Here is a 45898-nt window from a genome sequence, read left to right on the forward strand (position 1 = left end):
GCAGCCTTGTTTATAAGGATAATGCATTGTTTTGTATGTTGAATGAGAGTTTCGAATATCGTAAGCTTCTCTCGTTTCAAACCTGTGTATGTTAAATCAATCAAAATTATTCGCTTGTACATAACAAGCGGGAATTGAGTATGTGGAGTGAAACTATAGAAGATAAGGAGTAAAAGTGCTTCTTATGAATCGTCTCTAATGCCAAGGGCTGTCGCAATATTGGGAACTGGGCAAAGTGTGTGGTGTGGGGAACGCTTGTTTCTTCATAAGCGTAAAGATGGGGGCTCAATGGATTTACTATACCATTTATGGGTGCTGTCATAAATGGGCTTGGGAGCTTTGAGAGATGTCTCTTTAAAATAAGCCTGTTAAATTGCAACCCAATGGCGTGCTGTTCTCGTGAGGGATGTAATCCCATTCTAGAACGCAATAAACAAAAGTGTGAGGCAATGCATAGTTGCTTCTCGCGAAAGCTCTTATGGTGATAAGAGGCTGATCTTTAATGTTAAGGAAGAACCGTTTTTTGGGGGTGGAAAGAGCATTGGGAGTAAAATTAAAGAGAGTGAAAAAAATCGCTCAGAGAATGTCAAAAAGAGGCATAAAAAAACTATGATGCCATCCTGTATATCTAAAAAAATGCTTTTTAAAAATATTTTGAATATTTTATTAAAATTTTTAAAAAGCAGCGATTTGTGGTGTTGCGAGTCAGTTATGTCTATGCTAGAAACCAAGAGATTTTTGTTCTAGGTTTTAAGAAGAAGATTCTTAAAATAGAGAGTGTCTGTTTCATTTCATCTGATAACTATCAGAGAGTCGCTCAAGGGAAAGAGGCGGTATTTCGTGTCGGATTCATTTTCTCTCATACCGCTGCCGTTGGTAGATCAACGCTATGCGCAAGCGCTTTTTGATTGCGTTCAAGAAGCGGGAAACGTTGAAAAAGTTGAAAAGGCAGTGGAAAAAATTTTGCTTGTCTTGGAGCAAAATGAAGATTTAAAACGCTTTGTGCTCAGTCCATTCTTTTCAGTCAAAGAGCAAATTAAGGTGATGCAATCTATTTGTGAAAACATCAAATTTGCTGATAAAAACGCAGGACAGGTTATTGGTGATTTTTTACGCGTTATTGCAGCAAACCGTAGGCTTAGTGCCGTATTTGGTATTTTACATGCTTTTCAACGTTGTGTTGCACGCGCTCGTAATCAAGTAACAGCACAAATTATTTCTGCGCGCTCCTTAAGTTCTCAACAAAGACAAGAATTGTGTGAGGCTTTGGAAAGTGTCGTCGGGGGAAAAGTTTTGCTACACATCATTGTGGATCCAACGATTCTTGGTGGATTAATCGTTCGTGTGGGGGCGTCTCAAATTGATACGTCCCTTCTAACAAAATTGTCTTCGCTTAAGCTTGCATTGAAAAAAGAGGTCAGCTGATGGATATTAGACCATCTGAAATTTCAAAAATTCTAAAAGAGCAAATCAAAAACTTTGACCAAAAGGCTGAGGTTTCAGAAATTGGTTGGGTTCTCTCTGTTGGGGATGGTATCGCCCGCGTTTATGGTTTGGATAATGTCCAAGCAGGGGAAATGGTTGCTTTTCCAAACGGTGTGCGCGGTATGGCTCTCAATTTGGAAATTGATAATGTTGGTGTGGTCATTTTTGGCTCAGATCGCGATATCCGTGAAGGGGATTGTGTAAAACGATTGGGTGCTATTGTGGATGTTCCTGTGGGTCCCGCTTTGCTTGGGCGTGTGGTTGATGCATTGGGAAATCCTATCGATGGTAAGGGACCCATTAAAGCAACAGAACGTCGTCGTGTTGATGTTAAGGCGCCTGGAATTATTCCGCGTCAGTCTGTGCATGAACCGATGTCGACCGGATTGAAAGCGATTGACGCACTCATCCCCATTGGACGGGGGCAGCGTGAATTAGTGATTGGTGATCGCCAGACAGGAAAAACAGCGATTTTGCTCGATACATTTTTAAACCAAAAGCCTTTTCATGAAAAAGAGGCTGGACGAGAACAAGACAAAGTTTATTGCATTTATGTCGCTATTGGTCAAAAACGTTCGACGGTGGCGCAGTTCGTTAAAGTTTTGGAAGAACGTGGAGCACTGGAATATTCTATTATTGTGGCAGCAACCGCTTCTGATCCAGCGCCATTGCAATTTATTGCGCCTCTTGCCGGATGTGCTATGGGCGAATATTTTCGTGATAATGGGCAACATGCTTTGATCGGTTATGATGACTTGTCAAAACAGGCGGTGGCTTATCGTCAAATGTCTCTTTTGTTACGTCGTCCTCCAGGTCGTGAAGCTTATCCGGGAGATGTTTTCTATCTTCATTCGCGTCTTTTAGAGCGGGCTGCGAAGTTGAATGCAGAAAATGGATCTGGGTCTTTGACAGCTTTGCCAGTCATTGAAACGCAAGCAAATGATGTTTCCGCCTATATTCCTACAAATGTGATTTCGATTACGGATGGGCAAATTTTTCTAGAGACTAATTTGTTTTATCAAGGAATTCGTCCCGCTGTAAATGTTGGTCTTTCTGTGTCGCGTGTTGGTTCTGCTGCACAAATTAAGGCGATGAAACAGGTTGCCGGCTCGATTAAAGGTGAATTGGCGCAATATCGTGAAATGGCAGCTTTTGCGCAGTTTGGCTCTGATTTGGATGCGTCAACCCAGCGTCTGCTGAATCGAGGAGCACGCTTGACTGAGCTTTTAAAGCAGCCACAATTTTCTCCACTCAAAACAGAAGAACAGGTGGTGGTTATTTTCGCGGGTGTGAATGGCTATCTTGATTCTCTAGCGGTTTCTGATGTTGCGCGGTTTGAGCAGGGGCTTTTGGTGCTTTTGCGGAGTGATTATCAAGATCTCTTAAAGGCAATTGCTGAGCAAAAGCAGTTAACAGACGAGCTGAAAGATAAGTTGATGACGGTTCTTAACACTTATGCGAAAAATTTTTCGTGATGAATTAATGGAATGCTTGAATGGCCTCACTAAAGGATCTTAGAGACCGTATCGCTTCGGTTAAAGCAACACAAAAGATTACTAAAGCTATGCAGATGGTTGCAGCAGCAAGGTTACATCGTGCACAAGAGGCGGCGCAGTCTGCTCGTCCTTATGCAAAGAGAATGGCTGATATTTTGACCAGTGTCGCTGCTGATGTGGATGGTGTTGATGCACCTGCTCTTATGCGAGGCACAGGGCGAGATGATGTGCATCTCCTGGTAGTATGTACTGCTGAGCGCGGTTTGTGTGGTGCTTTTAATGTGCAAATTGCTCGTCGTGCACGTGAACAGATTAAAGTACTGTTGGCATCTGGTAAAATAGTGAAAATTATTACCGTAGGTAAAAAAGGTGCGGATATTTTATCGCGTGATTACAAAGGTTTGATAATTGATCACATCGATTTGCATGCTGTAAAGCGAATTAGTTTTGCAGAGGCGGTGATGATTAGTCAACGGATTGTTGATTTATTCAATGATGGCGCTTTCGATGTCTGTACGCTGTTTTATTCTGAATTTGTTTCCGTCATTAATCAGCGACCGACAGCTTTTGGTTTGATTCCAATGATTGCTCCAAAAGCAGTTGTTGAGGCCATAGATGTTGTAGAGCAAACCGATCATAGTAAGGGATCTCAATCGATTGTTTATGAGTATGAACCGGATGCTGCTTCTCTTTTAGAGACGCTTGTGCCACGCAATCTTTCAGTGCAAATCTTTCGGGCTTTGTTGGAAAATGTTGCTGGTGAAATGGGCGCAAAGATGACGGCTATGGACAATGCATCGCGCAATGCAGGTGAAATGATTAATAAATTGACGGTGGCTTATAATCGTCAGCGTCAGGCACAGATTACGACAGAATTGATCGAAATTATTGCGGGCGCTGAAGCGCTTTAAATGGAAAAGGTAAGGATTGATGGTAAAAGCAGTAACCTCAAGCAAAGGAACAGAAAAAGGTGAAAAAAAGAAACCAGTTGCTCGTTCCAGCGTGAAAAAAGCCGCTTCGAAATCTCAAGCGGGTGTTAAGGCTTCGTCTGCATCTGCGCGTAGTGCAGCTAAAGATACGCCTGTAAAAAAAGATATATCCGCAAAAAAAGAAGAGCAGGCAAAAGGCGCTGTTGGTGTGATCAAGCAGGTTATTGGTGCTGTCGTTGATGTGCAATTTGAAGGCGCATTGCCAAATATTCTCAATGCTTTGGAAACAGAGAATTTAGGCAATCGTTTGGTGTTGGAAGTTGCTCAGCATTTGGGTGAAAATACTGTGCGTACGATTGCTATGGATACAACTGATGGTCTGATGCGGGGCCAAAAGGTTGTGGATACAGGAACGCAAATTAGCGTTCCTGTAGGAGAAGCGACATTGGGACGTATTATGAATGTGATTGGAGAGCCGGTGGATAATGTGGGACCAATTCCTGCAACTAAAACGCGTTCTATTCACCAAGAAGCGCCTGAATATGTTGAGCAATCAACGGTTTCAGAAATTCTCGTCACTGGTATTAAAGTCGTGGATTTGTTAGCTCCTTATTCTAAAGGGGGTAAAATTGGCTTGTTTGGTGGTGCTGGTGTTGGAAAAACCGTTCTCATTATGGAACTTATAAACAATATTGCAAAGGCACACGGTGGTTATTCCGTATTTGCTGGTGTGGGAGAACGTACGCGTGAAGGAAATGATCTTTATTATGAAATGATCGAAAGTCGCGTGAATGTGAATCCAAGAGAGAATAATGGTTCAACGGAAGGATCAAAATGTGCGCTTGTTTACGGGCAAATGAATGAACCCCCAGGAGCACGTGCGCGTGTGGCTCTTTCAGGATTGACAATTGCGGAAAGTTTCCGTGATGAAGGACAAGATGTTCTTTTCTTTGTGGATAATATTTTCCGTTTCACGCAAGCAGGAGCTGAGGTGTCTGCTCTTTTAGGGCGTATTCCTTCTGCTGTGGGGTATCAGCCAACTTTGGCAACGGATATGGGGGCTTTGCAAGAACGTATTACCAGTACAAAAACAGGCTCTATTACCTCTGTTCAAGCGATTTATGTTCCTGCAGATGACTTGACAGATCCAGCACCCGCAACGTCTTTTGCCCATTTGGATGCAACGACAGTTCTTTCGCGCTCTATTGCTGAAAAGGGAATCTATCCAGCGGTTGATCCGCTTGACTCTTTCTCGCGTATGTTGGATCCATTGATTGTGGGGGAAGAGCATTATACGGTTGCTTGTCAAGTGCAAACTATTTTACAACGTTATAGGGCACTTCAGGATATTATTGCTATTCTTGGAATGGATGAACTTTCTGAAGACGACAAATTGCTGGTGGGACGGGCACGTAAAATTGAACGTTTCCTTTCGCAACCTTTCCATGTGGCGGAAGCCTTTACTGGTTCACCGGGAAAACTCGTCCCTTTAGAAGAGACAATCAAAGGTTTTAAAGGTCTTTGTGCTGGCGATTATGATGATTTGCCAGAAGCTGCTTTTTATATGGTTGGTTCGATTGATGAAGCACTTGAAAAAGGAAAGCGTCTTATGGCAGAGGCTTCTTAGTAGGAAATTTCTTATTAAGAAGAAAACTGTCATGAATATTTTGTCGTTAAAAAGGACGAGTCGTTGAAAAAAACGGAAAGTCCTTATATCGGGTATTGTGGAGACTTTTGTGGAAAACAATAGAGAAGAGCATTTTTTGTTTGAGCTTGTATCGCCTGAAAAAATTGTGTTTTCAGATCAGGTCGTGTCTGTTGTTCTTCCTTCAGCCTCAGGTTCTTTAACAGTTATGGCGCATCATGCGCCATTGGTGGCAAGTATTGTGTTGGGCAGTGTTCGTGTTCGCACTTCTTTAGGTGAGAAATTATTTGCTGTATGTGGAGGTGTTGCAAATATTACCTTTTCAGGCTGCTCTTTATTGGTAGAGCATGTTGTGGCTGTAGAGCATCTTTCTTTTGATGTATTAGAACAGCAGATTTTGCAAGTTCAAGCGACGTTAAAGGGGGGAGCAAGTGATGAGGATAAACATAAAATAGAGGCTTTTTTCCAGCAATTGTCAGCTGATGGTTCTTCGTTGATAGAGGCGTAGCAAGGGTAGACAGGAAAAGGTGACATGAGCGGGAAAAAGAGTACGGTTGTGTCTGCTAAAAGGAGCGGAAAACCTTTTCCTCGTCCTGGTCGTGTTTTTGCAGGGCCTTTGCCAAAGTGCTTTGTTTATATTTTGGCTTCTCTTATTTTGCAATGGGCTTATGGTTTAGGGGCTAATATTGTTCAGTCTAACATTGTCCATCTGACCGGTGATTTTCACGCAACTTTGACCGAGACAACATGGTTGGTAGCGGCTTATATGGCGCCAAATGTAAGTATAGCGATTATGTTGATCAAAATTCGCTATCAATTTGGGTTGCGCGCTTTTGCTGAATTATCAATCCTTGGCTTCGTTTTGGTTTGTGTTTTACAGCTCTTTGTTACGGATTTGCGTTCTGCATTGATTATTCGCTTTTTCGCTGGGATTGCTGCTGCACCTTTGGCTTCGCTTGCTCTGCTTTATATGATGGAGGCTTTTGCTCCAGCAAAGAAGTTTACTATTGGTCTTAGCTTGAATTATATGAATGCTGCTTTAGCGGCACCTTTATCACGTTTGATTTCTCCTGATTTGCTGGAACATGGTGGTTTTTCCAGTCTTTCCGCGCTGGAAATGGGATTGGTTCTCATCAGCTTGGTTTGTATCTATACTTTGCCCCTAACGCCTGTTGTTCGCAGTAAGGTGATTCAAAAGTTAGATTGGATAAGCTATGGTTTGATTGCTCTTGGTCTTGGATTAAATGCCGTGATTATGTCTGTTGGCATATTGTATTGGTGGTATGAAGCACCATGGATTGGTTGGGGGCTCGCACTTGCCATTTTCTCATTGGCTATTGCTATTATTATTGAGCTTAATAGAGAAAAACCGTTGATTGATCTCCGGTGGATTTTCAGTAAGGAAATGGTCCAATCTGTTTTTATTTTATTTATCTTTCATGTTTTCTTGTTAGAACGGTCAAATTTGCCCGTAGGCTTTTTTAATCTTTTTGGTTTGCTTAATCGTGAGATGGCGCCCATGTATCTTGCTGTGGTACTAGGTATTTTGTTAGGGGGAGCTGTTTGCGTCTTTTTTTTACGAGCGGGGCGTGAGGATTATTTTTATTTGTTATCTTTGGGTTGTTTGGCGCTGGGAGCTTATTTAGATAGTCGTGTAAACCATTTAACGCGTCCGCAAGATATGATGTTGAGCCAAGGATTGGTGAGTTTTAGTTATGCACTGTTTTTGCCGCCTGCTCTTTTCAAAGGGTTTGTGCTCGCTGGTGAGAGAGGTCCGCGTTATGTTTTAAGCTTTATTGCTGTTTTTTTGTTAACGCAAGTGACAGGGGGATTGATGGGGTCTGCTTTTTTTGGCAGCCTACAGTTTTATTTTGCCCATAAGAACTTTGAGTCTTTAACACAAAATATTGTTGTTACTGATCCACTTATTTCTGGTGAGATGAATACTTTGTTTTCACCTTCTTATGGTGTCTCTGTTCCCAATGGCTTGGGGAGCGAGCAGGGTACTTCTATGTTGATAGAAAAATTTAAGTTAACAGCAAATATTTTTGCTTATGATGACGTTTTTAGGCTTTATTTTTATATTTCAATGATTGCATTCGTTATTTTTCTTGTCACAATGATTGTTAAGTCATGCTCTTTGCGAGCATTAGAAAAGTAGAGTAATGTCATAGAAAGAGGGGTGCAAAAAATGATAAAAGCATTACGATCAAAAGCTACAATTATTGCATTCCTATCAGGTATTACGGGTGTTTTACTGATTTTATGGGCTTGGAGACTTCCTCCTTTTGTGAGTCACATCCAAATAACGGATAATGCTTCCATTAAGGGCAATGTTACGCTGGTTAGTTCACAGATCTCTGGGGTGATCGCGCGGATTTATGTGCAAGATTATCAACGCGTTGAAAAGGGAATGTTGCTCTTTGAGCTCGATGATTCTCTTTTTCGTCAGCAGTTTGCACGGGCACAGGCTATTCTCGATTCAAAAAATGCAAAACTAGCAAGTATTGAATTGCAAGCACAGCTTTTGCAGGGCGAAATTAATGCTGCAGAAGTCGAATTGGCGCGTTCACGAGCATTCTCCAATATTGTCCCTGAAAGTAAAAAGTTAGGTTTTGGTGATACGGCAAGTTCTGTTTCTCGTCCTCTTTCACAACTTTTGACGGCATTGGAAACAAAACGACAATTGCAAAAACAATTAAATCTTGAACGGCAAAGTTTACAGTCAGAAATTGCGGGAGCAAAGGTGAGTGTTGAGTTAGCAAAACTTAATCTCGATCACACAAAGATTTTATCTCCTCGAACAGGCTATATTGGATTAGTTGGAGCGCGGGTAGGGCAATATGTTATGCCGGGGACACAATTGGTTTCTGTTATTTCTGATGATATTTGGATTATTGCTAATTATAAGGAAACGCAACTTTCTCAGATGCGTGTGGGACAACCGGTTGTTTTTTCTGTTGATGCATTGAACAACAAAAAGTTAACAGGGCGTGTGGTTCGTTTTGCACCTGCTACAGGCTCAGAGTTTTCATTGTTAAAAACAGATACAACTATTGGTAATTTTATCAAAATTGCGCAACGTATTTCAGTACGGATTGCTTTAGATCCTGGGCAGGAAGGAATTGAAAAGCTCATTCCTGGGATGTCCGTGGTTACGTATGTAGATACTTCGCAACGGGTCGATTCTGGAGGATAAAATTTTGGGTTTTTTCAGTTTAATTTTTGCGTCATTTACTTATAGCAAGTGGTTGTTTACGTTGGAAGATTTCGTTTGGTTTGTTATGATACATCTTTTAAAGCTCTTAAAGTTCTTATTTGTTATGCTGTAAAATAATGCTTTTTAGAACATTAAAGCGCACGCATTTTTAATCGTTTCTATTTCTTTTGAAGTAACTCAGTAGTAGAGGGATGGAATATTGAAAGCTGTGTGCCTGTAGTTTCTAGCAACACTGTCCTTTGAGGTGAGGTGATACGAACCACATGGGTGGACAGCGGAAGAGTCTGCGAGATAAAAAGTTGGATTATCCTGTTATGCCGTAAAACAGCGTTTTTTAGAGCGGTGATATAAGGCATTACAAGCTTTACATATTAAGTGTTTTTTAGATATCGTGATCAGTATTCAGGGCAGGGCTTGTCTATCGCGCCTATAAAGTGAACCGCGTAAATGGTCAGCAGGTGAAGCCTGCCGAGAGATGCTGGACTGTTGACAGTCCGGTGACTGGTAGGAATCTCCATTCTTTGAGGTGTGGGGAGGAAGTCAAAGACGGATGAGGCGGATGAAAAACTTATCCTTTTGGGAGAGGGCGTAAAGTTAGGAGGAAGACGTAAAGTTTATATTTTGTAAACCATAAAAATGCCCGTTTTGAGTCGGGCATTAAAAGGGGAGGTTGTTGCTTGTGTTATTAATTTTTACGGATCAGCAAGAAGCTTACTAAAACGACTCCTGCTGCTAATGCGAGGGTTTTTTTAGGATTTTCTTTCGCTTTTTTCTTTAATTCTGTAGCATGTTCGTTGAGGTGATAAAGTGCGTGACGGCCTTTTTGTTTCCATGTGTTAAACAGCTCAGAAATGTTTTCAAAGCTATCATTTTGAGAACTCCAATAATTTACGGGAACCAGCTCTCTTTTTAATTGTGCTATACGTTTTTTAATTTTAGCATTTTTTCTATGGGGTGAAAATAGACACATTTATTGACTCCTTCATATGTTAAATTGTTGCATGATCGTTGGAATTGTGTTTGGGGTTTTGCTATAACGGCTTGAAAATTGAAAGGTTGCATTGATCATGCCGCGCGTGGGTGAGATGATAGTTAAGAGTTTGGGTTTAATGAGGCATTTTTTAATGTACTCGAGTTCATTTCGTGATGGTGTTTGTTAAGGATGTAAGGTAAAAATTTTTACAAAATGGTGTAAGGTTCATTCATAAAGATGGTGGGCGATGTCTTCATTTTTTTGTTTGTTTAAAGTGTTGGGATAACTTTTGGCACTTGAAATAGTTTATAAGAAATTTTTATCTATCTATTCTCTTGTGGCTGTAGGGAGTGGCATTGATTGATTCAATTAAGAAGATTTAAAATGAGGAAATCTTACGATATTTGGGTTTGCCATTTAAATTTGTAAAAAATAGATTATTACAAATCAATATGTTGGATTAATTTGGCGATGTCTTTCATGCATTTTTAAAAATTGCGCTTTGTTAGGCGTTATCTGTTGTGTTGTAAAACACTGTTTTGTGATGACATTGATGTAAGGTATCGGCATGCAACTTAAAAATACAGTATTGTCTCTGTTTTGTTTCAGTTTCTTTTTGAAGCAACCAAGTGTAGAAGTATAAACTTGAACAGAAGTAGTAGAACTTATCCGGTGCGTCTATAGAATGAATCCACCTATGAATTGTATTGCATCAGTGTTAGTAGGTAGAACCTTTTGAGAGCAATCTGTTAAGATTGGTGGGCGGTGTAATTTTCGTCCTTTGAAGCGCGGAGGAAGTCGATATAAACGATGATTGATAGCGCAGGTTTTAAAAATTTGAGGACTTGATGAGTACGACCTATCCTTTATCTAAACCACTTGAGCGTCGTCGGTCTGTTGGTGTTGCTGTTGGTGATGTGATCGTTGGGGGGGAGAGCCCGATTGTTGTCCAGTCAATGACCAATACAGATACAGCGGATGTTGATGCAACTGTTGCGCAGGTTTCTGCTCTTTGGCAAGCTGGGTCTCAATTGGTTCGGATTACTGTTGATCGCGATGAAGCAGCAGCTGCTGTCCCAAAAATACGGGAGCGATTGGAGAGGTTAGGTTTTTTTATCCCATTGGTGGGGGATTTTCATTATATTGGTCATAAGCTTTTATCAGAGCATCCTGCGTGTGCTGAGGCGCTTGCAAAATATCGCATCAATCCTGGAAATGTTGGCTTTGGTGCAAAAAAAGATCGCCAATTTGCGGAAATTATAGAGATTGCTTGTCGGTATCATAAACCTATTCGCATTGGTGTGAATTGGGGTTCTCTTGATAATGCGTTGTTAACACGGCTTATGGATGAAAATGCACAGCAAGAAAAACCCTTATCTGTGGCTGAAGTGATGCGGGAAACTGTTGTTCAGTCGGCTTTGCTTTCGGCTGCTTTAGCAGAAGAGTTAGGATTGGGACGTGATAAAATTATTCTTTCTGCTAAAGTGAGTGATGTCCAAGATCTTATTGCTGTCTATATTGCCTTGGCAGAGCGTTGTGATTATGCACTCCATTTGGGTTTGACAGAAGCAGGGATGGGAACAAAGGGGGTTGTAGCTTCTTCGGTGGCTTTGGGCATTTTATTACAGCAAGGGATTGGTGATACGATACGAATTTCATTAACCCCTGAACCTGGTGGTGATCGAACACGAGAAGTCAAAGTTGCACAAGAACTTTTGCAAGTAATGGGGTTTCGACAATTTTTGCCTGTTGTTGCTGCTTGTCCTGGATGTGGTCGCACGACCTCGACAGTATTTCAGCAATTGGCACAAAAAATTGAAGCGGATTTACACAAAAATATGCCCGTTTGGCGTGAAAAATATCCTGGGGTTGAAAGTTTGAAGGTGGCTGTGATGGGATGTATCGTCAATGGACCGGGGGAGTCAAAACATGCGGATATTGGAATCTCTTTGCCTGGAGTGGGGGAAAGTCCAGCGGCTCCTGTTTTTATTGAGGGACAAAAGGTAAAAACTTTGCGGGGTGATCACATTGCTGAAGAATTTGAAGCGCTTTTGAGTGATTATATTCATACACGCTTTGGGCAAGGTTGAGGTAAAAATCGCATAAGGTTGAAGTAAAAAGGGTGTGTCGTTTTTTTAAACAAGCTGTCTTCAATTTGAAGAGGGGGCTGTTGTGTGCTGCTTTAGCTATGGTCAATACTGTTGTTGGTTGCTTATTATTTTAGGTAAAACCAGATGATATGCCTGTTTTAGAATGAGAAGCTTATGAAGGATATTAATGAGCTTGAGTGTGTTAAGACTATTAAGCAAAATGATATGAATACTTTAATAGATCCGTAAATGTTGTTGCTGGTTTTTGGGCTGCTTTTGAGACAGTGAAATATTTAGCGGATTTTGACAAATGTCAAATTATAGAAAGAACATTGTTTATTGATTTTTTAGGCATTTTCCCAGAATTTTTCGGGGTATCAAATTGATAGGATTGGAGATCCTTATAGCGGTTATTGCTCTATTTGTCGTGAAATATAAGCTTTTTATATTGATATAAAATGATGTATATGGTGCCTTTTTGGGTGTTATTGGGGGAATGCATGACCAGTATATTAGCATTTGGATTTTTATTTAACGGTATAAGAATTTTAACAGGTGCCTTTATTGTCTTTTATATGCTTGAAAAAGGGCTAACTCTTATTGATATCGGGATCATTAAGTCGTTTCAGGCTTTTATTATGATGGTTACAGATATTCCTCTGGGATATTTTGCCGATAGAAAAAGTTATAAAATATCGATTGTTTTGGCAGCGGCTTTTGCTGCTACATGGCTATGTCTCATGGGATTTTCTACAAGCTTTTACGGTTTTCTTTTAGCAGAATCTTTTAATGCCTTATCACTGACATTGATTGCGGGGGCTTATAATGCTTTACTTGTTCAATATGCAAAAGCAAAATTGACATCGACTAAAAAAGTGCTGGGAGCGAGCTCTCAATATAATTACATCGGCATGTTTATATTCAGTTTGATCGGTGCTTATTTTGCTGATTATTCGAGCCAATATATATGGTATATCGCGGCGTTTTTAATGTTGATGACAACACTATTTGGTTTGTTTTTTCTTGATGACTTGAAGGGGGAGAAAAAACCAAATAAAGTGAATTCTCTCATTTGTGAAGCTAAGGAGATGTTGTCTATTTTTATTAAAGTTCCTTATATTTCTTTATGCTTTTATTTTTCATTGATCTTTTTCAATATATTCTCGCAGTATTGGCAGTGGATATTTAAAGATCATCATATTAATGTCACTTATTTTGATCTTGGTGTGACATTTTCGCTGATATTGTTCTCTCAGCTTTTGGCTAGTTTTCTCTTTACAAAACTAAGTGAAAGAATGAACTTTATTTTACTGTTGTTTCTTTCAGCTTCACTGATTTTTACCATTGCTTTTTTTGAACCGAAAAAAGAAATTGCTATCATTTTAGTCTGTATGATTTTTTATCTCATTAAGTATACATATCTTCGTGTAGAAGTTGTTTTGCATGATAGTATTAGTGATCATTTCAGGGCTACATATGAATCTTTCTTGTCAACCGTTGGAAGATTGAGCCTCTTGGTATTTTTTTACATGAGTGCGTATATGGTCGATATGTTTGGCTTTTTCTCGCTCGTTTATATTTTTGCTGTTTATTTATTGATTTACTTGTTGGCAGTGTTTTTTTTAGAAGGAAATCTCAAAAAAGCTCTGTGAGAATATTTACTTATCATTATCACGCATGTCTCATCGGGCATTATAGTGGATCAAGGCTTTGATTTATAAGTCTTATCATTGTTTTTCATGTTGAATGAGAAAGCTGAATATTGTCCGTTCTTCTTATTGCAAATCTATGTATATTAATCAAAATCATGTTTCTTGTACATTATAAGTGGGCGTGGTGTAAAAATCATAAAAAAGAAGTAAAAAGGCTTCTCATGAATATTCTTGAACGCTAAGAGTTGTTGGCAAGATGAGAAGCTGATAAAGAACATGATTGTACCGGATTATACGCTTATTTACGCTTGTTAAGGAATGGTGATAGTGCACAACAATTTTCCTGTTTTCGCTTATATTTTTCGGAAATGTCTTGCTACGCAGTGTTTAATAAGCGGGAGGACAATTCTAGCCTGTCCTAATCGGATTTCTTCATGATCGTTTTGATACTCTGATGATCGATTTTATTGTTGGTATAGTGAACGGATTTTACCATTGCTTTTTTTAAAATACACATCATCTTATTGAGATGTTTTCTTACATCTTTCATTCTTATTTAGGGTATTTTCTCTTTGGTTGCAGAGTGAACTCTGCATGTTCTGACGTTAGAAAATACTTTCAGATAGTAAAGAAAACCTATTTGTACGGATTTTGAATGATCCCTTCTTCTTGGAGAAATCATAAAACTAAAAACAGCAATATCGTTAAGTATAATTTGATATAAACAAAAATAAATAAACACATATTGATATATTTAATAGAAATCTGTTAAGTTCTACAAATTATAGTCATTAAAAGGTAAAGCGATGAAATCGTTATCTATAACGCCTATTATAACATTTATAACTCTTTTTTCTGTATTTGTATTGTTAGGATGTACGCGTGTAGATAGTCTAGAGCAGTACAATAAACTTTACGAAGAATATATCAGTGAAAAATACGAGACTTTTGAACATTTTCAAAAGCAAGAACAAGCAAGAAACTTCATCTATAGTCGTGGCTATCAGAATATAGCGCCAAAATTTGATATTATATGGCATCGTCACATACTTATTGTTTTATGTGGACGCTTTGTTAATTTATTGCGTGGTGATTATAATGAGGAGATGTCATGGGCAATGTTACCCAATGTCATAAGCAGTTTGCGTTATGACTATAACTGGAGAGAAAGCGATTTTATTTGGGCCTATAATATGTCTATGAATTCTACTGACCCCATGATTGATTACGCAAAAAAATTTCTTAATTCTTCAAGCGGAAATGGCATCAGTTCTACAACACAAATTATTGATCTCGTGTCTAGTATGAACGCTGGTCATAGTGAAAATACTAGAAAAATAGCACGTTTTTGCATAGAGCTCCGCACGATATATGACATGATGCAACCAAGAGGAATTTACAAATGACATTTAACGAGCAAAGTTCTCTCGAAGGATATTAAATGGCTATAATAGTCTTAATAATCGCGGCATTTTCTTATCCATGTTGCATATTTGTTCATTATGGCTTCAAAAGGTGGACATATTTTCCAGCTTTGGCAACAGGTATAGGTTCATTTACAATGATGCTTTTCATCTTAATAAGAAAACTGCACTTAAAGGAGCAAATTTGCACTTGGGTTGAAAAAACGACTTATCACAAATTAGATTGCGCTTTTATATATAATAATAAGGACTTTTTTTATCTTTCTGTTGCAATGATCATTCTCTGTTTAATTTTATCAATTCTCTTTTTATGTGATGAATTGAATAAACGAGATAAAGAGCGTGATGAATTAAAGTTGTATAGTGACCATGATTATTATTAAATTGAAGTTATTACACACTTTTGTAAATAAAAATGTTTCTGCTTTTGAAGGAGCGTTCCGACACAATCATTCACTTTGCTAGCTCCTAATGTTGTGGACAGCCCATGGCTTTTAAGCCGGTTCATAAGAGGCATTTTTTAGTCCTTTCTTTGATGTTTTGCTCCACACGGCTTTTCCCGCTTGTGAGGTGCAAGCAAGTGATTTTGATTGATTCAATATACACAGATTTGAAATGAAGGAATCTTACGGTATTTAGGGTTCTTATTCAAGTTGAAAAACATGAATTACCATTATAAATCAAATGTTTTATATCTTTCTTGCTAAGAAAAGAGAGATCGGTAATAATATTTTTTTTTCGTGTTATTGAAATTGATGACTTTATTTATCCTGTTATGCCGTAACATACCGTCATTTGAAGGGTAGTGAAGGTATCCTGTTTGATACATTAAGTATTTTAAGAAGTGCATGGTGAATATTCTTAAGTCTTGTTTATCGCGTCTTTAGTTTAAGTGAATCGTATGCGTGGAAAACGAGAGAAACCTACTCGGTAGGACACTAGACTGTTTACAGAGTAGATTAGGTTAAAAGATTTTGTTCTTTGAGGGTGGCATAAAAATCAAAATAGCCATTATGTTCATTTTTTTCTGATATTTTAAATACGAGTTTCAAAAAAATGATGCTTAAACTAAACAATCAGCACTTTTGTAAAAGTGTTTTTAGAGAGCAACAATACACGAGTGAATTTACAGAATGTAACCATATTTGATCTTTTACAACAAGATAGCGTGGAAAGGCATAAAAATTACGACTCTTTACTGAGGGCATTGTACTTCTACGGTTGGCAATGAACAACAGATGATTTTGATAAGGCTACAAAGCCAATCGGCATTTTTATTGTCTTTTGCGGGTTTATAAAATGCTCTGTTTTATATTTATTCTGTTTATTTTTTACCTTATCGTTAGAAGATTAAAGATATAAAGGAGAAACGAGTTTCTTTCTTTACGGTTGTTTTTTATTCGGCTTTAAAGCATCCATGGCGATATCTTTTAAAGCCTGAATATTACGCATTGCTTTACCGTTTTTGTTTCTTTCATTTTTTGATGAGGGGGGCGTTTTTCAAGCACAATAGGATGCCTAGAATGTATTTGTGTTATCAATTCACGCGCGCTTGTTTTAATGAAACACCTCTCAATATTTAGCACATCCATTTCATGATAGGAGCTATAATGCAGACCTACGATATTGAAGTCTCTTTGAAAAGTCTATTATGCATTCAACAAAGATGAAGGTGTAAAAGTAGGGCGGGTGAAGTTTAATTTTTGCGTGTTGCACTAAAGCGGGCGACTTGTTGGAGCGGTTTTGCTTTGGTGCCAAAAGGATGTAAAAGTGCTTCTGCTTTTGTAATCAGTTCATCGCGTTTTTTTTGTGTTTCTTTAATGCCATAAAGGCGAATAAAAGTGGCTTTTTGTGCCGTTTTATCTTTCCCAGCCGTTTTTCCTAGGGTTTGCGTGTTGGCGGTGACATCAAGAAGGTCATCAGTTAATTGAAAGGCTAAACCAAGATAGGTACCAAAATCAGTAAGCTTTTCGGTTAATTCTTTAGATGCATTGCCAATGATGGCGCCTGCTTGGCAAGCAAAGCTTATTAGGGCTGCTGTTTTCATGTGTTGTAGAGTGATGATGTCAGTACTTTCTTGCGGTCTTTTTTCAGCTTCAAGGTCTAGCATTTGTCCACCTAACATACCGCCAAGTCCTGCCGATTGTGCAAGGGACGTGATCAGCTTGATTCTAATATCTGTAGATAAAGTACTAGCTTTATGAGCAATGATTTCAAAGGCAAATGTTAAGAGGGCATTGCCTGCTAGAATTGCTGTTGCTTCATCAAATGCTATATGGACGGTGGGTTTTCCACGCCGGAGTGTATCGTTATCCATAGCGGGAAGATCATCATGAATGAGCGAATAACAATGGACACATTCTAAGGCACATGCAACATCAAGAGAATGTTCTACAGGGACGTCAAAAAGTGTAGCACTTTGAATTACAAGAAAAGGACGCAAGCGTTTTCCACCGTTCAGCACACCATAGCGCATGGCTTTGATTAAGTTTTTAGGGCGTGAAATTTCACCATTTTGGATTTGATCACTTAACAGGGTATCAAGCCGTTTTTCAACGGTGTCTCTATGTTTTGCAAGAAGGGTGGTAAATTCGTGCATTCTTGCTTCCTTTGTTTTTACAAAAATGAAATTATGAAATTTAAAGAGAAAGATTGTCACTTTTTCTTGTTTTCATAAATTGGCGTCATTTTTTATTAAAAATCAACTTCTCTTTTTATCCGTATCTCTACTGTATGCGCTAATCCCTTTTGAAACCAAATAAAAATTAAATGAAGGTCTTATAAAAAAGCTTTCATTGGTGTATAAAATTCTCAAATTTTGCAGTGTTTTTGATATTCATTTGATTATTGTGACACCATTTTTGATAATAAGAAGGTCATTTTTAGTAAGAGGAGGATCATTTTGACATTGCCTCTTCTTTTTTATCAGTGTATAATATCTTCAAATTTTATGGTGTTTTTAAATGAAGCATTGTCATTTTTGACATTGCTTTTTCTGTTTTAATGGATTTGGAGTGTCTTTTTATGGCTGTACCTAAACGAAAAACCTCTCCAGCGAAGAGGGGCATGCGCCGTTCGGCTGATGCTCTGAAGGCGCCGACTTATATCGAAGATAAAAATTCTGGTGAATTACGTCGTCCTCATCACATTGATTTGAAAACGGGAATGTATCGTGGGCGTTCCGTTTTAGTAGTTAAAGACTGAGCGTTTTCTTTCTTTTCCATTGGTGAACTTCTTTTATTTCATCGATCAATGCACGCTTGGGGCGTGCATTTTCGCTTTAAGATGAATGTTGAGGTTCCCTTGCATCGTCTTCTATCGATGTGGAACAGGGAATGTATCGTGGGCGTTCCGTTTTAGTAGTTAAAACTTTAGCGTTTTCTTTCTTTTCCATTGGTGAACTTCTTTTATTTCATCGATCAATGCACGCTTGGGGCGTGCATTTTCGCTTTAAGATGAATGTTGAGGTTCCCTTGCATCGTCTTCTATCGATGTGGAACAGGGAATGTATCGTGGGCGTTCCGTTTTAGTAGTTAAAACTTTAGCATTTTATTTCTTTTCCAGTGGTGAGCTTCTTTTATTTCATTAGTGAATGCATTGGGTAAGATGCGTTTTTCACTTTTTCTTGAAAACATGTGTGGGATAAAGTTTTTCTGTAGAAAAATGATTCTATTGTGGGAGATGATTTTCTTGTTTTCTTGAGAGGCTATAAAGGATTGCTTGTATCAGTGTCTTTTATGATGACTTCGTTAAGAGCTTGGGTATTGATATAAGTTAGCTCAGTAATAGAATCATTTTGTATCACACTTAATCTTTATTGACCGTAGAGAGAATCCTATTAGACCGTTAAATATCGTCTTTAAGGCGGTTGATCCATGTAAGGCTTTAAGCATAAAGCATAACGGTGTTTTTTATGAGAATATTTAAGGCAATGGTTTGTCTATAGACTTATATTGTGACATGTGATTCTCCTTAAAAAATAGAGATCGACATTACATTGATTTATAGAGATCATTTGTTGTTTTGCGCCTTAAATGGAAGATCTATCGTAGGATTTTCTCATTTCAAATTTTTCCCTATGTTGAATCAATGACAATCACTTGCTTTTCGGTCACAAGTGGGGCTGGCATGTGGGTAAAAACTCTATAAAAAAGGAAAAAATGTCTATAATGAATATTTTCAAATGTAAGAATTGTTGTAACATTGGGGTTAAGTGTATGCTGATATCAGCGTGCTTTCTTATGAGCAGAAAAGAGAAAACCGTTACAAGACAAAAGCTATACAGATTCAATAATCTTTAGTGCTTTTTATGATAAAGGTATATGAGACTCTTCTATAAATATCACGCTGTCTTTTCATATTTTTGAACTAAGAATTTTCCATATATTTTTCGTATTTTTGTGAATATAAGGGATTTGTTGGGAACAGCTTGTAAAAATAAGTAAACTTAAAACCAAATATGTTATGTGTGGGGGTAGCAAAGTATTTTACAAAGCCGGTACGTTTTTCCAGTTCATAGCTGGTTTATGAATGATTTTATAGTGGTGCTTACCTAAGTTTATGATTTTTTTGTTATCTGTTAATCACTATACAACATATTGATTTATATATATAATTCACTTTTTTCAAATCTCTCTATCTAGAATCAATCAAAACCATTCGCTTGCACGTCATAAGCGGGATAAGTGTGTGGATAAAATTTGTATAAGAAAGGACTAGAAATGGTTCTTATGAATCGTCTTAAGTGCCAAGGGCTGTCGCAACACCCACGAGCTGGAAAATATAGTGATGGTGCCGGCTTGCTTCTTCACAAACGTAAGAGATGGGGGTGGTCAATGGACTTAACGTTATATCATTCATGGTCGGCGCCGTGAAATGGGCTTGGGTGCCTTGCGAGATGTTTCTTTAAAACAAGCCCGTAAATGTACAAATTAATGGTGTTCTGTTTTGCATGAGGGGCGTGACCTCATTAAAGAACGTGATAAACAAAAGCGTGAGGCAATGCGTAATCTCCATTACTTAAAAGATATGCTCTAGATGCTTTTGAAAGCCGTAAAGCTGAACTAAAAGGAGATGGTAAAGCTTGTGATTGGTTTTCACCCTTACGCCTTTATATTCTCCCTAAATTAGGCTGTCTGCCTGTTTCAGAGATTACGCAAACTGAGAAGTATTCTTGTCTCTATTTGGCATGCAAAAGCTGCAACAGCAGATAAAGCACTGAAGCATCTTAATCTTTGTCTCAAACATGCGGCTGCCTTGGGTTTAGATGTTGATTTACAAGCAACAGAAAAAACACGCGCTTTCTTAGGCAAACAACGTCATAAAACACAAAATTTACCAGCCATGGATTGGAGAGATGTTCTTTCCTTTTATAAGTTACTCTGTAAAACACAAAACATAACACAATTGGCTTTGCGTTTGCTTATCCTGACAGGCGTTCGTATTAATCCTTTGCGTCATATTCGTGAATCAGATTGAAGATGATATATGGACAATTCCTGCTGAGAATATCCAATCTTTGGCGGTTTGCTTGAAACAGAGATTGAGACTTTTAAGAGTTCTATGAATCATTCTAGATTTTTTTGTGTCCGATTGGAGTAAGAATATTGCGTATATCTCCTAATCTCTGAAATAAGAAACCTCATTTGGGAAAAGTATGAAATTGAAAGGGCAATGCTAACGTTCATTTTTATTGTTATTTTTTAAGTGAGCTTTACTGCTTTCAAAAGTATTTGGAATGCCTTTTACAGAATGGAGATGATGGTTTTAGTTCATGTTTTTTTTATCGCGTTCTTTAATGGGGGGAATGCTTCTCATGCAAAATAGAGCGCCCAAGACAAAATATGCTTATGTTGTACTGTCACGCTTTTTTTAAAGGAATATTTTTCAATATTTGTGGCATCCATTTTATGACGGCGTTTTTGAATGTTATAATGGTTTTGTAGAAGGGTAAATGGTAAAGTCTCGGGTGTAGTGTATAAACGGCACTATGCTCTTTACGCTTAAATAAAAAAGCAAGCCCCCGCCCTTACACATCTTGCCAGATTCCAATGTTGGTATATCCTTTGGTGCTTGAGACAGTATCTCACTCTTTTTATACAGTTTTTACCCACAGATCAGCTTCTCTTGTGATTGACAAGCAAGTGATTTGATTGCTTCAACATGAGAGCAATTTAAAATGAGAAATCTTACCATATTCAAGATTCTAATTTAATATGAATAATGCTAGATTATGATGATTAATCAGTTTGTTATCTATGAAGAAAGAAAATAAGGAGGAGGAATTTGTCGAAAAGTTAGATTGTTTATAGATTGGCGCTGGTTAAGAAACTTTGTCCTTAAGGGCAGAGAGGATGTTAAAAAATAAAACCAGCTTTTTGCTGGTTTTATCGAAATATCATCATTATGATGAAAGAGTGTATTATGCAGCGTAGACAGCTTTACTGTTTTCATCTGTTTCTTCTCTCTCAGTTTTAAACTCACGTTCCGGCTTGTTGGAGAGATGCATCTCTATGAGATTGATCGCTTCTGTTTCAGAAAGACTATTAATAACCGCAATTTCGCGGGCCATTCTTTCAAGAGCAGCTGTATAAAGTTGGCGCTCAGAGTAAGATTGTTCAGGCTGTAGATTAGAGCGGAAAAGATCACGGACCACTTCGGCGATGCAAATAAGATCTCCTGAGTTGATTTTAGCATCATATTCTTGTGCACGACGTGACCACATGGTGCGTTTAACGCGTGCTTTTCCACGTAAAACTTTTAAGGCACGTTCAACGGAATCACTAGCAGATAATTTACGCATTCCAACGGAAAGGGCTTTTGCAATGGGGACTTTGACATCCATCTTATCTTTCGCGAAATGAATGACAAAAAGCTTTAATTTATGTCCTGCAACTTCTTGATCTTCAATCGCTATAATTTGTCCTACTCCATGCGTAGGGTAGACGATATATTCAGAGGTTGCAAATTCTTTGGTCTTGGAAGACGTTCCATGTTGGGATGCCATATTTTAGTTTACTCCCTTATGATCAACAAATGTATCGGAAAACAGGTTATAAACCTGAGGGTTGAGTTTTCTTTAACCAAGTATATTGTACCAATTAAGTGAGCATAAAAGCCGAGTACTTTTAAATCAAAAAAAAATACACCGCTTTACTATAACAAGCAAAGAAAAATACTTAGAAAGATGATCATGTTAAAATAACACTAACATCAAAATTTAAAAGAATCAATCATTTCGCTTAAGGATTTTTTATTTTTACAAGAGAAGTCTTTCAATCGTTGAAGGAGGAGAGTGTACACTTTATCATTACTCTTCGCCACTTCCTGGATTTTCTGAAAAATACTTTTCTAATTTATTTGGAACACCATCCATTTCTTTTGCTTGAGGAAGAGGATCTTTTTTGGTGGTTAGATTAGGCCATTTGTTTGCATAATGAAGATTGAGTTCTAACCACTTTTCTAATCCTGGTTCTGTATCAGGTAAAATCGCTTCTGCTGGGCATTCTGGCACGCAAACACCACAATCGATGCATTCATCGGGGTGAATAACAAGCATATTTTCCCCTTCATAAAAACAATCAACTGGGCAGACTTCAACGCAATCGGTATATTTGCAGTGAATGCAGTTGTCGGTTACTACGTGGGTCAAGATCAAACTCCATTTGTTACTTTAATTCTCTTTAGAGGAAAGTGTGTGCGTGTTTTTATGATTGGTGAGTTGATCGCGTAGTACAGCTAGTTTCGCAAAAGGTGAATCAGGATTAAGGCGCTTTTCTTTTTGAAAGGGCTTATGATTTGCATGTTTTCCTTGGGATTTGTGGAACTTATGAGAGCGTTTTGCTTGTGATGGTGCTTCTTGAGGGGAATTTTCATTTTTGTATTCCGCTTTTTTTACAGCGTTCTTCGATTTATTTTGCCACTTATTTCCTAATTTATCACGTTTTTTTTGTGCATGGTGGGGAAATTGATGCTTATAATGCCATAATAAAACAACTTTATCTTCTTCTGTAGAGCGAGGGGATTTGGCAAAATTCCCAACAGGTTCAGCTGCTGGTAAGCGATTGGTTTTATGGAGATGTTGTTCAATACTAGAGGATAAAGTGTTTGGGAATGAGGTATTTTTTTCTTCTCGTGTTGTTTCTAAATCGCTTATTGTTTGCCATTGACTTCCAACGCATTCTGCTGCAGGAACATCTTGCATTGCCCTATTGACAGGGGAAGAGGCTTGGTGTGCAAAGAGATTTTGTTCAAAAACAGTATTGTTTATGCTGTACGATTGATAACCAAGTCCTTTGAGGATTTCTTCCATATCGTTTCCATTGGCCCCAAGAATGGACATCATGGCTGGTGTAACAAAAAAACTTTTGCCATCATAGGCTCCATCGGGTTTAGGATCACTTCCTTGTTTCCAATGAAGTGCGGGACGGATGAGATTGGCAAGACGTTCTAAAATATCAATCCGTACAGCACGTTGTCCTAAGATTCGGTAGCCGGCTAATTGATAAAATTGGCGGTTATAGGTAGGATCAACAATCAAAGAGGTTCGACCAGCAGATAATGCTGAAAAAATTTCACCCAAACCAGTTTGATCTTGTTCCGCATTTTGAAGATTCCACAGGAGAGTAATGGCTTGAACCGGAGTAGGTTTAAGCATTCCGGCAACATAGATATGAAAAGCGCCAAAACGCACGCCTAGACGTCGAAGAACGGCACGTGATTCTTGTGCAAGGTTTTTGACAATGTCTAAGACTTCGCGGCGTGGTAAAATCCCTAAAGAGTTAAAAAGTTGTAAAGCAAGACTGTTTGTTGAATCCGTTAAATTATCAGCATTGCGCAAATCAAACAGGGGTTTTAAAGTCGTTTCAAAATGAAAGGTGACAAAGCGTTCTAATCGTTTCACAACGTTATTGCGGGATTCTCCTGTGAGTTGTTCATCTGCTAAAACAATCAGTTTTGGTTTGAAAAAATCTTCTGTTGCTACAAGTTGTCCTACGGGTTGACCAATCCAGCGCACAATTCCATCAGAACTGAGGGTAAAATCTCCATTTGCACAAGCACAAAAACGTGTCGCGCGTTTGGAAAAAGCAAGAATCAAATTCTCATTCTCTATTTCTGTCGAAATTTGCTTCCCAGCTATTTGATCGGTACTGTTTTTGTTGGCATAAAAACGAAAACCTTCAAATTTACCCCTTCCGTGTTTTTCAATGAGAATATCATCTTGAAGAATCTCATTCTGTTGAACAATCTTGCTATCCATGATCATTTTCTTTCTCAGTGTGGCACTGGTCAAAAGCTTTTTGCGATAATTTCATAATGGTGCTCTTTCTTTAACACGTTTGTTGCGTTTGCTTCAATCACTCTTGTCATTTTTTGCTGTTTCTTTGCGCCTTTAAAACTTGAATGATTCTTTTTTCATTCAGTTTTCATTCAGTTTAGATGCTTTATATTTGCAAATTACACTTATTAGTTGTATTGTAAAGCTGAAAGCATAAATAAATTCTTCAATTTAAAAGGAAACGGAACCGGTTATCAAAAAACGGCATTTCTTTTGCATGATCACTTTATTTTTTTGCTGTTTTGTCATGAAAAGTGAAAAGAAAGTTTTTTCAAATATTTCATAGGCTAAAAGGCATATTGTAAAGGCATTTTGCAGGTGAAATTGTGTCTTATGACAAGAAGTTTTACCATGACAGTAAAAAAAACAATTGCGATTATAAAATTACACGTTAAAGTAGTGGTCACAGAAGTTAACAACTTTTGCGTTCTTTTTAAGCGAAGAACAATGATGTCGTTGCCAAATCAATTTTGATAAATTTAATCGCAAGGGGTTATTATGGGTAATCTTTCAAATGCTGTTTATAAAAGCAGCAAAAATTATAGCGATGCAGACAAAAGCTTAGGACGTAATATGATGCGTTCTGCTATGCAAGCACCTTATCTTGAACGACAAAAAGAGCATGATTTGGCTCTGCGGTGGAAAGACAAACGTGATGATGATGCCATGCATCAAATTGCAGCGGCTCATATGCGTTTAGTGATTGCTATTGCTAATCGCTTTAAACGTTTCAAAATGCCATTGGGGGATTTGGTACAAGAAGGGTATGTGGGACTATTGGAAGCAGCTGCACGTTTTGAACCTGATCGGGAAGTGCGTTTTTCAACATATGCAACGTGGTGGATACGCGCTTCTATTCAAGATTATATTTTGCGAAACTGGTCAATTGTTCGAGGGGGAACCAGTTCTTCGCAAAAAGCACTTTTCTTTAATCTTCGGCGTTTGAGAGCAAAACTGGTGCAGGATGATAGTGCTTTATCGAAACAGGATATTTTTCGCACAATCGCTGAAAAACTCGGCGTTTCTGTGCGTGATGTTGAAACCATGGATTTTCGTTTTTCCAGTTCTGATAATTCCTTGAGTGTTTCTGTTTCTGAGAACAGTGATAATCCCATTGCAAAGATGGATGTGTTGGTGGATGAGAGTCCTCTTCCTGATGCTTTAATTGAGCAAGTCATTGATGGTCAACGGCGTACACAATGGCTTTACGATGCGTTGCAAATTCTCAACGAACGGGAGTTGGAAATTATTCGCTTTCGTCGCTTAAATGAAGAGGGTGCGACTCTCGAAGTTTTGGGTGAAAAATTAGGAATCTCGAAAGAGCGCGTGCGTCAAATTGAAGCTAGGGCTTTGCAAAAATTGCGTTCTGCTCTCCTTACGATTCATTCAGAAGATGCTTATGATATATAAGCAGTGAAAGGCTTTTGGGGGGGAAAGAGAATATATTAAGTGGGGGCATATGAGAATATGATAAAGTCAGTTTTAGGGGATGGCCATATTTGTTTAGGAATATGCCTCTTTGGGAGCGCTACTGATAAACAGAAGAAGATAGGGGGCTGTTAGTTTGGAGGAAATATATATCAAACGGAGACCTATAAAGGCATGATGAAGTTGGATTTTAAAGTGTTCCTCTTTATTTTCGAATATGCTTTAAGGGGGGGGCGTGATACAGACAGAAAAGAATCAAAACTGTAACGGATGAGAAGAAAGGCTTATTCTGTAATAATTTTCACTTTTGTACCTGCGGGTAAAGTTTGCGTTGGTGAGAGGGCGTTGAGGATGCGAAAGAGTTTTTCTTTATAGGGTGTGTATTGCATTTTATCTGCAAGATTGGCAACGGTTTCTCCTTGTTTAACACGGACAACACGGATTTTTAAGGGCTGCAATTTTTTTAACTGTGAAGATGAAAGAGAATGAAAGCTTTGTAGCGTTTTTTGGGCAACCTCTGCAAAATTTCGAGAATTATGTGGAGCGGCCGTCAAAAAACGAAAGATGTGGTTGTTGAATGGAATGACAACCACATCAAATTGCCATTGATCATTGGTAGCATGGGCCCGCGCTCCAAGTAAACTTTGGTTTTGGGATTCTTGACGCATAAACTCTTGATTGCGGAGCCCTTGAATTGTGATGGGGCGGATAGATGATTGATCTAGACCGATAATCCAGCCGCTTTTCAAATAATCACTCGCAGATATTTCAGCAGGATGTGGAATAGCGTCAAAACGAATCGCAATTTTATCTGGTCCACTGGCCCAAACAGTGTGTGCTGAATGTTCTATTGTAAAATTGTTTGGAACAGAAAAAGCTATGCGCAATTGTGGGTGAATAAATTGGTTGCCTCGTACAAAACCTGTATAAAAGCCTCCTCCAAAAATTATGCCATCAAGGCTTTTGAGAAAAGAATCATGATCGGATATTTTATTATTCCCTTTACTGATTTTACGCGCTTTTTCTATCGCAAGCCGAATGCGTTGAGGGGTAGTTGGGTGAGAAGCTAGAAAATCTAGAGAGGCATTTTGGGTGCCAGAGATATTACGCAAAGCACTATAGGCTTCCATTGTTTGAAGAAAGCGCGGTGAAGCAAAAGGATCATATCCTGACTGTTGGAGCATTTCGAGTGCAAGGGAGTCAGCTTCCAGCTCTTGATTGCGGGAAAATTGCGCGAGTTGTTGCTTGTTTTGCATAGGGTTATGAAGTTTTTTGCCAATAGAAGAAAGAAGACGTGAAGACATGTGATTTGTCATCTTTAATTGGGCTTCTTTTTGCAGGCGTAAAATGCCATGATTGGCTCTGATATGTGCTATCTCATGGGCTAAAATGGCTGCAACTTCTGAAGAATCATTGGCTAATGCCAGCATGCCACGGGTGATGTAGATCGAACCATTGGGGAGCGCAAAAGCGTTTACAGTTTCTGAGTTTAAAATTGTTACAGAATAGCTTTGATGAGAACTATGTGATGCAACTGCCAGTTTACGGACAATCTTTGCTAAAAGGTGTTCAAGTTTTGCATTATGATAAGCGCCACCATACATTTGTAAAATACGTGGGTGTTGCAGAGCGCTTAATGTGACATAGATATTGTGATTGTTGACACTTTTGATAGTTTTAGAAGAAATGGAAGAAAGCCTGTTATTTTGAGAAAGGGGTGTATGACAAGCCGAAAGGAGAAGTGTTAAACTTATGAAAGTTGCTTTATACAGGCATGAGTGAAAAAGAAAATTGCGGTGAAAAATGGGGTGCGTTGGACCATGGTGCACATTATTTCTGCGGAGTAATTTGGCAAATTGCATTTGTATCTTTGTATCGTATGTTTCTTTAAGAAAGGCATTAGGAGTAGGGATTCGTTTGGCTATATCACGCTTTTTGTTTATAAAAAATGACTCTCACTTATAAAAGATGCACTGTAAAGAAAATTTTGTGAAAGGCAAAGTATGGCATGACAACATTTACGATATTATTAAATGGGGATGTTCATATCACTGATCGTTTGCTTAATCAAATTCAAAACAGTCGGGTAATTGCTGCTGATGGTGGTATGCGTCATGCGGCAGCGCTTAATGTGATGCCTGAGTTGTGGTTAGGGGACTTTGATTCATCAGATGAGAATTTAATACGTCAATATAGTCATGTTCCGCGTGAAGTTTTTCCTTCTGATAAAGATATGACAGATAGTGCTCTGGCATGTGAAAGAGCGCTGCAAAATGGCGCTAAAAAGCTTATTTTATGCGGTGCTTTGGCAGGGAAGCGAAGTGATCATAGCCTTTCTCATATGACGCAAGCGTTGATGATGGCTGAAAGGGGTATTTCAGTGTTGTTGACAAGCGGTTTGGAAGAAGGTTGGCCGGTTTTGTCAAAACCTTGTTCGTATGATTTGCCTAAGGGATGTTTGTTTAGTATTATCGGTTTTTCTGATTTAAAAGGTTTAACGCTTAAGGGAGTAAAATGGCAAATTTGTGACAAAAATGTGTCATTTGGCTCTTCTTTAACACTTTCTAACCGTATTTGTGGAACCTTTTCTTGCCATTTAGGTTCTGGAAAAGCTATATTGTTAGCGTCTGTGCCTATTCCATAAAGCTCTTCCAATATATTTTGAATAAGGCAGAGGGGGGCCTAGTGATGAAGTGCCGACATAAACGATATATGTATTGATCTTGAGAAGGAAAGGTTTTGATATGTTAAAATCAATTTTTAAAGTGGCCGTTGTTTCAGCCATTGGTTTCAGTTCAGTCGCTTGTACTACAAACGATGAACGTGTTGCACGTTACGGCGTAGGAGGAGCAGCAATCGGTGCTTTGGCTGGAACTGCTATTGGTGGAAGTACGCCTGGAGCAGCGCTTACCGGTGCAGCATTTGGGGCTTTGGCTGGAACAGTAACAGGTGCAGCTGCAAATCAAAGAAAACAACAAAGACAGGCATCACAATTGTGCACGTATCGTGGTCGTAGAGGGTATGTTTACCAAGCACCTTGTGGGCAGAGAGTTTCTGTTAGACAATTATGTGCTTACCGTGATGCAAGAGGGGTGATGTATAAAGCACCTTGTCCGCGCCGCGTTCGTTAATGGCGGTGCCGCTTCTGCGGCTTGACCGCATTTTCTTAAATTTTGGAAAAACGCCTTTGCTCAATCAAGCTTCTTTATCGGTTGAGCAGGGGGCGCGTATTGCGTTGGTTGGCCGTAATGGTTGTGGAAAATCGACCCTGTTAAAAATTGCCGCAGGAATATTAGAACCTCATGGTGGCGAAATTTTTCGCCACCCGCGAGTAACGTTCCGTTATGTCTCACAAAATCCGGATTGTTCAGGATTTGAAGATATTAATGCTTATATGGAAGCGGGGCTGGACGATACATCTGATGTCCAGTGGATCAATACGCTTCGCACAAATTTAGGGTTTTCGGGGACGGAAAAATTGGAAACGCTTTCGGGAGGCGAAAAGCGGCGTGTTTCGTTGTTACGGGCCATTGCTGCAAAACCCGATATTTTGTTCTTAGATGAACCAACCAATCATCTTGATTTACCAACTATTGAATGGCTGGAAGCTGTTTTGTCTTCTTTGCGTTCAGCGATTGTGGTGATTTCCCACGATCGGCGATTTTTAGAAAATGTTACGCGGTCAACGGTATGGCTTGATCGTGGCACAACCAAAAGACTGGAAAAGCGTTTTTCAGAATTTGAAAATTGGCGTGATAAAGCACTGGAAGAAGAAGCCATCGAACAGCATAAATTGGGGCGCCAAATTGCTCGTGAAGAGCAATGGTTGCGTTATGGCGTGAGCGCACGGCGTAAGCGTAACGTACGGCGCTTAGGCGAATTAAAAGACTTAAGACAGCGTCATCAAACCTATAAAGGGCAGCCAGGAAATGCACTTTTGACAGCAGCGAAAAGTCATGATTCTGGGCAATTGGTGCTTGAAGCAAAGAAAATTTCAAAATCCTATGGTGAGCGCATGATCGTGAAAGATTTCTCTTTGCGCATTCAGCGGGGTGATCGAATTGGTTTGGTGGGACCTAATGGTATCGGAAAGACAACGCTCCTGTCTGCATTAATTGGGCAAGAAGCCGTGGATAGTGGAACGGTGAGGCATGGCTATAACCTCTCCATGGCATTGCTTGATCAGCAGCGTATTTTAAATGAAGAAGAAACTTTAGCGCATTATTTAACGGGAGGAAGAGGTGATACTCTTGTGATCAATGGGCTGGAGCGGCATGTTGTTTCTTATATGAAAGACTTTTTATTTTCACCAGAACAAGCACGCACTCCCCTTAAAGAATTTTCAGGGGGAGAAAGAGCACGCCTCATGCTTGCACGCCTTCTTTCGCGTCCTGCAAACTTTTTGATTCTTGATGAACCGACCAATGATTTGGATATGGAAACTTTGGATTTGTTGCAAGAATTTATTGCTGATTTTGCGGGAACAGTATTGTTGGTCAGTCATGACAGAGACTTTTTAGATCGTACTGTAACGCATATGTTGGCACCTCAAGGTGATGGTCATTGGGTTTTGTATGCGGGTGGCTATAGTGATATGATAGCGCAAAACCAGCATGCTCTTCGTTTACAACGCAAAAAAACAGAATTATCGCAGCGTAAAGCACCTTCAAAATCTCAAGCGGGAGAGCTTTCAAAGCAGGATTCATCAACAGAACATAGCTTGGTAGGGCGGGAGAAAAAAACACGAGGTAAATTGTCTTATAAGCAGGTTTATGCATTGGAAAAATTGCCTGAAGAAATTGCTGTTTTGCAGGACGAAATCAAAAAAATTGAGCAAGAGCTCTCTGATCCAACCCTTTATCGCCGCGATAAAGAACGTTTTGAGCGTTTATCAACGGCATTGGAAAAAAAGAAAAATACTTGCACACAAAAGCAAGAAGAATGGCTAGAACTTGAAATTTTACGCGAAGAAATGGAAGCGTGTTCACGGTAATATCTAAAAAACTTTAAAAGATTTGTATTGCATCATCGCTTTTCTTTGATTTGTTACAAGAGTTTGTGGCTGATTTAGCGGGAACAGTGCTGTTGACGAGTTATGGCAGAGACTTTTTAGATTGCACTGTAACATATAGCATTTCAAGGCGATGGTCATTGGGATTTCTATACGGGGGCAATGATATGGTAGCGCAAAACAAGCATGCTCTGAGCTTGAAAGGCAAAGAAACAAAACTATCTTTGCTGTGAGCTTTTTCAAAATTTCATATATGGAAGCACGCCAGTTTCATTGCATACTTTGCCAGTCCCCAATGTTGCTACAGCTCCTTTGGAATTTGAGAGCATTCGTAAGAAACATGCCCTTGTCTTTACCTTATGCTTTAAAGATACCACCCCCGCTTATGACGGAAAAGCAAATGATCCTCATTAATTCTAACATAAGAAGTGTTGTGATGAGAAAAGCTTACTGTATTCGATATTATGATTTGAGTTTAAAAATGATGATTTGTTAGGATAAATCAACATGTTATTGTAACATTTCTAGGAGGAGAAAATGATGGCGATTAAAACAAAGCGAACAATTTCCACATTGATCGGTTTAGAAGATGCAGTTGAACTGTCTTCTTATTTCCTCCGTAATGCGAATCACCTGCGTCCTTTTGAACCTGTTAGATCTGATGGTTACCACAGCCTAACGGCTTGGGAAACACAAGCCAATGCATTTGCTTGTGAAAGTGCAAAGGGACAAGCATACCGATATGCCGTACGATTAAAAAATGAAAACACAATTATTGGTGTTGTGAATTTTACAAATGTGATTCTGGGTGTTTTTCAAGTCTGTCATCTTGGTTTTTCTCTTGATGAAAAACAACAAGGAAAAGGTCTCATATTTGAGAGTTTATAGGCTCTAATACGGCATATCTTTCATATTTATCATCTGCATAGAGTGATGGCAAATTATAGACCTGAGAACATAAAAAGCGAACGTTTATTAAAACGCCTTCATTTTGAAAAAGAAGGCTATGCTAAAGACTATTTGATGATTTCTGGAAAATGGAGAGATCACATTCTAACCTCTCGAATCAATGATCTGTATGAGTCCTTTAATAGATTTGAATAAAGTTTTGTTAAGGGTCTTTTTATCAAATGTGTAAATATGCTGCACTTTTCCCTATCCTAAAAGACGAAGATCCTTAACCACCTCTTCTTTTGTAAACGGTTCAGACTCTCGTTTAGCGGATTTCAACTGCTGACCGCTTTCATATGTTTCTTTTCGTAGATAATAAATTGATTTATCATCATAATTCATTTTTTCAATTTGAAGGAAGAGAGTACTCAATATCGGAAGACTTTCTCATTTCAAATCTCTAGATGTTTAATCATAAAAACACCTCTCTTGCACATCACAAACTGGGTTGGCATAGGTTGGCATACAAGTGAGGGTTTATGTGGATAAAAATGATTGAAGAATAAGAATAAAAATTCTCTGTATAAATCCTTTTAAATGTGAGGGCTGTTATAAATATTGTGTATTCTGTGACCGATAGTCTCGTTACAAGTTACACAAACTGCTTATTGTTTGGGTGAAATTTTTATACATTCATTTGTTTTTTATATTTTCTTTTCTTAGGAAAATTTCCAATGTTCTCAATGGTGTTAATTCATACCAAGCGCATTTTTATATAGCTCAATGATTGCTTCTTCTTCCATTCGTTCATGTTCTTCTTTTTTACGCAATCGTATAATGCTTCGAACAGCTTTACTATCAAAACCAGAGCCTTTAAGTTCAGTGTAAACGTCTTTAATATCATCAGAAATGGTTTTTTTCTCTTCTTCTAGTCTTTCAATACGTTCGATAAAAGAGCGTAATTGGTTTACGGATATAGCGTGTGTTTGATCGGTTACTGTATCGTTCATTGTATTTTTCTCCAAGTTATATATTTTAAGTTGTTTTTCGACGACGAATTTAGGTTAAAAAAGCTTGAAAATAAAAAGTAAGTCAAGCTACACAGTTTTTTTACAAATTGACTTTAAATATTTTGTAAAATTTTTAAAATATATGCATTGATAAAAGGGCTATAAAAAGAAAAATATACGTTTTAGATTTGAAAAGCTTTTAAAATAAAGAAATGTGTAATTTGTTTTGAGAATTTGGCATTATAGAGGAAGTTTTGTGATTTTAAAAAAACGATATTGGGTGCTTCAGAAAGGATTAAAAGTTTTTCTCTTGAGCCTTTTGCTCTTGTTTCCCCTTGTTGTTTTTGCAAAAGCTGACTTTAGGGTTTGTAATACAACTCAGCAGTCTGTAGGGGTTGCTCTTGGATATCGTACATTTTCAGGGTGGGTGAGCGAAGGCTGGTGGACTGTACCAGTGACGGAGTGTAAAACTTTAATTGAGGGGCCTCTTGCTTCACGGTTTTATTATTTTTATGCGGAAGGGGCACAAAAAAAAGGGAACTGGGCAGGCTCTGTGACCATGTGTGTGCAAGATAGCCAGTTTACCATTCAAGGGGTTCATGATTGTTTCCCTCGAGGATATCAAAAGGCTGAATTTAAAGAAATCGATACCGGAAATCAAACCAGTTGGATGGTACAGTTGACGGATGAGTCTTTGCTAAACAATTCAGTTATACCTTCTCTTTCAGGAAATTCTCCACCGTGAAACGTGCACGTAAAGTAAAAATTATTGCCACTCTTGGTCCTTCTTCTTTTTCTCGTTTGATGATTGAAAAGCTTTTTAGGGCAGGGGCAGACGTTTTTCGTCTTAATATGAGCCATACTGATCGTGATATGCTGGGTGATTTGGTCAAGTCTATACGAGAAGTTGAAAAAACAGTTCGACGCCCCATTGGTATTTTAGTGGATCTTCAGGGGCCAAAACTGCGTGTGGGGCGTTTTGCTAAGGGGCAAGCAGATTTGCGTGTTGGGCAAAGCTTTACGTTAGATAATCGCGATGTTCTTGGTGATGCACAGCGTGTTTTTTTCCCTCATGAGGATGTATTTTCAGCTGTTAAACCAGGAAATCGGTTGTTGATTGATGATGGAAGGGTGGAACTGCGTGCGCAAGTTTGTGATGGTCATTCTATACAGTGTCGCGTGGTTGCTGGAGCCCGTATTTCTGATCGAAAAGGTGTCAGTTTTCCCGATACAATTTTGCCTTTTGATGCGATGACGTCAAAAGATAAGGGGGATCTTCAGGCTCTTTTACAGCAGCCTGTTGATTGGGTTGCTCTTTCTTTTATTCAACGTCCAGAAGATATTATGGCGGTGCGTCAGTTGACGAAAAGCAAGGTGTCTTTGATGGCTAAAATCGAAAAGCCTCAAGCCTTGGAGCATATAGAGAAAATTATTGAGGTCTCTGATGGCATTATGATTGCACGGGGTGATCTCGGAGTGGAAATGCCTTTGGAAAAGGTTCCTGCACTTCAGATGGAGCTCATAAAAGCTTGTCGTTTAGCAGGAAAGCCTGTTGTGGTGGCAACACAAATGCTCGAATCAATGATCACATCTCCTGTTCCGACACGCGCAGAAGTGTCGGATGTTGCTACAGCAGTTTATGCAGGAACAGATGCGGTGATGTTGTCGGCTGAATCTGCTTCTGGTCGTTATCCTGAAGAAGCTGTGCTTATGATGGACCGAATCGCGCGGCAAATCGAACAGGATCACACTTATGCCGCTCAGGTTGGAGCACAACATCCAGCACCAGAATCAACAGGAACGGATGCGATTTCTCTTGCTGCGCGTCAGATTGCTGAAACACTTGCGCTATCCGCTATCGTTGCTTATACGGCTTCAGGAACAACGGGGGTGCGCGCCTCTCGTGAACGCCCTAATAGACCGATTATTGCTTTATCTCCCATTGTGGAAACAACACGGCGTTTGGCTCTCGTTTGGGGGCTTCATTGTGTGGTCACGCAAGATGCACGGAGTTTAGAGGATATGGTTGATCGTGCAGCAGCCATTGCATTTCAGGAAGGTTTTTGCAAAGGGGGAGATCGCTTCCTTGTGACAGCTGGTGTTCCCCTTGGAACGCCTGGTGCGACAAATCTCTTGCGTATTGCTTCTGTCTCTCAAGATGGAACGAAAGGGATTTGAGCCGTTTACGCATGGTGTTTTTTCATGCGCCTTTGAACAGGCTTTAAAAACAACGGCTGTTCGTCTTTTGTGAATGCCTCCATAGACTCATTATTCTTTTATCTCCTATCGTAAGATAGCAAGATATTGCGTTAGGTCGTCCAGTTTGGTGATGGGAGCAGATCCGGTGATATTGTCTTTTGATTTTGTTTTAGTTCTGAGGAAGCTGCTTTTACGGTAGGGCATTTAATGGGAGCCCCCTTTTTATTTCATTGAGGCATATTGGGAATTGCTTTATTGATGTTTATACGAGCGAGATGTTCATTGATAATGAGAATTTATTCTTTTTCTTTTTGGATGAGAGCCTTGAAATTGTTCTCATTTTAAACTTTTGCAAACAGAATTGAATAAAGTTAAAATTATGTACCTAAAAAATCGTACTGGTATGTTATAAGAAAAAGTGATGGGTGAATGTGTTTTTAAATATTCTTTGTCGGGGCATTTGCAACATATTGATTTATAATGATAATTTATCGTTATTAAACTTGAATTAGAACCCCGAATACCGTAAGATTATCTTAAATTTATTTATGTTTTGTTAATCATAACTCTTTGCTTGTACGTCATAAGTGGGTGGGACATGTGGGTAAAAATTGTACAAGAAAGGCATACTTCTTATGAAGCGTTTCAAGAGCCAAGGGGGCTGTTGCAATATTGAGGGCTGACTATAATGATGATGCCGACTTGCTCTTTCTTTTATTAAGCTTGGAGATTTTGAGGGGTGGGGAGAGAAATATGGATTATTTGTTATAAGGATAAAGATGTCGGTAGAGGATGGTTTCAAGAGCTATTGTTGTTTATGATGTTTGAGGTTGTATGAGATTAACATACTCTTTGGGTTTGACTTTTTTCCTGCTCTAAAGGATGAAAATACTTAATTCACGCTGGTTTATAAATGATACGGTTCTTTTCGGTGGGTTTCATCGGATGGACATTTCAGGCGCAAAGACTCTATGGTGCTTATATTATCAAATAGCGGTGTTTTACGGTATAATAGATAAGGTTATTTTTTAATATATATTGTATTATCTAGGGGAAAGAATTTTTTGGCATGCATTCATAGGGAACATGAATATAGCTCTTTTTTTCGAAGGGTGCTTTATTTGTTTGTTGTTGTTGTCATTTATATGATTTTTTTTACAATGATGTTGGTTTTGTTATCTTATTGCGCTTTTAAAAGACATCTCATTTGAAATGTGGTGATATAAGGTAGCCTCCTTGATATAGGAAGTGTTTGTGCGGAGGTGAAATATTCAGGGTAGGGCTTTCTTGTTGAGGTTTAAGTTAATCCCATAAGTCGTGAGTAGCTGGAATCCTTCCTATAAAAAACCAGACTGTTTACACACTGGTGTGGGTTTTAGGATTTTTGTTCTGTAAGGTGTGAGAGGCAAGTCAAATCTTGGTTTATTACGCGCTGATGTACTTTTTAGAAGTCTTCCTGTTCTTGTTCTTGAATGTTTGTGCAGTTTTGATCATCTTTGAGCAATTGGTTGGTGAGATTTTCAATGCGTTGTGTGGTGTCACGCATAATTTTCCCCATGGTGCGGTCTCTTTCGTTGTGGAGTCGTAAAAGAGTATTGTAGTCTTCTTGTAATTTTTTATTTTCTCGTTTTATTTCTTCCATTTCATCAATAATCATTATGCCAGCCATAACCGATAAACGATGGTCGCCAATTTCACCAAAATTGTTCTTTAAATGTGTGATATATTGATCTAATTGAGCAGCAAGCGCAATAAGACGACGTTCTTGTCCTTTGTCACAAGCCATGCGATAAATTTTACCATCAATGGTAACGGAAACAGTTTCCATACATTCAAACCTTTATCTATCAATGACAACACGAATTGTTTCCATTGCTTTAATAAGACGTTTGGAAACTTCTTTGTTTACGGACTCTAAGCGTTCAATTTGGGCTTCAGCTTTGTCAAGCGCTTGGGCAAGATGGCTGCGGTCAGCATTCATTCGTTGGATTTCTTCTTCCCATTCGTTATTTTTATCAATAACGGCATTGCGGTTTATTATGGTGATCTCTAAAGTTCTAAGTGCCTTTTCTAGGTGCTCTAAAGCATCTTGTAGAACTGTAGTCTCTTGGTTCATTGCCTTTATCCTTTGGGTAATTGTATCCTTTATCAATGTGTTATGCAAAAACGAATCACTTTCACTCTTGTGTTGTGTGCATTTTATTTTTAAGTATGTAGGATATTTTAGCAAGCAAAGCAGGGGATAGATATAAATTAAAAGCTGGATTTTTTGCGCGTATTGGCATAAATGACATGGATATACAGAACGCGTGAGGGGAATGTTATTAATATTATTGAAGTGGTGGCAAAAAGTCTCACGCTAAGGATTAGAAAATAGTATTTCTTGAGAACTTTAAGAGAATACGGAAAAAGCAACAGAATAACGTATTTAACGAAATGGTCGATTATTCATGACAAACACCCACCAACAGAATCAGATGGCCAATGCTATCCGTTTTCTTGCTATTGATGCGATTGAAAAAGCAAATTCTGGTCATCCGGGTTTGCCAATGGGAGCAGCCGATATTGCTACGGTTCTTTATACAAAATTTCTTGCTCATGACCCCAAAAAACCTCGCTGGCCTAACCGTGATCGTTTTGTGTTATCAGCAGGACATGGGTCTATGTTGCTTTATGCTCTCTTGTATCTTTCTGGTTATGAAGATATTGGCATTGAAGATCTCAAAAATTTTCGCCAATTAGGAGCAAAGCTTGCTGGGCATCCAGAATATGGGCATGTGGCGGGAATCGAAACAACGACTGGTCCTCTCGGACAAGGATTGGCTAATGCCGTGGGGATGGCTCTTGGAGAGCGTTTGCAAAATGCCCGTTTTGGTGATCTTATCAACCATTACACTTATGCGTTGGTAGGCGATGGATGCCTTATGGAAGGGATATCTCAAGAAGCACTTTCCCTTGCCGGTCATTTGAAACTCAATAAGCTTATTGTGTTGTGGGACGATAATAATATTTCTATCGATGGAGAGATTTCCCTTGCTGACAGTACAGATCAGATTGCGCGTTTTAAGGCATCTGGTTGGGAGACACATAAAGTCAATGGGCATGATCAAGCCGCAATTGCGCGGGCTATTGAGGCGGCACAAAATTCCGATAAACCAACTTTGATCGCTTGTAAAACAACAATTGGTTTTGGAGCACCCAATAAAGCGGGTACCAATAAAGCTCATGGTGCCCCTTTGGGTGCACGAGAAATCACTGAAACCCGTATCGCTTTAGGGTGGGATGCTGAGCCTTTCGTTATTCCAGCCGATATTCTCGATAATTGGCGCTTGGCTAGTCTCAATGCTGCTAAAAAACGTCAAAAATGGGAAGAAAAATTTGCTGATCTTCCTGTTTCAGAGCGTGTGGAGTTTGAAAGATTGATGCGGGGCGATCTCGTGGGCGGATTTGATGGCGCTATCGATGCTTATAAACAGAAATTGGTTGAAGAGCGCCCCGTTGTTGCTACGCGTAAAGCTTCGGAAATGGCTCTTGAAGTGATCAATGAAGTCATTACGGAAACCATTGGTGGTTCTGCCGACCTAACAGGGTCCAATAACACAAAAAGCAGCCAAATGAAAAGTATCTCTGCAGATGATTTTTCAGGGCGCTATCTGCATTATGGAATTCGCGAACACGCAATGGGCGCTATAATGAATGGGCTTGCTCTTCATGGGGGCTTTATTCCTTATGGGGGAACATTTTTATGCTTTTCTGACTATATGCGTCCCGCTATGCGTTTGTCTTCTCTTATGGGGTTGCGGGTGGTTTATGTCATGACCCATGATTCTATTGGTCTTGGTGAGGATGGTCCTACCCATCAACCTGTGGAGCATTTGGCTTGCCTGCGTTCCATGCCTAATCATCTTGTATTTCGCCCTGCTGATGCCATGGAAACAGTCGAATGTTGGCAATTGGCTTTGAAAGCACGCGGAACACCTTCTACCTTGGCTTTGAGTCGACAAAATCTACCGCTTTTGCGTCAAGAGTATGAAGAAGAAAATCTCTGTATGCTTGGTGCTTATGAATTATTAACGGCCAGTGATGAAGCGCAAGTGACTTTATTTGCTTCCGGTTCAGAATTGCAAATTGCGGTACAAGCACATGCGGTTTTAGAAGAAAAAAATATCCCAACGCGTGTGATTTCTGTTCCTTGTTTTGAACTTTTTTCTCAACAATCTCTCTCCTATCAGCGTGCTCTCATTGGAGAGGCACCGATTAAAATTGCTATTGAAGCTGCTGTCTCCCAAGGATGGGACCGTTTTATTGGCTGTGATGGTGTGTTTATTGGTATGGAGGGCTTTGGGGCAAGTGGAACAATTGATACCCTTTATGCGCATTTTGGTATTACTTGGGAAAATGTCGTTGCGACCGCAGAAAAAGAGCTTGGAAAGATCAAAGAGGAAAAGACAAAATGACAACTTGTGTTGTCATGAGTTGGTTTGGTCGTAGGGCGTCTATACTGTACAGTGTTGTGGATGATCTTGTGCATTATTGTGGATAAGTAAGTGATTAATCAAGATATTGACGTTATAGGAATTAATGATTTGGGATTGATGAAATACCTATTTATTGTGTTTTAAATGGTGTGCTTTTAAAAATTGATGAGGAAACATGTGAAATGACGGTTCGTGTTGCAATTAATGGGTTTGGTCGTATTGGACGCAATATTTTACGTGCGCTTGTAGAAAGTGGACGACAAGATATTAAAGTGGTTGCAATTAATGATTTAGGATCTGTGGAAACAAATGCCCATTTGTTGCGCTATGATTCAGTTCATGGGCGCTTCCCTGGAACTGTTGAGGTGGTGGGGGATGCTATTGATGTGGGAGGTGGTTTAATAAAGGTATGCGCAGAGCGTGATCCTGCTCAATTGCCTTGGAAAGATTTGGATATCGATATTGCTTTGGAATGTACGGGCATTTTTACGGCGCGTGATAAAGCAAGTGCTCATTTGGAGGCGGGGGCAAAGCGTGTTCTTGTTTCTGCGCCTTCTGAAGGAGCAGATCTTACGGTTGTCTATGGGGTTAATCATCAATCTTTAAGCAGCGAGCATCGCGTTGTTTCAAATGCTTCTTGTACAACCAATTGTTTGGCCCCTGTTGCACAAGTTTTACACAACACGGTGGGCATTGAAAAGGGCTTCATGACAACAATCCATTCTTATACGGGTGATCAACCTGTGTTGGATACAATGCATCGGGACCTTTATCGTGCACGTGCGGCAGCTCTTTCTATGATTCCTACCTCAACAGGAGCGGCAAAAGCTGTGGGATTGGTCTTGCCAGAATTAAAGGGATTGCTTGATGGTGTATCGATTCGTGTTCCAACCCCTAATGTTTCTGTGGTTGATTTGACATTTATTGCTAAGCGTTCCACAACAATCGAAGAAATTAATACAGCTATTGCTGCTGCTGCACAAGGTTCTTTGAAGGGAATTTTAGACACGACAGAAGAGAAACTCGTGAGTTGTGATTTTAATCATAATCCTTATTCAGCGATTTTCCACAATGATCAAACCAAAGTAATTGATGGTCAGCTCTGTCGTGTTTTGGTTTGGTATGATAATGAATGGGGCTTTTCTAACCGTATGAGTGATACGGCTGTGGCTTTTGCTAAGACAATATAAGAGGACCTCAGGGTCCTCTTTTTATAGGAAAAAGTCTCATTTTTGTGCAATTTTGAGAAAAACAGATAGAGGCTGTTGTTCTCATGCGCTAGAGAGAAGAGCTATTGAAACATTGATGATGTGTTTTGTTTTAATACTGGGTCAATACGTGCTTTTAAAAGCTGAATAAAAGAATAAACTTTGAAAAAGCAAGATCTGAACGAGATACCCTTTGAGAAAACGTCATAAAAAAGGAGATGTAAATTCTTTTGCCTAGAAGTAAAAGGAAGCTTTAATAGAGATCAAGTTGAGCCAATGCATTTGTTTGCCACAATGGAATATGAAGATTAATAGCAATGGTGGGCTTTTGTACATTTGACGATAAAAGCTTTGGATTTTTAAGCACAGGGTGAGAGATAGGATGTTGTGGATCTCTTGTAAAAGCAAAGAGGGGATAAGTGGAAAGAAAAGTGGGCAGGGTTGTTGGATGCGTTTTTATTTGAAACAATGGAAAGTGAAGAGGAAGCAGTGATGGGGTTTCGTACACTTGATGATGTTGATGTTTTGGGCAAACGTGTTCTTGTGCGCGTGGATTTTAATGTTCCTATGGCACTGGGCAAAGTTTGTGACGAGACACGTCTTGTACGACATAAAGAAACACTCGTTGAGCTACAAAAGCGTGGTGCTAAACTTATTCTGCTTTCTCATTGTGGTCGCCCCAAAGGAAAGGTAGAACAAGAGTTTTCACTCCGTCCTGTTGTACAAGTATTGGAAAAGATCATTAATCAGCCGGTTGCTTTTGCTCCTGACTGTATCGGTTCGGCGGTGCAGGTTGCAGTTGAGTCATTACAAAATGGGAGTGTTTTACTGCTTGAAAATGTTCGTTTTCATTCAGGGGAAGAAAAAAATGATTGTTCTTTTGCAGAAGCTTTGGCTCATAATGGCGATCTCTATGTTAATGATGCTTTTTCAGTTTCTCATCGTGCCCATGCTTCGGTAGAGGGCATAACGCATTTGTTGCCTTCTTATGCAGGACGCTCTTTGCAAGGTGAATTGCAGGCATTAGAAAAAGGATTGGGCAATCCAACACGTCCTGTAATTGCCCTTGTGGGAGGTGCCAAGGTTTCTAGTAAGCTTTTTGTGCTCAATCATTTGGTGGAAAAAGTCGACTCTTTGGTTATTGGTGGGGGCATGGCCAACAGTTTTTTAGCGGCGCAAGGTATCCATGTAGGGAAATCACTGTGTGAACATGCATTGATGGAAACAATTAAAAAAATCATTAAAAAAGCGCAAGAGTGTCAATGTAAGCTTCTGCTCCCTCAGGATGCTGTCGTTGGATTTCGCTTTGAAAAAGATGCACCACATCGTCTCTATGACATTGAAGATATTCCACAAGATGGCATGATTATGGATGTTGGTGCACGTTCTATTGCGCATATCAATGCTGCAATTGATGAAGCTGCTACCCTTGTGTGGAATGGACCCCTTGGTGTTTTTGAGATGCCTCCCTTTGATAAGGGAACAATTGCCGTGGCACGCTATGCAGCAGAACGTAGTCAAAAAGGGAAACTGGTTTCAATTGCGGGAGGAGGCGATACGGTTTTCGCCCTTAATCATGCTGGTGTTGCCAATGATTTTACTTATCTCTCGACTGCTGGAGGAGCTTTTTTGGAATGGATGGAAGGTAAGATTTTACCTGGCATTTTTGCCCTTATGCAAGCTTAAATGTCTATTTAAAGTGCAGCTAAAAAAAGAACTGTGTGTTGTTGTGTAGAGTATATCGCGCGTGGTGCGCACTTTTGGAAAATTTAAAGACAAAATAAAGAGGATTTTTTTTATGAACGAACGGCTTGAAGATATTGCACTTTCTTTGGTGTATACAGGTAAAGGTATTTTAGCAGCAGATGAAAGTACGGCAACCATTGGCAAGCGTTTTGAAAGTATTGGTGTTGAATCTCATGAAGATAGTCGCCGTGCTTATCGTGAAATGCTTTTTAGCGCAAAAGAAGCTATGGAAAATGCCATTTCTGGAGTCATTTTATTTGATGAAACCATTCGGCAAAAAGCATCAACTGGACAAATGTTGACGGATCTTATTCGGGATTCAGGCGCTTTGCCAGGCATTAAAGTTGATACGGGAGCCAAACCATTGGCTGCTTTTCCGCAAGAGACAATTACCGAAGGGTTGGATGGTCTTCGTGAGCGGCTAAAAGATTATTATGCTTTGGGAGCACGTTTTGCTAAATGGCGGGCGGTAATTGCTATTAATGCCGATACTTTGCCAACAAGAGGGGCCATAAGACAAAATGCACAAGCTCTCGCACGCTATGCTGCTTTGTGTCAGGAGTTGAATATTGTGCCCATTGTTGAACCGGAAGTGTTAATGGATGGACCGTCGTGTGGGCATTCCATTACGCGTTGCTTTGAGGTGACACGCGCTGTTTTACAGGCTGTCTTTAAAGAATTGTTTGAAGCCCGTATTCTTTTGGAGGGGATGATTTTAAAGCCCAATATGGTGATTGATGGCAAGGATGCACGCAAGGCTAGTGTTGAAGAAGTTGCTGAAAAGACCGTCCAGGTGCTTAAACAAACGGTTCCTGCTGCTGTTCCAGGAATTGCTTTTCTTTCTGGAGGACAGTCCGATCAGGAAGCAACAGCGCATTTATCTGCCATGAATTCTTTAGGCTCATTGCCTTGGAAATTGACCTTTTCCTATGGACGCGCATTGCAAGCAGCAGCCTTAAAAGCATGGGCTGGAAAAGATGAAAATATTGCTGTTGCACAGAAGGCATTTCGTCATCGGGCTCGGATGAACCATCTTGCGGCTTTAGGACAATGGACCAAAGAACAGGAAAAAGCGTGCAATTGAAGCACAAGCTCTGTTTTTAAATGCGGAGAGATTTTTCATGTTTCTGCGTGATTTGGGGTGCCCTCACCATAGATAAAATGGCGGGGGCGTTTTAGGCTTGAAAGCTTCTCAGAAAATTGTTTCCTTGGATATTTTAAAAGCCTTTAATGGGTGCTACCTGAGAGATAAGATTGCGGGAGAGGTGCAATTTCGAGAAGGGGAGATAATGCTAGGAAATTTGTGAATGCACAGCACTTTAGTATGGTGTCATTCATGAAGTGGGCACTTGCTTTTTGCGTGAAAATCATAAAGCTCATACTGTATTGAAGAGTTTGATATTGTGATATTTTTTCTTTTTCATGTTATCATTACTTGTCATCAGCAGAATTTATTTGATTGCAGTTTTAAAGGTGGATTAAGCGGGTAGATTAGAGAGTTGCGATTTCTGAGCGGATTGAAATACAGCTTATGAAGCTTTTCTGCGTCAGGATAGCTTCCTCTTCAATGGGGGTAGTTTTTCTATTGGCGAACGAATTGAATAACTCTTGCGAAAGAAAATAGATTTGCTCCTCAATAAAACACCTATTTTTTCGTTAAAATGAATAAATTTTTCTTGTATTTTTTGATGATATAATTAAAAATAAATAGCTTCATAGCATCTTGGCTTAAAACGGGGGGAGTTGTGGACGGTATATCTTCTAAAAATAACAGTATATCTTCTAAGAATACAAGCATCAAAAGAAAAAATCGATACGTAGAACAGAGCTTTTCTGCAATTATGATGCGAAAATTGTGCAATATGGTGCGTAGGGTATTCGAAGGGATCTTTACAGTATTTACTTTCACAATTTTTCTTATCCTGTTCAGCATACGTGGACCGGTTCATGCCGTATTAAGCTTCTTTGCAGGTGCGAGTGGAATAACGTGCTTTTTCTTTTTTGTCGGATACTACTTACAACGCCGCGAAGCAACAGCAGATGAGGCCGGTATATCGCTCACATTACTTTTAGCAATTGGTGAAGGCATTTTTTCTATTTGCTCCCTGTATGCTGCGTGGGGTTACGACGCTCTCTTATTCCGTTTAGCACCTCCTGGGTATGTTCTTATTCTCCCTGAATAAATAGGGTGCAATTCGTTTGCATACAAATCAAAATGAGAGGCTGTCTGCCTCTCAAATTCTTCATAATCGCTCTCCAAAATCATAACATCAGACCCGCATTTAACGAAGGGACTAACAAGCCTTGGTTCCTCAAGCTCAAGGAAAACCTTACAGAGGCGCCTAACGGCATCCTTGATTAAGACACCCAAACGGCTTATGAACAAACTCTCTTATTAAGCCACATCATCTTTTATTCTTCTCATGCAGCTCTGAAATCATGATATAAGGGGAAAGCTTCTCATCGTGCCTAAATGGTACCTTATCGTGTGTTAAATGAAAAAATCAAAAAAAGCATCTTTATGCAATATAATCCAATTATGATTTTTTGATTTAAACATAAAAGACTTAAAGCCTTCGACAAGACTGATACGATAAAAGAGGGAAAATCGCCTATACTTAGAAACTAAGACATATTCTCGGTGCTCTTGATATAGTTATATCACCAAATGATTTTTGAATGACTCATCCTTTTGGCTCTATCCGCTAAAAGGTCATTTTGAGGGTTCTTGGTTAATGAATGTAAAGAAAAATTAGCACATAATATTTCGCTTTGCTGGTATAGATGCTGAATGAGTTAATTATCTAGAGGATCACTGAAGAGGGAGCGCTAAAAAATGATGAAAATCCGCTGCACTTCGATGAATTGGTGATTGAAGATATAATCGTAGAACTTGGCTTATCTGTTACTGAAACAGCTAAATGATTTGAAATGGTTAGGGGTGTGTATTTTGCACACACTTGGCTCACTATACAAAAAAATTATGATTTCGTGCAAGCTTTAAAACATAAAGACCCTAAAGATATATCATATTTGCACAATACATTGACTTATAATGATAATTTAGCATTATTTATATTGAATTAGTCGCCCGAATAACGTAAGATTTTCTCATTTCAAATCTGTTTATCTTGGATCAATCAAAACCATTCCCTTGCACATCACAAGCGGGGCTAGCGTGTGGGTAAAAATATAGAAGAAAAGATTAAAATCCCTCCTATGACCCCTCTCTAGTGCCAAAGGCTGTCGCAACATCCACGAGCTAGCAAAGAGTGTGATGATGCCGTCTTGCTTCTTCACAAACGTAAAGATGAAGGTGCACAATAGCTTCACCGTTATAGCATTCATGGACGCCGTCGCGAAATGGACTTGGGTGCTCTTTGAGAGATATATCTTTAAAACAAGCCCATGAAACTGCAACAAAAGGGCGTTCTGTTTTCCATGAGGAACAAAATCCCATTAAAAAACGGAATAAACAAAAATGTGAAGCAATAAGCAATCTCCATTATTTAAAAAATATTGCTCTGAGCTAGCCAAAGAGTGTGATGGTGCCGTCTTTCTTCTTCACAAACGTAAAGATGAAGGTGCTCAATAGCTTTACCGTTATAGCATTCATGGACGCCGTCGCGAAATGGACTTGGGTGCTCTTTGAGAGATATATCTTTAAAACAAGCCC

The 45898-nt window shown here is 39.2% G+C and carries 31 protein-coding genes and 4 pseudogenes; 26 read left to right on the top strand and 9 right to left on the bottom strand.

Annotation, left to right across the window (positions count from 1 at the left end; translation table 11 throughout):
- Positions 1 to 840: 840 nt before the first annotated feature.
- The 7 genes from atpH to ACFIML_RS05415 all read left to right on the top strand — a co-directional run bounded on the left by atpH (position 841) and on the right by ACFIML_RS05415 (position 8754).
- Positions 841 to 1425 carry an ATP synthase F1 subunit delta gene (gene atpH / locus ACFIML_RS05385; protein ID WP_375606584.1) on the top strand — a complete coding sequence of 195 codons (585 nt, stop codon included), beginning with the start codon at positions 841 to 843 and terminating at the stop codon, positions 1423 to 1425.
- Positions 1425 to 2960: a F0F1 ATP synthase subunit alpha gene (gene atpA / locus ACFIML_RS05390; protein ID WP_375606583.1), complete on the top strand. Its 1536-nt coding sequence runs from the start codon at positions 1425 to 1427 to the stop codon at positions 2958 to 2960. The genes atpH and atpA overlap by 1 nt, the downstream gene beginning before the upstream one ends.
- Before the next feature lie 20 nt (positions 2961 to 2980).
- Positions 2981 to 3892 carry a F0F1 ATP synthase subunit gamma gene (locus ACFIML_RS05395; RefSeq protein ID WP_375606582.1) on the top strand — a complete coding sequence of 304 codons (912 nt, stop codon included), beginning with the start codon at positions 2981 to 2983 and terminating at the stop codon, positions 3890 to 3892.
- Between the two features lie 19 nt (positions 3893 to 3911).
- A complete protein-coding gene (atpD, locus tag ACFIML_RS05400; RefSeq protein ID WP_375608611.1) occupies positions 3912 to 5537 on the top strand; it encodes a F0F1 ATP synthase subunit beta in 1626 nt (541 codons plus the stop codon).
- A 109-nt stretch (positions 5538 to 5646) separates the two neighbouring features.
- Positions 5647 to 6063 (top strand): ATP synthase F1 subunit epsilon, encoded by a 417-nt coding sequence (atpC, locus tag ACFIML_RS05405; protein ID WP_375606580.1) that lies wholly within the window; start codon positions 5647 to 5649, stop codon positions 6061 to 6063.
- A gap of 24 nt (positions 6064 to 6087) precedes the next feature.
- On the top strand, positions 6088 to 7716 hold the full coding sequence (locus ACFIML_RS05410; RefSeq protein ID WP_375606579.1) for an MFS transporter: 1629 nt from the start codon (positions 6088 to 6090) through the stop codon (positions 7714 to 7716).
- A gap of 30 nt (positions 7717 to 7746) precedes the next feature.
- Positions 7747 to 8754, top strand: coding sequence for an HlyD family secretion protein (locus ACFIML_RS05415; RefSeq protein WP_375606578.1), 1008 nt, complete (start codon positions 7747 to 7749; stop codon positions 8752 to 8754).
- Between the two features lie 706 nt (positions 8755 to 9460).
- Here the strand turns inward: ACFIML_RS05415 and ACFIML_RS05420 are convergent.
- Positions 9461 to 9745, bottom strand: a complete 285-nt coding sequence (locus ACFIML_RS05420) for a hypothetical protein (protein WP_375606577.1) — start codon at positions 9743 to 9745, stop codon at positions 9461 to 9463.
- Positions 9746 to 10596: 851 nt separating this feature from the next.
- Here ACFIML_RS05420 and ispG point away from each other — a divergent pair.
- The 3 genes from ispG to ACFIML_RS05435 all read left to right on the top strand — a co-directional run bounded on the left by ispG (position 10597) and on the right by ACFIML_RS05435 (position 14896).
- On the top strand, positions 10597 to 11838 hold the full coding sequence (ispG, locus tag ACFIML_RS05425; protein ID WP_375606576.1) for a flavodoxin-dependent (E)-4-hydroxy-3-methylbut-2-enyl-diphosphate synthase: 1242 nt from the start codon (positions 10597 to 10599) through the stop codon (positions 11836 to 11838).
- A gap of 500 nt (positions 11839 to 12338) precedes the next feature.
- Entirely contained in the window at positions 12339 to 13490 is a 1152-nt protein-coding gene (locus ACFIML_RS05430; protein WP_375687577.1) for an MFS transporter, read from the top strand.
- 806 nt (positions 13491 to 14296) lie between these two features.
- Entirely contained in the window at positions 14297 to 14896 is a 600-nt protein-coding gene (locus tag ACFIML_RS05435; protein ID WP_375614517.1) for a hypothetical protein, read from the top strand.
- A 1714-nt stretch (positions 14897 to 16610) separates the two neighbouring features.
- Here the strand turns inward: ACFIML_RS05435 and ACFIML_RS05440 are convergent.
- On the bottom strand, positions 16611 to 17513 hold the full coding sequence (locus ACFIML_RS05440) for a polyprenyl synthetase family protein (RefSeq protein WP_375606573.1): 903 nt from the start codon (positions 17511 to 17513) through the stop codon (positions 16611 to 16613).
- Between the two features lie 425 nt (positions 17514 to 17938).
- On the opposite strand from ACFIML_RS05440, the gene rpmF reads away from it, so the two are divergent.
- Entirely contained in the window at positions 17939 to 18118 is a 180-nt protein-coding gene (rpmF, locus tag ACFIML_RS05445; protein WP_005774555.1) for a 50S ribosomal protein L32, read from the top strand.
- Between the two features lie 1517 nt (positions 18119 to 19635).
- Positions 19636 to 20429, top strand: a pseudogene (locus tag ACFIML_RS05450) (tyrosine-type recombinase/integrase); the annotation flags it as partial.
- Between the two features lie 906 nt (positions 20430 to 21335).
- On the opposite strand, the gene ACFIML_RS05455 reads toward ACFIML_RS05450, so the two are convergent.
- The 3 genes from ACFIML_RS05455 to ACFIML_RS05465 all read right to left on the bottom strand — a co-directional run bounded on the left by ACFIML_RS05455 (position 21336) and on the right by ACFIML_RS05465 (position 24173).
- Complete coding sequence (locus tag ACFIML_RS05455; protein WP_273790499.1) at positions 21336 to 21920, bottom strand: CarD family transcriptional regulator; 585 nt, start codon at positions 21918 to 21920, stop codon at positions 21336 to 21338.
- A 303-nt stretch (positions 21921 to 22223) separates the two neighbouring features.
- Positions 22224 to 22565: a ferredoxin FdxA gene (gene fdxA, locus ACFIML_RS05460; protein ID WP_015856977.1), complete on the bottom strand. Its 342-nt coding sequence runs from the start codon at positions 22563 to 22565 to the stop codon at positions 22224 to 22226.
- 21 nt (positions 22566 to 22586) lie between these two features.
- Entirely contained in the window at positions 22587 to 24173 is a 1587-nt protein-coding gene (locus tag ACFIML_RS05465; RefSeq protein ID WP_375687579.1) for a hypothetical protein, read from the bottom strand.
- Between the two features lie 576 nt (positions 24174 to 24749).
- On the opposite strand from ACFIML_RS05465, the gene ACFIML_RS05470 reads away from it, so the two are divergent.
- The gene (locus ACFIML_RS05470) at positions 24750 to 25661 is read left to right on the top strand and encodes an RNA polymerase factor sigma-32 (RefSeq protein ID WP_142415995.1); all 912 of its coding nucleotides are present in this window, start codon (positions 24750 to 24752) and stop codon (positions 25659 to 25661) included.
- A 302-nt stretch (positions 25662 to 25963) separates the two neighbouring features.
- Here ACFIML_RS05470 and ACFIML_RS05475 read toward each other — a convergent pair whose 3' ends face one another.
- Positions 25964 to 27541 (bottom strand): M48 family metalloprotease, encoded by a 1578-nt coding sequence (locus tag ACFIML_RS05475; RefSeq protein ID WP_375606570.1) that lies wholly within the window; start codon positions 27539 to 27541, stop codon positions 25964 to 25966.
- Positions 27542 to 27687: 146 nt separating this feature from the next.
- Between ACFIML_RS05475 and ACFIML_RS05480 the strand changes: the two genes are divergently transcribed.
- From ACFIML_RS05480 to ACFIML_RS05495, 4 genes and pseudogenes are all read left to right on the top strand, one after another.
- Positions 27688 to 28323 (top strand): thiamine diphosphokinase, encoded by a 636-nt coding sequence (locus tag ACFIML_RS05480; RefSeq protein WP_375606569.1) that lies wholly within the window; start codon positions 27688 to 27690, stop codon positions 28321 to 28323.
- Positions 28324 to 28423: 100 nt separating this feature from the next.
- Positions 28424 to 28810 (top strand): hypothetical protein, encoded by a 387-nt coding sequence (locus tag ACFIML_RS05485; protein ID WP_375606568.1) that lies wholly within the window; start codon positions 28424 to 28426, stop codon positions 28808 to 28810.
- Positions 28810 to 30672: an ABC-F family ATP-binding cassette domain-containing protein gene (locus ACFIML_RS05490; RefSeq protein ID WP_375687595.1), complete on the top strand. Its 1863-nt coding sequence runs from the start codon at positions 28810 to 28812 to the stop codon at positions 30670 to 30672. The genes ACFIML_RS05485 and ACFIML_RS05490 overlap by 1 nt, the downstream gene beginning before the upstream one ends.
- A gap of 558 nt (positions 30673 to 31230) precedes the next feature.
- Positions 31231 to 31794, top strand: a pseudogene (locus tag ACFIML_RS05495) (GNAT family N-acetyltransferase).
- A gap of 536 nt (positions 31795 to 32330) precedes the next feature.
- Here ACFIML_RS05495 and ACFIML_RS05500 read toward each other — a convergent pair.
- A complete protein-coding gene (locus ACFIML_RS05500; RefSeq protein ID WP_005774567.1) occupies positions 32331 to 32591 on the bottom strand; it encodes a DUF2312 domain-containing protein in 261 nt (86 codons plus the stop codon).
- A 256-nt stretch (positions 32592 to 32847) separates the two neighbouring features.
- Here ACFIML_RS05500 and ACFIML_RS05505 point away from each other — a divergent pair, with 256 nt between their 5' ends.
- Positions 32848 to 33336, top strand: coding sequence for a DUF1036 domain-containing protein (locus ACFIML_RS05505; RefSeq protein WP_375606567.1), 489 nt, complete (start codon positions 32848 to 32850; stop codon positions 33334 to 33336).
- Complete coding sequence (pyk, locus tag ACFIML_RS05510; RefSeq protein ID WP_375608411.1) at positions 33333 to 34769, top strand: pyruvate kinase; 1437 nt, start codon at positions 33333 to 33335, stop codon at positions 34767 to 34769. The genes ACFIML_RS05505 and pyk overlap by 4 nt, the downstream gene beginning before the upstream one ends.
- Before the next feature lie 1465 nt (positions 34770 to 36234).
- On the opposite strand, the gene ACFIML_RS05515 is transcribed toward pyk, so the two are convergent.
- Both ACFIML_RS05515 and ACFIML_RS05520 read right to left on the bottom strand, forming a co-directional pair.
- Positions 36235 to 36618, bottom strand: coding sequence for a cell division protein ZapA (locus ACFIML_RS05515; protein WP_375606565.1), 384 nt, complete (start codon positions 36616 to 36618; stop codon positions 36235 to 36237).
- A 12-nt stretch (positions 36619 to 36630) separates the two neighbouring features.
- Positions 36631 to 36906, bottom strand: coding sequence for a DUF4164 domain-containing protein (locus ACFIML_RS05520; RefSeq protein WP_005774573.1), 276 nt, complete (start codon positions 36904 to 36906; stop codon positions 36631 to 36633).
- Between the two features lie 334 nt (positions 36907 to 37240).
- Between ACFIML_RS05520 and tkt the strand changes: the two genes are divergently transcribed.
- From tkt to ACFIML_RS05555, 7 genes and pseudogenes are all read left to right on the top strand, one after another.
- Positions 37241 to 39247: a transketolase gene (gene tkt, locus ACFIML_RS05525; RefSeq protein ID WP_375687582.1), complete on the top strand. Its 2007-nt coding sequence runs from the start codon at positions 37241 to 37243 to the stop codon at positions 39245 to 39247.
- A gap of 203 nt (positions 39248 to 39450) precedes the next feature.
- On the top strand, positions 39451 to 40458 hold the full coding sequence (gene gap / locus ACFIML_RS05530; protein WP_375614514.1) for a type I glyceraldehyde-3-phosphate dehydrogenase: 1008 nt from the start codon (positions 39451 to 39453) through the stop codon (positions 40456 to 40458).
- A 510-nt stretch (positions 40459 to 40968) separates the two neighbouring features.
- Positions 40969 to 42162, top strand: a complete 1194-nt coding sequence (locus tag ACFIML_RS05535; RefSeq protein WP_375606614.1) for a phosphoglycerate kinase — start codon at positions 40969 to 40971, stop codon at positions 42160 to 42162.
- Between the two features lie 112 nt (positions 42163 to 42274).
- On the top strand, positions 42275 to 43306 hold the full coding sequence (locus ACFIML_RS05540; protein WP_375687584.1) for a class I fructose-bisphosphate aldolase: 1032 nt from the start codon (positions 42275 to 42277) through the stop codon (positions 43304 to 43306).
- Positions 43307 to 44063: 757 nt separating this feature from the next.
- Positions 44064 to 44405, top strand: a complete 342-nt coding sequence (locus ACFIML_RS05545) for a hypothetical protein (protein ID WP_375610290.1) — start codon at positions 44064 to 44066, stop codon at positions 44403 to 44405.
- A 1060-nt stretch (positions 44406 to 45465) separates the two neighbouring features.
- Positions 45466 to 45749 (top strand): annotated as a pseudogene (locus tag ACFIML_RS05550) (integrase); the annotation flags it as partial.
- 17 nt (positions 45750 to 45766) lie between these two features.
- Positions 45767 to 45898: pseudogene (locus ACFIML_RS05555) on the top strand (integrase); the annotation flags it as partial.

The sequence above is a fragment of the Bartonella sp. AC62GZZY genome (assembly GCF_042196525.1).
GTDB lineage: Bacteria > Pseudomonadota > Alphaproteobacteria > Rhizobiales > Rhizobiaceae > Bartonella.

Excerpts from the sequence above, each read along its gene's own strand:
- rpmF (WP_005774555.1), top strand. The coding sequence starts at position 17,939 with ATGGCTGTACCTAAACGAAAAACCTCTCCAGCGAAGAGGGGCATGCGC.
- ACFIML_RS05410 (WP_375606579.1), top strand. The coding sequence starts at position 6,088 with ATGAGCGGGAAAAAGAGTACGGTTGTGTCTGCTAAAAGGAGCGGAAAA.
- ACFIML_RS05420 (WP_375606577.1), bottom strand. The coding sequence starts at position 9,745 with ATGTGTCTATTTTCACCCCATAGAAAAAATGCTAAAATTAAAAAACGT.
- ACFIML_RS05415 (WP_375606578.1), top strand. The coding sequence starts at position 7,747 with ATGATAAAAGCATTACGATCAAAAGCTACAATTATTGCATTCCTATCA.
- ACFIML_RS05470 (WP_142415995.1), top strand. The coding sequence starts at position 24,750 with ATGGGTAATCTTTCAAATGCTGTTTATAAAAGCAGCAAAAATTATAGC.
- ACFIML_RS05545 (WP_375610290.1), top strand. The coding sequence starts at position 44,064 with ATGATGCGAAAATTGTGCAATATGGTGCGTAGGGTATTCGAAGGGATC.
- ACFIML_RS05500 (WP_005774567.1), bottom strand. The coding sequence starts at position 32,591 with ATGAACGATACAGTAACCGATCAAACACACGCTATATCCGTAAACCAA.
- ACFIML_RS05395 (WP_375606582.1), top strand. The coding sequence starts at position 2,981 with ATGGCCTCACTAAAGGATCTTAGAGACCGTATCGCTTCGGTTAAAGCA.
- tkt (WP_375687582.1), top strand. The coding sequence starts at position 37,241 with ATGACAAACACCCACCAACAGAATCAGATGGCCAATGCTATCCGTTTT.
- ACFIML_RS05520 (WP_005774573.1), bottom strand. The coding sequence starts at position 36,906 with ATGAACCAAGAGACTACAGTTCTACAAGATGCTTTAGAGCACCTAGAA.
- atpA (WP_375606583.1), top strand. The coding sequence starts at position 1,425 with ATGGATATTAGACCATCTGAAATTTCAAAAATTCTAAAAGAGCAAATC.
- ACFIML_RS05435 (WP_375614517.1), top strand. The coding sequence starts at position 14,297 with ATGAAATCGTTATCTATAACGCCTATTATAACATTTATAACTCTTTTT.
- ACFIML_RS05465 (WP_375687579.1), bottom strand. The coding sequence starts at position 24,173 with ATGGATAGCAAGATTGTTCAACAGAATGAGATTCTTCAAGATGATATT.
- ACFIML_RS05535 (WP_375606614.1), top strand. The coding sequence starts at position 40,969 with ATGGGGTTTCGTACACTTGATGATGTTGATGTTTTGGGCAAACGTGTT.
- ACFIML_RS05485 (WP_375606568.1), top strand. The coding sequence starts at position 28,424 with ATGTTAAAATCAATTTTTAAAGTGGCCGTTGTTTCAGCCATTGGTTTC.
- ACFIML_RS05440 (WP_375606573.1), bottom strand. The coding sequence starts at position 17,513 with ATGCACGAATTTACCACCCTTCTTGCAAAACATAGAGACACCGTTGAA.
- ACFIML_RS05490 (WP_375687595.1), top strand. The coding sequence starts at position 28,810 with ATGGCGGTGCCGCTTCTGCGGCTTGACCGCATTTTCTTAAATTTTGGA.
- ACFIML_RS05430 (WP_375687577.1), top strand. The coding sequence starts at position 12,339 with ATGACCAGTATATTAGCATTTGGATTTTTATTTAACGGTATAAGAATT.
- gap (WP_375614514.1), top strand. The coding sequence starts at position 39,451 with ATGACGGTTCGTGTTGCAATTAATGGGTTTGGTCGTATTGGACGCAAT.
- ACFIML_RS05475 (WP_375606570.1), bottom strand. The coding sequence starts at position 27,541 with ATGCAATTTGCCAAATTACTCCGCAGAAATAATGTGCACCATGGTCCA.
- ACFIML_RS05480 (WP_375606569.1), top strand. The coding sequence starts at position 27,688 with ATGACAACATTTACGATATTATTAAATGGGGATGTTCATATCACTGAT.
- ACFIML_RS05540 (WP_375687584.1), top strand. The coding sequence starts at position 42,275 with ATGAACGAACGGCTTGAAGATATTGCACTTTCTTTGGTGTATACAGGT.
- ACFIML_RS05515 (WP_375606565.1), bottom strand. The coding sequence starts at position 36,618 with ATGGAAACTGTTTCCGTTACCATTGATGGTAAAATTTATCGCATGGCT.
- ACFIML_RS05455 (WP_273790499.1), bottom strand. The coding sequence starts at position 21,920 with ATGGCATCCCAACATGGAACGTCTTCCAAGACCAAAGAATTTGCAACC.
- ispG (WP_375606576.1), top strand. The coding sequence starts at position 10,597 with ATGAGTACGACCTATCCTTTATCTAAACCACTTGAGCGTCGTCGGTCT.
- atpD (WP_375608611.1), top strand. The coding sequence starts at position 3,912 with ATGGTAAAAGCAGTAACCTCAAGCAAAGGAACAGAAAAAGGTGAAAAA.